This window comes from Actinoplanes sp. 13 (genome assembly GCF_056134165.1).
This window is the reverse complement of record NZ_JBVYOQ010000015.1, coordinates 108,472-162,145: the sequence shown is the minus strand read 5'-3', so window position 1 is coordinate 162,145 and position 53,674 is coordinate 108,472. Positions and strand designations below refer to the sequence as shown.

60 protein-coding genes, 1 pseudogene and 1 riboswitch (2 of these 62 running past the window's edge) are annotated in these 53,674 nt (G+C 72.9%); of the genes and pseudogenes, 32 read left to right on the top strand and 29 right to left on the bottom strand.

Annotation, left to right across the window (positions count from 1 at the left end):
* Positions 1-344 carry the final stretch of a hypothetical protein gene (locus tag AC0NH5_RS26810; protein WP_474408879.1) on the top strand. The gene continues 1,699 nt to the left of window position 1, outside the view, so only the last 344 of its 2,043 coding nucleotides appear in the window; the start codon falls outside the window, past its left edge; the stop codon is at positions 342-344.
* Positions 345-458: 114 nt separating this feature from the next.
* On the opposite strand, the gene AC0NH5_RS26805 is transcribed toward AC0NH5_RS26810, so the two are convergent.
* The 6 genes from AC0NH5_RS26805 to AC0NH5_RS26780 form a co-directional block, all read right to left on the bottom strand.
* Complete coding sequence (locus tag AC0NH5_RS26805) at positions 459-1,331, bottom strand: STM4011 family radical SAM protein (RefSeq protein ID WP_474408877.1); 873 nt, start codon at positions 1,329-1,331, stop codon at positions 459-461.
* Entirely contained in the window at positions 1,328-2,623 is a 1,296-nt protein-coding gene (locus AC0NH5_RS26800; protein ID WP_474408874.1) for an STM4012 family radical SAM protein, read from the bottom strand. The genes AC0NH5_RS26805 and AC0NH5_RS26800 overlap by 4 nt, the downstream gene beginning before the upstream one ends.
* Positions 2,620-3,417 carry an STM4013/SEN3800 family hydrolase gene (locus tag AC0NH5_RS26795; RefSeq protein ID WP_474408871.1) on the bottom strand — a complete coding sequence of 266 codons (798 nt, stop codon included), beginning with the start codon at positions 3,415-3,417 and terminating at the stop codon, positions 2,620-2,622. Before AC0NH5_RS26795 ends, AC0NH5_RS26800 begins: the two co-directional genes overlap by 4 nt.
* The gene (locus AC0NH5_RS26790; protein ID WP_474408869.1) at positions 3,405-4,781 is read right to left on the bottom strand and encodes an STM4014 family protein; all 1,377 of its coding nucleotides are present in this window, start codon (positions 4,779-4,781) and stop codon (positions 3,405-3,407) included. The genes AC0NH5_RS26795 and AC0NH5_RS26790 overlap by 13 nt, the downstream gene beginning before the upstream one ends.
* Positions 4,782-5,696 (bottom strand): STM4015 family protein, encoded by a 915-nt coding sequence (locus AC0NH5_RS26785; protein ID WP_474408867.1) that lies wholly within the window; start codon positions 5,694-5,696, stop codon positions 4,782-4,784.
* A 228-nt stretch (positions 5,697-5,924) separates the two neighbouring features.
* Positions 5,925-7,004 (bottom strand): EamA family transporter, encoded by a 1,080-nt coding sequence (locus AC0NH5_RS26780; RefSeq protein WP_474408864.1) that lies wholly within the window; start codon positions 7,002-7,004, stop codon positions 5,925-5,927.
* Between the two features lie 74 nt (positions 7,005-7,078).
* Here AC0NH5_RS26780 and AC0NH5_RS26775 point away from each other — a divergent pair, with 74 nt between their 5' ends.
* The gene (locus AC0NH5_RS26775) at positions 7,079-7,630 is read left to right on the top strand and encodes a CGNR zinc finger domain-containing protein (RefSeq protein WP_474408862.1); all 552 of its coding nucleotides are present in this window, start codon (positions 7,079-7,081) and stop codon (positions 7,628-7,630) included.
* On the opposite strand, the gene AC0NH5_RS26770 is transcribed toward AC0NH5_RS26775, so the two are convergent.
* Positions 7,590-8,198 (bottom strand): MFS transporter, encoded by a 609-nt coding sequence (locus AC0NH5_RS26770; RefSeq protein WP_474408860.1) that lies wholly within the window; start codon positions 8,196-8,198, stop codon positions 7,590-7,592. The two genes, AC0NH5_RS26775 and AC0NH5_RS26770, sit on opposite strands and share 41 nt — an antisense overlap.
* A gap of 352 nt (positions 8,199-8,550) precedes the next feature.
* On the opposite strand from AC0NH5_RS26770, the gene AC0NH5_RS26765 reads away from it, so the two are divergent.
* The 5 genes and pseudogenes from AC0NH5_RS26765 to AC0NH5_RS26745 form a co-directional block, all read left to right on the top strand.
* Positions 8,551-9,546, top strand: coding sequence for an agmatine deiminase family protein (locus AC0NH5_RS26765; protein WP_474408857.1), 996 nt, complete (start codon positions 8,551-8,553; stop codon positions 9,544-9,546).
* Entirely contained in the window at positions 9,543-10,463 is a 921-nt protein-coding gene (locus AC0NH5_RS26760) for a nitrilase-related carbon-nitrogen hydrolase (RefSeq protein ID WP_474408854.1), read from the top strand. Before AC0NH5_RS26765 ends, AC0NH5_RS26760 begins: the two co-directional genes overlap by 4 nt.
* A 32-nt stretch (positions 10,464-10,495) precedes the next feature.
* The gene (locus tag AC0NH5_RS26755; protein ID WP_474408852.1) at positions 10,496-10,957 is read left to right on the top strand and encodes a hypothetical protein; all 462 of its coding nucleotides are present in this window, start codon (positions 10,496-10,498) and stop codon (positions 10,955-10,957) included.
* An 82-nt stretch (positions 10,958-11,039) separates the two neighbouring features.
* Positions 11,040-11,435 (top strand): hypothetical protein, encoded by a 396-nt coding sequence (locus AC0NH5_RS26750; RefSeq protein WP_474408850.1) that lies wholly within the window; start codon positions 11,040-11,042, stop codon positions 11,433-11,435.
* A 6-nt stretch (positions 11,436-11,441) separates the two neighbouring features.
* Positions 11,442-11,609: pseudogene (locus AC0NH5_RS26745) on the top strand (hypothetical protein); the annotation flags it as partial.
* Here the strand turns inward: AC0NH5_RS26745 and AC0NH5_RS26740 are convergent.
* A complete protein-coding gene (locus AC0NH5_RS26740) occupies positions 11,595-11,909 on the bottom strand; it encodes a hypothetical protein (RefSeq protein ID WP_474408953.1) in 315 nt (104 codons plus the stop codon). The pseudogene AC0NH5_RS26745 and the gene AC0NH5_RS26740 overlap by 15 nt on opposite strands.
* A 60-nt stretch (positions 11,910-11,969) precedes the next feature.
* Here AC0NH5_RS26740 and AC0NH5_RS26735 point away from each other — a divergent pair, with 60 nt between their 5' ends.
* Positions 11,970-12,482, top strand: a complete 513-nt coding sequence (locus tag AC0NH5_RS26735) for a hypothetical protein (RefSeq protein ID WP_474408950.1) — start codon at positions 11,970-11,972, stop codon at positions 12,480-12,482.
* Here the strand turns inward: AC0NH5_RS26735 and AC0NH5_RS26730 are convergent.
* Positions 12,479-13,372, bottom strand: coding sequence for an oxidoreductase (locus tag AC0NH5_RS26730; protein WP_474408847.1), 894 nt, complete (start codon positions 13,370-13,372; stop codon positions 12,479-12,481). The genes AC0NH5_RS26735 and AC0NH5_RS26730 overlap by 4 nt on opposite strands.
* A gap of 100 nt (positions 13,373-13,472) precedes the next feature.
* Between AC0NH5_RS26730 and AC0NH5_RS26725 the strand changes: the two genes are divergently transcribed.
* From AC0NH5_RS26725 to AC0NH5_RS26705, 5 genes are all read left to right on the top strand, one after another.
* The gene (locus tag AC0NH5_RS26725; RefSeq protein ID WP_474408845.1) at positions 13,473-14,330 is read left to right on the top strand and encodes a helix-turn-helix transcriptional regulator; all 858 of its coding nucleotides are present in this window, start codon (positions 13,473-13,475) and stop codon (positions 14,328-14,330) included.
* Positions 14,331-14,423: 93 nt separating this feature from the next.
* Entirely contained in the window at positions 14,424-15,833 is a 1,410-nt protein-coding gene (locus AC0NH5_RS26720; protein ID WP_474408843.1) for a cellulase family glycosylhydrolase, read from the top strand.
* Between the two features lie 77 nt (positions 15,834-15,910).
* Entirely contained in the window at positions 15,911-16,648 is a 738-nt protein-coding gene (locus tag AC0NH5_RS26715) for a VOC family protein (RefSeq protein ID WP_474408841.1), read from the top strand.
* Positions 16,649-16,692: 44 nt separating this feature from the next.
* Positions 16,693-16,902, top strand: a complete 210-nt coding sequence (locus AC0NH5_RS26710) for a dodecin (protein WP_474408838.1) — start codon at positions 16,693-16,695, stop codon at positions 16,900-16,902.
* A 94-nt stretch (positions 16,903-16,996) separates the two neighbouring features.
* The gene (locus AC0NH5_RS26705; RefSeq protein WP_474408836.1) at positions 16,997-17,668 is read left to right on the top strand and encodes a hypothetical protein; all 672 of its coding nucleotides are present in this window, start codon (positions 16,997-16,999) and stop codon (positions 17,666-17,668) included.
* Between the two features lie 293 nt (positions 17,669-17,961).
* Here AC0NH5_RS26705 and AC0NH5_RS26700 read toward each other — a convergent pair whose 3' ends face one another.
* The 4 genes from AC0NH5_RS26700 to AC0NH5_RS26685 are packed head-to-tail and all read right to left on the bottom strand — an operon-like array spanning position 17,962 to position 19,913.
* The gene (locus AC0NH5_RS26700; protein ID WP_474408834.1) at positions 17,962-18,123 is read right to left on the bottom strand and encodes a hypothetical protein; all 162 of its coding nucleotides are present in this window, start codon (positions 18,121-18,123) and stop codon (positions 17,962-17,964) included.
* Positions 18,124-18,183: 60 nt separating this feature from the next.
* Positions 18,184-19,113: a DUF1648 domain-containing protein gene (locus tag AC0NH5_RS26695; RefSeq protein ID WP_474408832.1), complete on the bottom strand. Its 930-nt coding sequence runs from the start codon at positions 19,111-19,113 to the stop codon at positions 18,184-18,186.
* On the bottom strand, positions 19,110-19,460 hold the full coding sequence (locus tag AC0NH5_RS26690; protein ID WP_474408829.1) for a GntR family transcriptional regulator: 351 nt from the start codon (positions 19,458-19,460) through the stop codon (positions 19,110-19,112). Before AC0NH5_RS26690 ends, AC0NH5_RS26695 begins: the two co-directional genes overlap by 4 nt.
* Before the next feature lie 21 nt (positions 19,461-19,481).
* Entirely contained in the window at positions 19,482-19,913 is a 432-nt protein-coding gene (locus AC0NH5_RS26685) for a MarR family winged helix-turn-helix transcriptional regulator (RefSeq protein WP_474408826.1), read from the bottom strand.
* Positions 19,914-19,969: 56 nt separating this feature from the next.
* Between AC0NH5_RS26685 and AC0NH5_RS26680 the strand changes: the two genes are divergently transcribed.
* Together AC0NH5_RS26680 and AC0NH5_RS26675 are read left to right on the top strand one after the other, a co-directional pair.
* Entirely contained in the window at positions 19,970-20,992 is a 1,023-nt protein-coding gene (locus AC0NH5_RS26680) for an LLM class flavin-dependent oxidoreductase (RefSeq protein ID WP_474408824.1), read from the top strand.
* A gap of 2 nt (positions 20,993-20,994) precedes the next feature.
* A complete protein-coding gene (locus AC0NH5_RS26675; protein WP_474408947.1) occupies positions 20,995-21,648 on the top strand; it encodes an NADPH-dependent F420 reductase in 654 nt (217 codons plus the stop codon).
* Between the two features lie 57 nt (positions 21,649-21,705).
* Here AC0NH5_RS26675 and AC0NH5_RS26670 read toward each other — a convergent pair whose 3' ends face one another.
* Positions 21,706-22,071 carry a VOC family protein gene (locus AC0NH5_RS26670; RefSeq protein ID WP_474408821.1) on the bottom strand — a complete coding sequence of 122 codons (366 nt, stop codon included), beginning with the start codon at positions 22,069-22,071 and terminating at the stop codon, positions 21,706-21,708.
* A 69-nt stretch (positions 22,072-22,140) separates the two neighbouring features.
* Here AC0NH5_RS26670 and AC0NH5_RS26665 point away from each other — a divergent pair, with 69 nt between their 5' ends.
* The 4 genes from AC0NH5_RS26665 (at position 22,141) to AC0NH5_RS26650 (ending at position 24,426) form a co-directional block, all read left to right on the top strand.
* Positions 22,141-22,776, top strand: coding sequence for a winged helix-turn-helix transcriptional regulator (locus AC0NH5_RS26665; protein ID WP_474408818.1), 636 nt, complete (start codon positions 22,141-22,143; stop codon positions 22,774-22,776).
* On the top strand, positions 22,773-22,997 hold the full coding sequence (locus AC0NH5_RS26660) for a helix-hairpin-helix domain-containing protein (RefSeq protein WP_474408815.1): 225 nt from the start codon (positions 22,773-22,775) through the stop codon (positions 22,995-22,997). The genes AC0NH5_RS26665 and AC0NH5_RS26660 overlap by 4 nt, the downstream gene beginning before the upstream one ends.
* On the top strand, positions 22,994-24,049 hold the full coding sequence (locus AC0NH5_RS26655) for a gamma-glutamylcyclotransferase family protein (RefSeq protein ID WP_474408813.1): 1,056 nt from the start codon (positions 22,994-22,996) through the stop codon (positions 24,047-24,049). The genes AC0NH5_RS26660 and AC0NH5_RS26655 overlap by 4 nt, the downstream gene beginning before the upstream one ends.
* A gap of 68 nt (positions 24,050-24,117) precedes the next feature.
* Positions 24,118-24,426, top strand: coding sequence for a DUF3040 domain-containing protein (locus AC0NH5_RS26650; protein WP_474408811.1), 309 nt, complete (start codon positions 24,118-24,120; stop codon positions 24,424-24,426).
* Here the strand turns inward: AC0NH5_RS26650 and AC0NH5_RS26645 are convergent.
* Positions 24,414-25,691 (bottom strand): hypothetical protein, encoded by a 1,278-nt coding sequence (locus tag AC0NH5_RS26645; protein ID WP_474408809.1) that lies wholly within the window; start codon positions 25,689-25,691, stop codon positions 24,414-24,416. The two genes, AC0NH5_RS26650 and AC0NH5_RS26645, sit on opposite strands and share 13 nt — an antisense overlap.
* 82 nt (positions 25,692-25,773) lie before the next feature.
* On the opposite strand from AC0NH5_RS26645, the gene AC0NH5_RS26640 reads away from it, so the two are divergent.
* Complete coding sequence (locus AC0NH5_RS26640; protein WP_474408808.1) at positions 25,774-27,162, top strand: serine hydrolase domain-containing protein; 1,389 nt, start codon at positions 25,774-25,776, stop codon at positions 27,160-27,162.
* Between the two features lies 1 nt (position 27,163).
* Here AC0NH5_RS26640 and AC0NH5_RS26635 read toward each other — a convergent pair whose 3' ends face one another.
* The 5 genes from AC0NH5_RS26635 to AC0NH5_RS26615 form a co-directional block, all read right to left on the bottom strand.
* On the bottom strand, positions 27,164-28,231 hold the full coding sequence (locus tag AC0NH5_RS26635) for a hypothetical protein (RefSeq protein WP_474408806.1): 1,068 nt from the start codon (positions 28,229-28,231) through the stop codon (positions 27,164-27,166).
* Between the two features lie 58 nt (positions 28,232-28,289).
* Complete coding sequence (locus AC0NH5_RS26630) at positions 28,290-28,733, bottom strand: MarR family transcriptional regulator (RefSeq protein WP_474408804.1); 444 nt, start codon at positions 28,731-28,733, stop codon at positions 28,290-28,292.
* Positions 28,734-28,778: 45 nt separating this feature from the next.
* Positions 28,779-29,411 carry a nucleotidyl transferase AbiEii/AbiGii toxin family protein gene (locus AC0NH5_RS26625; RefSeq protein WP_474408802.1) on the bottom strand — a complete coding sequence of 211 codons (633 nt, stop codon included), beginning with the start codon at positions 29,409-29,411 and terminating at the stop codon, positions 28,779-28,781.
* Positions 29,408-29,746, bottom strand: coding sequence for a hypothetical protein (locus AC0NH5_RS26620; protein ID WP_474408799.1), 339 nt, complete (start codon positions 29,744-29,746; stop codon positions 29,408-29,410). The genes AC0NH5_RS26625 and AC0NH5_RS26620 overlap by 4 nt, the downstream gene beginning before the upstream one ends.
* Before the next feature lie 274 nt (positions 29,747-30,020).
* Positions 30,021-30,974 (bottom strand): dioxygenase family protein, encoded by a 954-nt coding sequence (locus tag AC0NH5_RS26615; protein WP_474408797.1) that lies wholly within the window; start codon positions 30,972-30,974, stop codon positions 30,021-30,023.
* A 172-nt stretch (positions 30,975-31,146) separates the two neighbouring features.
* On the opposite strand from AC0NH5_RS26615, the gene AC0NH5_RS26610 reads away from it, so the two are divergent.
* Entirely contained in the window at positions 31,147-32,049 is a 903-nt protein-coding gene (locus tag AC0NH5_RS26610) for a hypothetical protein (protein ID WP_474408794.1), read from the top strand.
* A gap of 142 nt (positions 32,050-32,191) precedes the next feature.
* Here the strand turns inward: AC0NH5_RS26610 and AC0NH5_RS26605 are convergent, their stop codons facing one another.
* Together AC0NH5_RS26605 and mgrA are read right to left on the bottom strand one after the other, a co-directional pair.
* The gene (locus AC0NH5_RS26605; protein ID WP_474408791.1) at positions 32,192-32,869 is read right to left on the bottom strand and encodes a nucleotidyltransferase domain-containing protein; all 678 of its coding nucleotides are present in this window, start codon (positions 32,867-32,869) and stop codon (positions 32,192-32,194) included.
* 154 nt (positions 32,870-33,023) lie between these two features.
* Positions 33,024-34,019, bottom strand: coding sequence for an L-glyceraldehyde 3-phosphate reductase (gene mgrA, locus AC0NH5_RS26600; protein WP_474408788.1), 996 nt, complete (start codon positions 34,017-34,019; stop codon positions 33,024-33,026).
* Positions 34,020-34,135: 116 nt separating this feature from the next.
* Here mgrA and AC0NH5_RS26595 point away from each other — a divergent pair, with 116 nt between their 5' ends.
* Positions 34,136-34,909 carry an alpha/beta fold hydrolase gene (locus AC0NH5_RS26595; protein WP_474408785.1) on the top strand — a complete coding sequence of 258 codons (774 nt, stop codon included), beginning with the start codon at positions 34,136-34,138 and terminating at the stop codon, positions 34,907-34,909.
* A 74-nt stretch (positions 34,910-34,983) separates the two neighbouring features.
* Positions 34,984-35,086, top strand: a riboswitch (glycine riboswitch).
* A gap of 74 nt (positions 35,087-35,160) precedes the next feature.
* On the top strand, positions 35,161-37,974 hold the full coding sequence (gcvP, locus tag AC0NH5_RS26590) for an aminomethyl-transferring glycine dehydrogenase (protein WP_474408944.1): 2,814 nt from the start codon (positions 35,161-35,163) through the stop codon (positions 37,972-37,974).
* A gap of 78 nt (positions 37,975-38,052) precedes the next feature.
* Here gcvP and AC0NH5_RS26585 read toward each other — a convergent pair whose 3' ends face one another.
* Positions 38,053-38,253, bottom strand: a complete 201-nt coding sequence (locus AC0NH5_RS26585) for a DUF5999 family protein (protein ID WP_474408783.1) — start codon at positions 38,251-38,253, stop codon at positions 38,053-38,055.
* Positions 38,254-38,374: 121 nt separating this feature from the next.
* On the opposite strand from AC0NH5_RS26585, the gene AC0NH5_RS26580 reads away from it, so the two are divergent.
* From AC0NH5_RS26580 to AC0NH5_RS26550, 7 genes are all read left to right on the top strand, one after another.
* Positions 38,375-39,574, top strand: coding sequence for a chorismate-binding protein (locus AC0NH5_RS26580; protein ID WP_474408942.1), 1,200 nt, complete (start codon positions 38,375-38,377; stop codon positions 39,572-39,574).
* A 145-nt stretch (positions 39,575-39,719) separates the two neighbouring features.
* Complete coding sequence (locus AC0NH5_RS26575; RefSeq protein ID WP_474408780.1) at positions 39,720-40,295, top strand: sigma-70 family RNA polymerase sigma factor; 576 nt, start codon at positions 39,720-39,722, stop codon at positions 40,293-40,295.
* A 60-nt stretch (positions 40,296-40,355) separates the two neighbouring features.
* Positions 40,356-40,841 (top strand): peptide deformylase, encoded by a 486-nt coding sequence (locus AC0NH5_RS26570; RefSeq protein WP_474408777.1) that lies wholly within the window; start codon positions 40,356-40,358, stop codon positions 40,839-40,841.
* A 61-nt stretch (positions 40,842-40,902) separates the two neighbouring features.
* Positions 40,903-41,526, top strand: coding sequence for a class I SAM-dependent methyltransferase (locus AC0NH5_RS26565; protein ID WP_474408774.1), 624 nt, complete (start codon positions 40,903-40,905; stop codon positions 41,524-41,526).
* Positions 41,527-41,824: 298 nt separating this feature from the next.
* On the top strand, positions 41,825-42,781 hold the full coding sequence (locus tag AC0NH5_RS26560) for a hypothetical protein (RefSeq protein WP_474408772.1): 957 nt from the start codon (positions 41,825-41,827) through the stop codon (positions 42,779-42,781).
* 10 nt (positions 42,782-42,791) lie between these two features.
* On the top strand, positions 42,792-43,400 hold the full coding sequence (locus AC0NH5_RS26555; protein WP_474408770.1) for a DUF6226 family protein: 609 nt from the start codon (positions 42,792-42,794) through the stop codon (positions 43,398-43,400).
* 9 nt (positions 43,401-43,409) lie between these two features.
* The gene (locus AC0NH5_RS26550) at positions 43,410-44,240 is read left to right on the top strand and encodes a class I SAM-dependent methyltransferase (protein WP_474408768.1); all 831 of its coding nucleotides are present in this window, start codon (positions 43,410-43,412) and stop codon (positions 44,238-44,240) included.
* A 1-nt stretch (position 44,241) separates the two neighbouring features.
* On the opposite strand, the gene AC0NH5_RS26545 is transcribed toward AC0NH5_RS26550, so the two are convergent.
* The 3 genes from AC0NH5_RS26545 to AC0NH5_RS26535 all read right to left on the bottom strand — a co-directional run bounded on the left by AC0NH5_RS26545 (position 44,242) and on the right by AC0NH5_RS26535 (position 47,389).
* Positions 44,242-44,862, bottom strand: a complete 621-nt coding sequence (locus tag AC0NH5_RS26545) for a LysE family translocator (protein ID WP_474408765.1) — start codon at positions 44,860-44,862, stop codon at positions 44,242-44,244.
* 246 nt (positions 44,863-45,108) lie between these two features.
* Positions 45,109-45,906 (bottom strand): sulfite exporter TauE/SafE family protein, encoded by a 798-nt coding sequence (locus AC0NH5_RS26540; RefSeq protein ID WP_474408762.1) that lies wholly within the window; start codon positions 45,904-45,906, stop codon positions 45,109-45,111.
* A 64-nt stretch (positions 45,907-45,970) separates the two neighbouring features.
* Positions 45,971-47,389: a hypothetical protein gene (locus AC0NH5_RS26535; protein WP_474408760.1), complete on the bottom strand. Its 1,419-nt coding sequence runs from the start codon at positions 47,387-47,389 to the stop codon at positions 45,971-45,973.
* Between the two features lie 162 nt (positions 47,390-47,551).
* Here AC0NH5_RS26535 and AC0NH5_RS26530 point away from each other — a divergent pair, with 162 nt between their 5' ends.
* The gene (locus AC0NH5_RS26530) at positions 47,552-48,622 is read left to right on the top strand and encodes a hypothetical protein (RefSeq protein WP_474408758.1); all 1,071 of its coding nucleotides are present in this window, start codon (positions 47,552-47,554) and stop codon (positions 48,620-48,622) included.
* Between the two features lie 81 nt (positions 48,623-48,703).
* Here AC0NH5_RS26530 and AC0NH5_RS26525 read toward each other — a convergent pair whose 3' ends face one another.
* The 3 genes from AC0NH5_RS26525 to AC0NH5_RS26515 are packed head-to-tail and all read right to left on the bottom strand — an operon-like array spanning position 48,704 to position 52,866.
* Positions 48,704-49,840 (bottom strand): type III PLP-dependent enzyme domain-containing protein, encoded by a 1,137-nt coding sequence (locus AC0NH5_RS26525; protein ID WP_474408756.1) that lies wholly within the window; start codon positions 49,838-49,840, stop codon positions 48,704-48,706.
* Complete coding sequence (locus AC0NH5_RS26520) at positions 49,833-51,398, bottom strand: IucA/IucC family protein (protein WP_474408754.1); 1,566 nt, start codon at positions 51,396-51,398, stop codon at positions 49,833-49,835. The genes AC0NH5_RS26525 and AC0NH5_RS26520 overlap by 8 nt, the downstream gene beginning before the upstream one ends.
* A 22-nt stretch (positions 51,399-51,420) precedes the next feature.
* Positions 51,421-52,866 (bottom strand): IucA/IucC family protein, encoded by a 1,446-nt coding sequence (locus tag AC0NH5_RS26515; protein WP_474408752.1) that lies wholly within the window; start codon positions 52,864-52,866, stop codon positions 51,421-51,423.
* A gap of 142 nt (positions 52,867-53,008) precedes the next feature.
* On the opposite strand from AC0NH5_RS26515, the gene AC0NH5_RS26510 reads away from it, so the two are divergent.
* Positions 53,009-53,674, top strand: the 5' portion of a protein-coding gene (locus AC0NH5_RS26510) for an FAD-binding dehydrogenase (protein WP_474408750.1). Its footprint extends 1,005 nt past the window's final position; only the first 666 of its 1,671 coding nucleotides appear in the window; the start codon lies at positions 53,009-53,011; its stop codon lies off the right edge, out of view.

The following is a 53,674-nucleotide window of genomic DNA, read 5'->3' as shown; positions in this document are numbered from 1 at the left end:
GCAGAGCAGCATCGCCCCCGGTGCCGAAGATGCCCGCGGGCAAGTCCGCGTTCGTCACCCTGTTGTGGACGGTCTGCTGGATCCCGCTGTTCCCGCAGGGCCTCATCCCGCTCTGGCTGATCTTCACCGGCAGCGACACCAAGGTGTGGTTCGCCGCCCTCTACCTCGACGACCCGTGGCGCGTCCCGGTCGCGGTGGCCTTCATCCTGCTCGGCGCCGGCATGCTCGCCGTCGGCTCGATCATGCCGATCCGCCACAACCGCCGGCACCGCGCCGCCGCGGCGGCCACCGAGGAGCAAGCCGCCGGGGCCGAACACCTGCTGGAGAACGCCGGCCGTCCATGAGATACGCCGGCCGATGACTGCGCCGGCGCCTTGCGTCTGCACGACACCGATGCGTTCCGTCCGCACGACACCGGCGCCTCGGACCCGTGCCGGCGGGTGACCCGTCGCCCGGGTTCAGGCGGGCTGCGGGAGGGGCCAGATCGCGGGGATGCGTTCCAGCAGGCCGTCGGCGTACACGTCACGCAGGCGCAGCGGCTTGAGATGCACGTAGCCGATGTGGCAGTCGCAGACGGCGTTGCTGCACGGGCGGGGGCGTAGGCCGGTGCGCCAGCTCCCGTCGTACAGATTGCCGATGGGGGTGGGAATGAAGTGGCACCGCCGGACCGTGCCGTCACCCAGCACGGAGATCGCGGTCTCGCCGGCGTGGCAGGCCTCGCCGAGCGAGGCGTGCGGCCGGACGCTGTCGCCGAAGCGCGGGTCGAGTGCGGTCCAGCGGCGTTCCTCGTCGGCGGTGTAGAGGTGGCCGTCGGCCGCGTTGACCCAGAGGTAGACGTGCGGTGGCAGCGCCGCGCGCAGGGCGACCGCCTCCGCGTGGTGCTCGGGCAGGCCGACGACGCCGACGGAATAGCGGACGCCCAGCGCGTCCAGTTCGCGGCAGCGGGCCAGGAAGCGGTCGCGGGTGACCTGGCCGGGATGGTAGGTGGCCCAGAGGGCGGCCACCCGCGGGTTCGCGCCGGCGAGCCAGCCGGTGCGGGCCGCCAGGTTGGTCTGGATGGCCACCCGGGCGACGTGCGGAAGGTGGGAGAGGCGGACGACGGCGTCCCTGTACCACGAGCGGGTCAGGCCCTCACCCCACGGCGTGAACAGGATCGAGAGCCGCCGGTCGGTCGTGGCCCGGACCCATCCGGCGAACCGTTCCAGGTCGGCCCGGTCGGCGCGCAGCAGCCCGGGTGGGTCGACCCGCTTCGCGAACGGGCAGTACGGGCAGTCGTAGTTGCAGCTCGCGAGCGGCCCGCGGTAGAGCACGTAGAGGTCGTCGGCGGTCATCGGGGGACGTACGCCCCCATCGCCTCGCGGACCGTGCCGGACACCAGCCACGGGCCGACGGCGTCGGAGTGGGCGAGGCCCTCGCCGGTGAGCACGGTGCGGTCCGGGTTGATCCAGCCACGGTCGACGAGGTCGGCCAGCTGCGGGAAGTCGTCGGTGTGCGTGGTCCCGAACCGTTCCCGGTAGGCGGCGGCGTCCACGCCCTCGGCCCGGAGCAGCGACTTCAGCAGCCAGCGGCGCCGTTGTTCCACCTGGTCGAGGCGGAAGCCGATCTCCGCGTACGAGAAGTCGCCGGCGGGGCGGGACAGGTAGTCGTCGAGAACCGCGCGGACCTCCGACACGGCGACCGCGTAGTCGAACGAGTAGTGCAGTTCCCTGGTGTACGACCGGGCCCCGCACCCGAGGCCGACCATCCCGTCGTCCTGGCAGCAGTAGTCGGGCCCGTCCGGCACGGGCGCGTCGGCGCGGCGGAACTGGCGCATCGAGTGACGCACGTACCCGGCGCCGGTGAGCACCTCGACCGCCTGCCGGTAGAGCTCCAGCCGTTGCCGGTCCCAGTCGGCGCGGGCGTGCGCCCGCCGTCCCAGCCCGGTCAGCGGCCGCACGTAGAGCGGGTAGAGGTAGAGCTCCTCGGGCCGCCGGCGCAGCGCCTCGTCCAGGGAGTGCTGCCAGGTCTCCGGGGTCTGCCCGTCGATGCCGTAGATCAGGTCGATGTTGAGCACCGGGATCCGCGCGTCGCGGATGGCGTCCAGCGCGGCGAGCACCTCGGGCAGGCGTTGCGGGCGGCCGGCGGCGTGCGCCTCCGCGTCGAGGAAGCTCTGCACGCCGATGCTGACCCGGGTGGTGCCGGCCGTCGCCAGGACCGCGAGCCGGTCCGGGGTGGCGGTGGCGGGTGACGTCTCCACGGACAGCGGGACGGGGCCCCGGCCGAACGTCTCGCCGACGATCTCGAACAGCTCGGTGAGCTCGGGAGCGGTCAGATAGGTGGGGGTGCCGCCGCCGATCGCCAGCCGCGAGAACCGGGCGCTGGGGGAGAGGCTGTCCCGGACCGTGGCCGCCTGCCGGCGCAACTGGGCCAGATAGGCGGTGACCTGCTCCGCCGGTGGATTGGCCCGGGTGAACAGGTTGCAGAACCCGCATCGCATCTCGCAGAACGGCAGGTGGACGTACCCGAAGAGGGAGTCCTGCGGCTCGCCGGCCCACACCTCGCTCAGGAGCGGCCGGGGCTCCAGGGCGCGGTAGGCCGTCTTGTGCGGGTACGCGTAGAGGTAACCCTGGTACGGCGAGATCACGCGGCCTCCAGAACGAAGTCGGCGTACGGAACGGTCCACACGGCCTCGTGGGCGACCCGGTGACCCACGTGGCCGTCCTCGCCGTACAGCGTCCCGTGATCCGAGCAAATGATCACGAAGCAGGCCCGCCCGCGGCTGCTGACCAGCGTGAAGAGCTGATCCAACCGGCTGTCCACGTAGGCGAGGGCGGCCGCCTGGGTCTCCGGCCCGTCCTCGGCGGCGCCGGGTAGGTAGTGCCGGTTGGGCTGGTGCAGCGCCGCCACGTTGACGAACGTGAACAGCGGGCGTGACGCCGGCAGCCGCTCGACGATCGAGGACAGGCGGGCGATCTGACTGCCGAGACCATCCGGGGCGGTCACCCCGAAACCCGGTTCCCAATACGCCTCGGCGAACAACCCCGGCAGCACCCGCCCCAGCGGAGCGGCCGGGTTGAAGAACCCGACGCCGCCCAGGCACACCGTGTGATAGCCGGCCGCGGCCAGCCCCGCCGGGAGATCCGCGGCGTCGAACACGAAGGTGCCCGGCCCGGTGCTCTCGCTGCCGCCGAACCGCGCCGCGAACAGCCGCTCGTGCGGCCCCGGCGTGACCGGCGTCGGCAGGAACCCGGCGAAGAAGGCGTGATGCGCCGCGTAGGTGAACGACGCCGGCGTGTGCCGCCGCTCCCACACGCCGCCGGGCAGCACCGCCCGCAGGGTCGGGGTTTGCCCGCGCGCGAGGCTGTCCACCGCGACGTCGTGACGCAGCGTGTCGAGCGTGACGAACAGCAGGTCGTGGCTGCCGATCAGGTCGCGCACGCGGCGCCCGGTCCCGGGTCGAGGTCGTCCGCCCGGCCGCCGGCCGGTCCCGCCCCGAGGTCATCCGCCCAGCCGCCGGCCGGTCCCGCCCCGAGGTCATCCGCCCAGCCGCCGGTCGGTCCCGCGCCGAAGTCGTCCGGCCAGCCGCCGGCCGCGCCTGTGCCGAGGTCGCCCGCCCAGCCGCCGGCCAGTGCCGCCACCTGGGCGTCATAGGTGTCGAGGCCGTCCGCCAGCACGTTCGGCAAGAGGTCACCGAACGCGTTCACCTCCGCCACCGCATGGTCACGCCACCCCGCCCGGAACATGAGATCAACGCCGACGTGCAATGTACCCGGGAACTGTTCCGCGACCAGGACACACGTCCGCATGGCCGCCGTCCACGCCTGCTCCCCGGCCGCGGCCCGCACCGCCGCCACGTCACCCCGGGCGTTGCCCAGATGCAGGTTCGTCATCGGCGACCGGCTGGTCCGCACCACCACGTGCCGGGGCCGCCCCGCGATCACGACCACCCGCAGGTCGAGCACGCGGTCGTGCAGCGCCGCTTTCGGGAACCACTGCTCGACGTGCAGGCCCTCGGGAGCCAGCCGGTCCACGATCGTCGCGATCCGGCGTTCGTCGTCGTACCGCCGGACCCGGAGATTGTTGAACAGCGCCCCCTCGCTCAGCTCGACCGAGGTCGCCGCCGCGACCCGCCGGCCGGCCCGGGCGAAGGCGATCACCCCGGACGCCGAGGATCCGTGGGACGGTTTTATGAAAACCCGGTTCCACCCCGCCACCCGCATCTGTACGACCAGCGACTCGTAATCCAGCACCGGCTCCGGGAGCGCCGGCGGCACCGGCAGGCCCGCGGCCGACAGCAGCGCGTGACATCGCGGCTTGTCGCTCATGGTGAGGATGTCCGCCGGGTGGTTGAGCAGCGTGCCGCCACCCGCCGCGACGCGCGCGAGCCCTCTCCGCAGCCCGGCGAACCCGGCCGCCAGCCCGACGATCTCCCCGTGCCGCGCCGTGACCGCCGGCTCGCCGCTGCCCAGCTCCCGCAACAGCCGGTCAACCTCGGCGTCCTCACCCGGCGAGTCGATCCGCACGAGCGTCCCCGCCCCCGGAACCCGCCGGCCACCGTCGACATCCTCGGCCCCGCCGCGTCGCTCGCGGGCGTCCGTTTTGGGGTCGCGTCGCTCGTGGGCTTCCGCGCCGTGGTCCCGCCGCTCGTGGACGTCCGTGCCGGGGTCCAGCCGGAGCCGGCCGGGCGCCAGCACGTCGCGCCAGGGGAAGATCTCCGGCGTTGGCAGCCCGGCCCGCTCGACCGCCGCCGCGAACAGCGACACCCGCCGGTTGTCCGGGTTGCCGACGATGGCGAGACGCACTTACTCAGCGACCGCGGTGTAGCGGCCCCACTCCTCCTCGCGCTGTCGGTCGGAGACGTCGACGGCCACGCCGGGCAGCTCGTCGACCACGCGCTGGGCCATCTCCTCCGACATGAAGTGGTGGCTCAGGCTCAGCGAGGTCAGATGGGTGAGCGGCTGGCCGGCGAGCAGCGTCTCCGCGCCCGCGTCGCCGAGCGTGCCGAGTGACAGGTCCAGCGACGTGAGCCGGGCGACCACCGGCGCCGCGGCGACGGCCGCGGCCACCTCCTCGGCGATCTCGGCGTTGCGCAGGCCCAGGTGGCTGAGCGAGGGCAGCGCCCGCCCGGCCAGGATCGGCGCGAGGTCCTCGGCGCGCGCGTCACCGCCGTAGTTGTCCACGCCCAGCCACAGCTCGAGATGTGTCAGGTGGGGAAAGTCGCAGGCGCCCACCGCCCGGATGACGCTCGCCGGCAGGCCGCCGGACTGCAGCACCAGCTCACGCAGACCCTCGTGCTGCAGCGGCTTGATCTCCAGCCCTTCGGCGCCGCGCACCCAGAGACGCTCCAGCGCCGGGAACGTCTCCAGGATCGGCGTGATGTCGCCCTGCTGGATCCACGAGATCTCGCACTGCTCGCCGCTCATCTCGCCGATGAACAACGCCCGCAGCGCGCTGAGCCGCTCCGCGTTGCCGGTCAGCACCTCGGCCGGGAAGCCGCTCTCGTAGGCCGAGCCCCACTCGCCGACGATCAGCGCCGTCGGCCCGGCCGGCCCGCACCGCTCCAGCACCTGCTCGAGCGCCGCCACGAACTCGCCGGTGCCGGCCTCGAACTCCAGGTCGATCCGCCAGGCCACCGCCGCCGGATCGGCCGTGCTCGCGTCCTGCGACGACACGACCGGTAGACCCGCGAACGTCGTCACGAACTCGTAGATGCTCACGGGACTCCCTCGACACCGGTGGCGAACAGTGCCGAGACGTTAGCAAGTCCCTCCGACACTTTCCGACGCGAAGCCCGCACTACCACCCGTCACCCCGCTGAGCAGCGAAGTCCGCCTGGTTGTCAGGGCTGTCCCCGGAGCGTCGCCACAGCGCCGGCCGCCGGCCGCCGGCCGTCGGGCCGGGAGCCGGCCGTCGGGCAGGGAGCCGTCGGGCAGGCCGGCTGCCTGTCAGGGCCGCTCGGCGAGTGAGGGGTTGCGGTCGGCGGGCGTGACGACGCCGACCGGCGCGGCCCCGGCGACCGGTGCCGCCTCAGGCGAAGCGGAGGGCCGGGCAGCCGGCTCAGGCGAAGCGGAGGCCGAGGTAGCCGGCTCAGGCGAAGCGGAGGTCGGGGCCGCCGCGGAAGGCACCGGCTCAGCCGGGATGGCGGCGATCCCTGCCAGGATCAGCACCCCACCCGCCATCTGCAGCGGACTCAGTGCCTCACCCACCACCAACCAAGCGAAGATCGACGCGAACACGACCTCCAGCAGCCCGACGAACGACGCCAGCCGGGAGCCGAGCCGGCTCGACCCGAAGATGCCCGAGGCGTACGCGACGGCGGTGGCGAAGACCGCCACCACGGCCAGCGGGGCCCACCACGGCGCCGGCGAGCCGAGGACCGTCACGTCTCCGAAGGTGAAGGTCATCGGCACCAGCCCGGTCAGCCCGGTCAGGCCCAGCAGCACTCCGCCCAGGAGCAGGCCGATCCCGGCCAGCGCGACGGTCGGCAACCCGTCGGCGGGCCGGGCCGCCACCACGAAGTACACCGCGCAGCCGATCGCCGCGGCGAAGGCCAGCGCCAGGCCGAGCGGGTCGACGGCCTGGAGTGCGCCGGGGCCGATGACCAGGACGAGACCGCCGATCGCCAGCAGGGAGCCGAGCAGCACCGCCGGGCGGGGCAGGCGCAGGGTGGTCACCGCGGTCCAGAGCACCAGCAGCAGCGGCGCCAGGAACTCGACCAGCAGCGCGGTCGCCACCGGAATGCGGTCGATCGCGGCGAAGTAGGCGAGCTGGGTGAAGGCGACCGCGACCGCCCCCATGCCGAGCACCCGCCAGCGTCCCCGCCACAGGGTGGCCCAGCGGCCGCGGAGGGTGTAGAGCACGAACGGCAGCAGCAGCAGTCCGCCGGTGAGGGCGCGGACGGTGACCGCGCCGGCGGGCGACCAGCCGGCTTCGAGCAGCGGTTTGATGAACGCCCCGGACGTGCCGAAGCTGGCGGCCGCCACCACCGCCGCGGCCAGTCCGGTCGACTGCGGTGAGAACTTCACGGCAACACTCCTGCTTGTCATGGGCTAAGGTTCGTACGATCCTGACGCTAGGTCGTACCGCATAAGGAGTCAAATTGCTTTTTGCCCCTGACACCGAGGAGTCTCTGGACTTCGTGGTCGCGATCGCCAACACCGCCGAGGGTGCGAGCCGCTCGGGGGACGACGAGCTCACGACCGTGGATCAGCTGGGCGAGCTGCTGGATCGGTACGGCTATTCCGGTCGGCGGGACAACGACGAGGCGGAGCTGCGCGCGGTCCGCCGGGCGCGAGCGCTGCTGCGTGAGGTGTGGACGCTGGAGCGGGACGCGGCGGTGGAGGCGGTCAACCGGATGCTGGGGGAGGCCCGCGCCTTGCCGTTCCTGACCCGCCACGACGGCTCCGACTGGCACATCCACGCGACCGAACCGGACGCGCCGCTCGCCGAGCGGATCCGGGTCGAGGCGGCGCTCGCGCTGATCGACGTGATCCGGATGAATGAGACCGGTCGCCTCCGGGTGTGCGGCGCCGGCGACTGCACCGGCCTGTTCCTCGACCTCTCCCGCAACGGCTCCAAGCGCTTCTGCAGCGTCCGCTGCGGCAACCGGGTCAACATGATCGCCTTCCGGGCTCGCAAGGCGGACGGCTAGGCCGGTTCTCATGAAGGGGCCGGGCGGCGGCCCCGGATGCCAGCTGCAAAGCGCTCAACGCCACGACAAGCCCCAGGGCAGCCTGCCACCCGCCGGTCCGCTCAGCGAGCAGGCCGGCGGCGACCGGCCCGGCGGCGGCCACCAGGTAGCCGACGGACTGGGCCATCCCGGACAGCCGGGTGGTCTCGGCGTGGGTGCGCCCGCCCAGGCTGATCAGGGTGAGCGCGGTGACCAGGGCGGCGCCCTGACCGACCCCGGCGACGCCGGCCCAGAGGACGGCGAGCTGCGGCGCGGCGAGCAGGCCGAGGGCGGCGAGGGGCACCGGTACGCTCGCCGCGACCGCGCCGAGAGCCCGGCGGCCGGGGTGCCGGAGCAGGAACGGGACGGCCAGTCCGCCCACGATGCCCAGAGCCTGGAAGAGGAAGAGGTGCGCCCCGGCCGTCCGTTCGCTCACCCTGCCGGCGATCTCGACGGTCGGCAGCCAGGTGATCAGGATGTAGAAGGTGGCCGACTGCAGCCCCATGAACGCCGTGATCGTCCAGGCCCGCGGTTGCCGCCACACGGTCACCGTTGCGCTGTCGCCGGCCCGCACCTCGGCGGGCGCCCGCTCCCGGGTCCGCGGCAGCCACGGCGAACGCGAGCAGCGGCAGGGCGCCCAGCACCCCCGACGCCGCCTCGCCGAGGTGCTCGTCCGCGCTGATCTGCGGCAGCACCGGCCCGACCGCGGTGATCGCCGGGCGCAGGCACAGCGCCACGAGAAAGATCGTCGCGGCCGTCATGATTCCCCAACTGCGGTTCGGCGGACATCCACGATAACCGTTGCGGTCCCCGGGTGCGGCCCCGGCCGCCGGACCGCATTCGGCCGGATGGCGCGGCCCGCGGTCCGTAAAGTGGGCGGCAGCGCACCGAGGAGGAGCCCGATGGCCGACCGGATGCCCGCCGAATGGGCGCCGCACCGCCGCACGTGGATGGGCTGGCCGACGCCGAACGCCACCTTCGGCACCGCCGGCGAGCTCACGGCCGCCCGGACCGCGTGGGCCGGCGTGGCCAACGCGATCGTCGCCCACGAGCCGGTGACGATGCTGGTCGCGCCGGGCGACCCGGTCGACGGCCTGGACGCGCGGGTCACCACGGTCGAGGCGCCGCTGGACGACGCGTGGTTGCGCGACAGCGGGCCGACGTTCGTGCACGGCGAGGACGGCCGGGTCCGTGCGGTCGACTGGATCTTCAACGGCTGGGGCGCCCAGTCCTGGGCGACGTGGGACCGGGACGCCCGGGTCGCCGGCCTGGTCGCCGGCCGGGCGGGCGTCGACACGGTCGCCTCCCTGCTGACCCAGGAAGGCGGTGGCTTCCACGTCGACGGCGCGGGCACGGTGCTGCTGACCGAGACGGTGCAGCTCGACCCGTACCGAAATCCGGGCTGGAGCCGGGAACAGGTGGAGGGTGAGGTGCACGCCCGGCTGGGCACCCGCCGGGCGATCTGGCTTCCCCGCGGGCTGACCGCCGACTACGGCGAGTACGGCACCCGCGGCCACGTCGACATCGTCGCCGCCTTCACCCCGTCCGGCCGGGTCCTGGTGCACACCCAGACCGATCCCGGCCACCCCGACCACGAAGTCTCTCAGGAGGTCACCGCGCTCCTGAGGGACGCCGGCCTCGAGGTCGTCCCGCTGCCGGCGCCCACGGTCACCGAGGTGGACGGCGAACTCGTCGACTACTCGTACGTCAACCACTACGTGGCCAACGGCGTGGTGGTGCTCTGCGCCTTCGGCGACCCGCGCGACGCCGGCGCCGCCCAGGTGCTCCGGGAGGCCTACCCGGGCCGGGAGGTCGTGCTCGTCGACGCCCGCGACATCTTCCGCTTCGGCGGCGGGATCCACTGCATCACCCAGCAAGAGCCCCGGGAGCTCCGATGAAGCTGATCAAGGCCGCGGCCGCCGACTCCCCGGCCCGCGTCGACCCGCCGGTCCGCGCACCCCTGGTCGCCGGCCTGGTGCAGACCCGCTGGCACGCCGACCCGGCCGAACACGCCGAGGTGCTGCGCGACGGCATCCGCACGGCCGCCGGGGCGGGCGCCGAGGTGGTGTTCCTGCCCGAGCTGACGCTGTCCCGCTACCCGGCCGACACCCGGCCCGACGGCGACGCCACCGCGACCGCCGAGGACCTGGAGTCCGGGCCGACCATCACGTTCGCCCGCGAGGCGGCGGCGGCCACCGGGGTTTACGTGCACGCGTCGCTCTTCGAACGCAGCCCCGGCGACGACGGCCTGGGCTTCAACACCGCGATCCTCGTCGACCCGGACGGCGCGCTCGTCGGCCGGCGGCGCAAGACCCACATCCCGCGGACCGCCGGCTATTACGAGGACCACTACTTCCGGCCCGGGCCGGCCTCGGCGGAGGCCTATCAGCCGGTCACCGTGGACCGGGCCCGGATCGGCATGCCGACCTGCTGGGACGAGTGGTTCCCGGAGGTGGCGCGGGCCTATTCGCTGAACGGGGCGGACATCATCGCCTACCCCACCGCGATCGGCTCCGAGCCGGACCACCCGGGCTTCGACACCGCCCCACTCTGGCGGCAGGTGATCGTCGCGAACGGGATCGCCAACGGGACCTTCATGGTCGTACCGAATCGGTGGGGTGAAGAAGGTCTGATCACCTTCTACGGCAGTTCGTTCATCTCCGACCCGTACGGCCGGGTGCTGGCGGAGGCGCCCCGCGAGGGCGACGCGGTGCTGGTCGCCGAGCTGGACCTGGACCAGCGCCGGGACTGGCTGACGCTCTTCCCGTTCCTGGAGACCCGGCGCCCCGACACCTACCGGCCCCTCACCGGCTGACCCACCGATCGAGCATGGCACTATGCGGACGCATGAGCTGGCCGCAGATCGCCCTGCAGTTGTCCCGATCCGACGAGATCCCGCCGCTGGTGCTGCACGGCACCTGGGCGAACCGGCCCCCGATCGCGGTGCCGCAGTCGGGGGAGTTCACGCTGACGCACTCGTCGGGATGGACGCTGACCGAGCCGTACTTCGCCGGCAGCGCTTCCGACCAGGGCTGGGTGCAGTCGCCGGCCGGCATCATCGCCGCGCCGACGGTGTGGTTCACCAACCCGGCCGAGACGTCAGCCGTCGCCCTGCCCGGTCGTGAGGTGATCGCCGGGCGGATGTGCTCGCGGGTCGTGGTGTCGTACTCGCGGCACAGCCGGCACGGGATGGTCCTCTGGCTGGACGAGGAGTGGCCGCTGGTGCTGGCGGCCCGCTCGGAGGGCGCCGAGCCGGCCCGCTTCGAGGCGCGGGTCACCTCAGTGCGGCTGCTGTCCCCGGTCAGTTGAGGCGGCGCCCCCCGATCAACCGATGTCGATCGGACGGGCCCGGTGGTCGAGTGGGGTGAGCGACTCGACCACCGGAGGAGCCATGGCATCGCGATCGGCTGACAGAGGCGACTGGCCGGCTGCTGTGGTGGCACTCGGCATCCTGTTCCTGCTGGGAGCCGTGCTGGTCACCGCAACGGTCCGCTGGAGCGCCGATGAGGTCAGGAGTCTGCTGGACCCGCTGGCGCCCATGATCGGGGTGATCTCCGGCGCCTTCGTGACGTACTTCTTCACCCGTCAGCGGGCCGTCGCGGCGGACCGGGCGACGCAGGTCGCCACCGAGCGCGCCGAGCGGGCCGAGGCCACGATCACGAAGGAGCGGGAACGCGCCAAGGTTCTGCACAACGCGCTTTCCGCCGCCTTGAGCATCCCCAGCGGGAGAGTCAGCCGGCAGATGCGGGAGGACCCGGTTCTCCGGGAAGCCCTCAAACCGAACTGAGGTTCCGTGGACATCCTGCTCGTCCGGCACGGCTCGAGACTCGAGGACGACGACGATCAGCGAAGCCGGCTCAGTGACCGTGGCCTGCACCAGGCGCACGTTCTGAGCCGCGCACTGCGGTCCCGCGGGACAGCCGTTGACTGCTTCCTCAGCAGCGAGTCAGCGCACGCGCAGGAAACAGCGGACCTGCTCCGGACGGATCTGGGTGCGGCTCACCTGCCCGTTCACCTGGTGCGGAGCTTGACGCCGGGCCAAGGTGCCTGCACCGCGGACACTCTCGTCCACCAGGGCGTGCATCTCGATCCGGGTCTCGCGGAGCGTCGCGCCGTGCTCGCGGTCGGGCATGAGGGCCGGCTGAGCGACCTCCTCGTCGAACTCACCGGCGCCCGGGACCGGCCGCTCGGCCACGGCGAAGCCGTGTGCGTGCGGGGTGACAGTCTCGCCGACCTGGTCGCGGGCCGCGGGAGCATCCACTACCGCTACCCGGCCTTCGACCATCACGAGGATCGGTTGCGGTCGAAGGTGCAGTCGAAGATGACCGTGTCCACCTTCCTGGCCGGGTTCGTGTTCACCACCCTGAGCGGACGGCTGCTGCTGCCGACCCGGGAGTGGTCGCTCCTGCAGGTGGCCGCCGTCGTGGCGCTGGCCGCCTCGCTGACGTTGTTCATCGCCTGCGTCTACATCTTCGACCAGCTCGGGATGCCGTCCGGTTACTGGACCGACGCGAAACCGCCGCGCCTGTGGCGGCGGTGGTACGACCGCAGGGAACGACTCCGGGACCAGCGATGGCACGACATCGCGGAGGCGAGCGACGCGGAGACCGCGGACGAGGACGCCCGTCAGGCCCAGCAGGACGGACCGCGCTACGAGGTGATGGTGAGTACCTCCCGGTTCGTCTTCACGCCGGCGACCTGGCTGGCGCTGGTCGCGTTCCTGGCGTTGCTGGCCGACACGGGCGACCCGCGCATGATCATCGGTGGGTGCGCCGGTCTGCTGGCGGCCGGCGCGTACGCCCTCACCCGGCGCCCCGATCTGGGGGCCGACTAGCGGTATCCGACGCCGGTCAGGGTCTCGGCGACCGACCACAGGCGCCTGCCGACGGCCGGGTCCGCGGCTTCCGCGCTCGGCCGGACCTCGGTGACCCGTCCGCGCATCTCCAGGAATCCGGACGGCCCGAAGAACTCGCCACCGGTCAGCCCGGGCGCGGTAGCGGCGTGCAGCTGCGGCTCGGCGCCGCGTTCGACCGGCTGGGTGATCAGCAGGCCGGTGTACGACATGACGCGCCCCAGCAGGCCCCGCCCCTCCCAGGCACGCGGGGTGAGGTTGGTGCGCGACATGCCCGGATGGGCCAGCACGCTGACGACCGGCGAGCCGGCGGCCCGTAGCCGGCGGTCCAGTTCGAGGCCGAAGACCGTGCAGGCCAGTTTGGAGGCGCCGTAGACGCGGGCCGCGCCGTACGAGCGTTCGGACATCAGGTCGCCGAAGTCCAGGTGTGCGTTCTTGTGGGTGATCGAGCTCAGGGTGACGACCCGCGGCGCCGGTGCCTCGGCGAGGTTGTCCAGCAGCAGGCCGGTCAGCGCGAAAGGTCCCAGCATGTTCGTGCCCAGGTGCAGCTCGAACCCGTCGGCGGTGGTCCGGCGCGCGCCGAGCAGCACCACGCCGGCGTTGTTGACGAGCAGGTCGATCGCCGGGTGGCCGGCGGACAGCCCGGCGGCGAAGGCGCGCACCGAGGCGAGCGACGCCAGGTCGAGCTCGCGGACCTCGGTGCTGCCGCCGATCCGCCGGGCCACGTCCGCACCGGCGGCGGTGTTGCGGACGGCGAGGACGACGTGCGCGCCGGCGCGGGCCAGTTCGGTGGCGGTGACCAGGCCGAGGCCGGAATTGGCGCCGGTGACGACAGCCACCCGGCCGTGCTGATCAGTGATGTTCGAGGTCATGCCGTGACGCTACGAGCCGGGCGGCGCCATCCGGTCGTACCCGCTTGCCTAGGTCTGCCGGACCTACCCTGACGCTCACCCGGACCGGCACACTTGCGGCATGACCGGAACCCGTCCGTACGCCCGTGAGCTCGCCGATTTCCTGCGGGCCCGCCGCAGCCGGCTGCGGCCGCAGGACGTGGGCCTGGAACCGGGGAGCCGGCGCAAGGTGACCGGCCTGCGGCGCGAGGAGCTCGCTCTGCTCGCCGGCCTGAGCACCGACTATTACCAGCGGATGGAGCAGGGCCGGGAGGTACGGCCGTCGGACGACGTCCTGGACGCGCTCGCCGGCGCCCTGGACCTCGACGACGAGGAGCGCCGGCACCTGTTCACGCTGGCCCGGGCCGCCCGCTCACCGGTCCGGGTGCGCCGCGAGCCGGAGCGGGTGCCGGACAGCACCCGGCGGCTGCTGCGCGTGCTGGGCACCCCGGCCGTCGTGCTCGGCCGGCACCTCGACCTGCTCGCCTGGAACCCGATGGCCGAGGCTCTGCTCGGCGATCCCGGGTCGGTGCCGCGGGACCGGCTGAACATGCTGCTGCTGATGTTCGACGACGACCGGACCGGTGGGCGCGAGTGCCCCGACTGGGAGCAGCAGGCCTTGGACTACATCGGCATGATGCGCGCCGCGGTCGCCACCGACCCCACCCACCCGCGTGCCACCGCGATCGTCGGGGAGCTGAGCATCCGCAGCGCCGAGTTCCGCCGGTTGTGGGCGCGGCACGACGTCCGGGAATCGGTCAGCGGCAGCAAGATCTTCCGGGTGCCCGAGGTGGGCGACGTCGTCCTGGACTGGGACACCTATCCACTGCCGGGCAACCCGGGCCCGGTGATGCTGGTCTACACCGCCGCGCCGGGCACCCCGGACGCCGACCGGTTGCAGCTGCTGGCTGCCCTGCATGCCACCCGCACCGGTATGTGAACATCTTTCGTACATCGACGGCGATGAGATCTGGACAGAATTGTAAACCAACCTAATAATTGGACGACCCCCGATCCCCCACGGAGGATGTCCATGCGTCGATTCCGTTCACCGGCCCTGGCCTCGGCGGCGGCGGCCGTCGCGGCCGGCCTCGCCCTGTACGCCGTCACCCCCGCCTCGGCCGCCACCCCCAGCGCCACCTTCAGCAAGGTGCAGGACTGGGGCTCCGGCTGGCAGGGCCAGTACACGATCACCAACGGCGGCACGTCCGCCATCACGTCCTGGAAGGTCGAGTTCGACCTGCCCGCCGGCACCGGCGCCGGCTCCTACTGGGACGCGCTGCTCACCACCTCCGGGCAGCACCTCACGTTCACCAACCGTGAGTACAACGGCCGGATCGCCCCCGGTGCCTCGGTGACCTTCGGCTTCGTCGGCAGCGGCCCCGGCAGCCCGGCCAACTGCAAGCTGAACGGCGCCGCGTGCTCCGGCGGCGGCCCGACGACCAGCCCCACCTCGGGGCCGCCGGCGACTGCCCCGACCACCAGTCCCACGACGAAACCGCCGACCGGCACCACGCCGGTCGCCCGCAACGGTCAGCTCCGGGTCTGCGGACGACAGCTCTGCAACGCCCAGGGCAAGGCGATCCAGCTGCGCGGCATGAGCACGCACGGCCTGCAGTGGTACGCCGGCTGCGTCAACGACGCCTCGCTGAACGTGCTGGCCGACGAGTGGAACGCCGACGTCCTGCGGATCTCGATGTACATCCAGGAGGGCGGTTACGAGACCGATCCGGCCGGGTTCACCGCGAAGGTCCACGACTACATCGAGAAGGCCACCGCCCGCGGCATGTACGCGATCGTCGACTGGCACATGCTCTCGCCCGGCGACCCCAACTTCAACCTGGCCCGGGCGAAGACCTTCTTCACCGAGATCGCCGCACGCCACAAGAACAAGACCAACATTCTGTACGAGATCGCGAACGAGCCGAGTGACGTGCAGTGGTCGGCGATCAGGTCCTACGCCGACCAGATCATCCCGGTGATCCGCGCGCAGGACGCGGACGGCGTGGTGCTCGTCGGCACCGAGGACTGGTCGTCGCTCGGCGCCTCCGGCGACGGTCAGGGCGTGTCCCGGATCCTCGCCGACCCGGTGAAGGCCGCCAACGTCATGTACGTGTTCCACTTCTACGCGGCCTCGCACGACGACTACTACCTGAACACGTTCCGGGACGCGATCGCGAAGCTGCCGATGTTCGTGACCGAGTTCGGCACGCAGCAGGCCACCGGCGACGGCGGCAACAACTTCACCCAGGCGCAGCGCTACCTCGACCTGATGGCGCAGCACAAGGTCAGCTGGGTGAACTGGAACTACTCCGACGACATGCGTACGGGCGCGGTGTTCACCCAGGGCACCTGCGCGGCCGGCGCGTACTCCGGCACCGGCCGCCTCAAGGAGGCCGGCGTCTGGATCCGCGACCGCATCCGCACCGCCGACGACTTCTGAGCCACCGGGTCGCGCCGCGCCACCGTGCGATGATGACGGGGCGTGGTGCGGCCCGCGGCCCGGTAGGGTCGGGCGGCATGGTGCTGCGTCTCGTCCAGGTGAACCTCAAGGCCCGCGACGACGCGGCGGTCGGCCGGTTCTGGGCGGCGGCCCTCGGCTGGGACGTCTCCGGCGGCCGGGGAGCGACCTGCGTCGCCCCTGCCGGCTTCGTCTGGACCGATCCCGGCGCCCCGGTCTGCGTCGACGTCATCGCCGTCCCCGCACCCGGCACAGTGCGGTACCGCCTGCACCTCGATCTCGCCACCACCTCCGCGGCCCATCAGCGGGAGCTGGTCACCCGCCTGACCGACCTCGGTGCGAAGCCCGCCGACGTGGGCCAGGGCGACGTGCCGTGGACCGTCCTGGCCGACCCGGAAGGCAACGTGTTCTGCGTGCTCGACCCCCGGGAGAGCTACCGGGACACCGGCCCGATCGCCGCGATGGTGGTCGACTGCGCCGATCCGCCGGCGCTGGCCCGCTTCTGGGCGGAAGCGATGAACTGGACCGTGCACGAGGTGACCGGCGACCACGCGCGGCTCCGGTCGCCCCGGGGCGACGGCCCGTTCCTGGAGTTCCTCCGCACCGCCGGCGTGCCGGCCGCGCGGCACCGCGCCCACCTCGACCTGGTGCCGTGCCCCGGGGACGACCAGGCAGCCGAGGTGGCCCGGCTGCGCAAGCTCGGCGCGGCGCCCGCCGACGTGGGCCAGGGCGACGTCTCGTGGATCGTCCTCACCGACCCCGAGGGCAACGACTTCTGCGTCCTCGCCCCGGCCTGACGCGGCGACGGCCGAACCGGGGCCGGTCCTGGCAGGCTGAGGGCATGACTCATCACGTGTACCGGCTGACCGAGGTCGTCGGCAGCAGCCCGGACAGCATCGACGACGCCATCCGCACCGCGATCAGCAAGGCCGCCCGGACGGTCCGCAACATCGAGTGGTTCGAGACCAAGGAGATCCGCGGGCAGGTGGCCGAGGGCGAGGTGGCCCACTTCCAGGTCACCCTGAAGATCGGCTTCCGGGTCGAGGACTGACCGCCTACGGGGTGCCACCCGGGGTGGCACCCCGTCCCGGCCGAAGGTCGCCGGCCGGCTGGATCATCCGATCGATCGGTGTCACCATGTCGGCATGGGTGTGCGGGGGTGGCCACGCAGCCGGCACTGGCGTGGTGTCCGCTTCCGGATCCTGCTGACCGACCCGTCCTGCCCGGACGCCGCCGACCGGGCCCGGCAGGTCGCGCCGCTGGACGCCCTCGCCCTGATGCGCCAGAACGTCGAGCGGCTGGACGCCATGCTGCGGTCGCTGCCGGCGCTGCGCCGTGGGCAGTTCGAGGTGCGGGTGAGCACGGCCGGGCCGGCGCACGCGCTTCACAGGGTGGACAACTGGATGTCGTACGGAGTGTTCCGCGACCGCCGGGTCAGCGAGAGCTCGCAGCGGGAGGTGCCGGTGCGCGGGGACATCGGCGAGCTGGCGCTGGAGGCGTTCGAGACCCGGTGGAACGGGACCGGCCTGCTGGGGATCGCCGAGCACTACCGGATGACGCTGCGCTTCACTGACGACGGCACCGTCGCCGACCAGGACCTGCCCTACGTGGTGCACGACGGCGAGCGGTGGGTGAACGTCAACCCGGACGCCCTCGCCTTCGCCTATCACCCGGGTCACCAGGTCGCCGTGCCCGGCGACGGGCGGTACGTGCCGGCCGTGCCGGCCCCCGAGACGAGGGACCGGGTGCTGGCGCTGTACGCCGCGAAGTACGGCCCCGGCCGCGGCCCCGTCCTGCTTCGCCTGAGCGCCGCCTGAGTCGCCTGTCCGGCGACCCGGAAGGCGCCCTTGCCGGCGTGTTTCACCTTGTCCATCGCCTCGTCGGCGGTGCACAGCAGCGCAGCCGCCCGCCGCGACAGCCGGGCCCACGCCGGCGCGGACCGGGCCTCGTCGTCGCTGACTCCCGGCACGGCTGCTCCAGCGTCCGGACGATGCGGTGCGCGGTGGCGCTGAGACCGCCGGGCTGTGGCTGCGTGAGGAGCACCGTGAACTCGTCGCCGCAGGGCTCCCGGAACGCGGCCACCTGCCGGCGCCCGGCTGGTCCGAGCGGGTCAGCGACGGACGACGTGACCGGTCTTGGCGGCGGGGTGGCGGGACAGCAGGCGGACGTCGCTGTGGTCGGTGTCCGTCTCCGCCGGCGGGGGCGTCAGGGCCTCCGCCAGCTTGTCGCCGTGGATCTTCTTGGACTCCGCGGATGCGTGTTGTTCTGCCATCAGTCCATCGTCGTCCAGCCGCACCGGCCGCGGAGCAGAATCGGCGAGCCGATCAAGGCGTCAGTTCTCGGCCCGCGCCTGGAGGGCGGTGAGCAGCGCCGCCGGCACCTCGGGCCGGTCGATGGTGACGGCGAAGCGGCGCCCGTCGTTCGTCAGCAGAACCAGCGCGGGCCCGCCCCTGAGGACCAGCGCGGACCGGCCGGGGATGACCCGGTAACCCCAGCCGCCCCACTCCACCGGGTTGATGTCGTCGGCCTGCGCGGCGACGATCGACCGGAGCGGGATCTGCTTGAGCGTCACGCCGGCCAGGCCCGCCACCAGGCGTACGCCGCGCCGGTCGACGGTGACGCGGATCCGGCTGAAGGCCACCGCCGCGCCGATCGCCACCACCGTGACCAGCCACAGGAGGGGCTCCAGCGTGGCAGCGAAGATCGCGATGACCGCCGCGGTGGCTGCCGTCAGGCCGGTCAGCCACGGTGAGCTGACCGTGGTGCTGTAAGCGGCGCGCTCCGTCGGCGTCAGCCCGAGCGTGTCCTCGGCGGGGGCGATCGTCGCCCGGGCCAGCTTCGGGCGACCGGCCGCCGCCCAGACCACGACGCCCCAGGCCAGGCCCAGCAGGAGCCATCCGAAGCGCGGTCCGAGCCGGGGATCGGCCGGGTTCGCGAGGCCGGCGGTCGCGGTGGCGACCCAGACGCCGGCGCACGCGCCGGTGGCCGCACCGCTGCCCACCAGCCAGAAGCGGGCCCCGACGGCGTCCTCCCCGCGGGCGCTGAACGCCGCTGCGAGGGCCGCCACCGCGGCGACGATGCTCACCGTCAGCAGCGTCGCGAACAGGCCGGTGGTCGAGCTGAACCGGTCGGCCGCGCCGGTTCCGTTCCAGTGCGACGCGATCCGGCCGGGCAGCTCCGGCCGCCACGCGAACCACGTCGCCGCGGTCGCGGCCACCGGCAACCAGACCAGCCCGGCCGCCGTCCACACTCTTCTGTTCATTGCGCCTCCCTCACGATCGCGACGATCTCGGCCTCGTCCAGGCCTTGGCGCCGGGCCTCCCGCACGAACTGCCGGGCGAGCTCGACCAGTCGCAGCCGGGTGGCGTCGGCATCGCCCCGCACCACCGCGCCGCGACCCCGCCGGAGCTCGATCAGCTCCTCGTCGCGCAGTCGCGCGTAGGCCCGCAGCACGGTGTGCAGGTTGACGTCGAGCACCTCGGCCAGCTCCCGCGCGGACGGCAGGCGCTCGCCCGGGGCCAGCTCTCCGCGGACGACCCCACCCCGCACCTGAGCAGCGATCTGATCAGCGAGGGGCTCGGCGGCCGCCACATCCACCCGGAACAACATGTTCGCATTCTACTATAACAATCATGCGGGGTCGACGGTCGTCTTCCGCAACGCGCCGGTGACGTCCTCGAGGGCGGCCAGCTGCTCCGGGGTCAGGGCGTCGACGAAGAGTTCCTTGACGGCGCGCAGATGCGGGAAGGTCGCCGCCGAGAAGGCCCGCGCGCCCTCCTCGGCCAGGACCACGGTGGGCTCCCGGCGGATCAGGCCGCGCCGCTCCATCCGGGTCAGGTGGTGCGACAGCCGGCTGCGCTCCCAGCCGATCGTGCGGGCCAGCGCGGACGGGCGCAGCCGACGGTCCGGCGCCTCGCTCAGCACCAGCAGCACGGTGTAGTCGCCGGGGGAGAGGCCCGCCTCGGCCTGCAGGCGTGCCGCCAGCCGGCTGCGCAACGCCTCCGTGGTCTCGATGAAGTCCCGCCAGACGCGAAGTTGATCGCGCGTGGGAAGCCTGGGCATAAGCGGCCACCTCCGAGTGTTGACGTGTCAACAGTAACCACCTGGAGGGACTAGTCATGATCCTGGGCCTCGACACTTTCGGGGACGTGCCGGTCGACGACACCGGTGCGCCCGTCTCGCACGCCGCCGCGATCCGGCAGGTCGTCGAGGAGGCGGTCCTCGCCGACGATCTCGGCGTCGACGCGATCGCTCTGGGCGAGCACCACCGCCCGGAATACTCGATCTCCACGCCGGAGACGGTGCTGGCCGGCATCGCGTCGCGCACCTCGCGGATCCGGCTCGCGTCGGGCGTCACGGTGCTCAGCTCGGACGACCCGGTCCGGGTGTTCCAGCGCTTCGCCACGGTGGACGCGCTGTCGCGCGGGCGGGCCGAGGTGATCCTCGGCCGGGGGTCGTTCACCGAGTCGTTCCCGCTGTTCGGGTACGACCTCGCCGACTACGACGTGCTGTTCGAGGAGAAGCTCGACCTGTTCGTCAAGCTGCTCGACGAGAAACCGGTCACCTGGTCGGGGACGGTGCGCGCGTCGTTGGCGGACGCCGACGTCTATCCCAAGACCGACGGCGGTCTCACCGCCTGGGTCGGCGTCGGCGGCTCACCCCAGTCGGTGGTGCGCACCGCACGGCACGGCCTGCCGCTGATGCTGGCGATCATCGGCGGGCAGCCCGCGCGGTTCGCGCCCTACATCGACCTCTACCGGCGGGCGGCGGACCAGCTCGGCACCGTCGCGCACCCCGTCGGCATGCACTCGCCCGGCTTCGTCGCCGACACCGACGCCGAGGCCAAGGAGCTGTTCTACCCGGCCTACAAGGTGATCCGCGACCGGATCGGCGCCCTTCGCGGCTGGCCGCCGCTGCGCAGGGCCGAGTTCGACGCCGAGGTGGAGCACGGCTCGCTCTACATCGGCTCGCCGGAGACGGTCGCCCGCCGCATCGCCGGCGCCGTCGGGTCGCTCGACGTCGGGCGCTTCGACATGATCTACACCGCGGGCGCGCAGAGCACGAGCGCCCGGATGCGCGCGGTCGAGCTCTACGGCACGAAGGTGATCCCCATGGTCCGCGACATGATCTCGGAGGCGTGACGATGACTTCCCCCGGCCCGGCGACCGTCGGCATCCTCGGCGCCGGCAAGCTCGGCACCGTGCTGGCCCGGCTCGCGGTCGCCGCCGGCTATCGCGTGCTGGTGGCCGGCTCCGGCGACCCGTCCCGGATCTCGCTGATCGTCGAGGTGGTGACGCCCGGCGCGACCGCGGTGTCCGCCGCCGAGGCCGCCGCGCGGGCCGACGTCGTGGTGCTCGCGCTGCCGCTGGGCAAACATCGCACCCTCCCGGTGGACGCGTTGCGCGGCAAGCTCGTCCTCGACGCCATGAACTACTGGTGGGAGGTGGACGGCATCACCTCGGCCTACGCCGACTCCAGCTCGACGGTCCAGGCGTTCCTACCGGGGTCGCGGGTGGTGAAGGCCTTCAACCACATGGGTTACCACGATCTCGACGCCGGTCCGCGCCCGCCGGGAGCGCCGGACCGCAAGGCGATCGCGATCGCCGGCGACGACCCGGGCGCGCTGCGGGAGGCCGCCGAGGTCGTCGATCGGCTGGGCTTCGACCCGGTCGTCGCGGGCGGGCTCGCCGCCGGCGTGCGGATGGAGCCGGGCACCCCGATCTTCGGCGCGAACACGGACGCCGCGGGGGTGGTCGCGCTTCTTTCCCACCCCACTGATGTACGGGTCAGCGAATAGTCCCGCTGACCCGCGCGACCACCCGGGCCGGTCCGGATGGTCGCGCGGCCGCCGGCGTCAGGCCGGCCCGGCGACCCCGATCAGGTTGCCCACGGGGTCGGTGAACCGGCCGACCACCAGCTCGCCCGGGTTGCCCTCCGGGCCCAGCACCCGGGTTCCGCCCAGGCTCTCCGCCTGCCGTAACGCCGCCTCCACGTCGTCGACGCCCACGTAGAGCAGCACCTTCGGCTGGTGTCCCGGGCCGCCGGCCACGCCACCGTTGAGGCCCGCGTTGTCGACGAAGCCGTATTCGCCGGGCTGCGACACCGTCTCCGTCATCGCGTCGCCCACCTGGAAGGACCAGCCGAACAGCGCTCCGTAGTAGTCGCGCAGCTTCCCCGGTTCGGTGCCGATGATCTCGAAGTGCACCACCTGCTGTGCCATTACGACTCCCTCGATAGTTGTTAAAAACAACCACATAGTATGGGAGTTGAACCGCGACGGGGAGGTCCGATGCCGACGAACCGGAGTTACGGCGACGGCTGCGGGATCGCCCGCGCCCTCGACGTGATCGGTGAACGCTGGGCCCTGCTGGTCGTCCGGGAGCTGCTGTTCGGCCCGCGGCGCTTCACCGACCTGCGGCGGGCCCTGCCCAACGCCAGCTCCAACCTGCTCGCCGACCGGCTCCGCGAGCTCGACGGCCGGGGCGTGATCCACCGCCGCCGGCTGCCGCCGCCGGCCGGCTCGTGGGTGTACGAACTCACCGGCTGGGGCCGCGAGCTGGAGCCGGTCGTGCTGGCCCTGGGGGAGTGGGGCCTGCGCGTGCCGCGACCACCGGAGCCCCACATCAGCGCCGCCTCGATGCTCATCTACCTGCGGGCCGCGGCCCGGCCCGGCCCGGCCGCGGCCACCTATGGCGTCGAGCTGGACGGTCAGGTGTGGACGGTCCGCACCGCCGACGGCTCGGTGCAGGTCACGTCCGGCGAGCCCGCCGACTGCGACGCCCGCATCAGCACCGACCCGGCCACTCTCAACGCGCTGCTCGGCGACCCGGCCGCGCTGGACGCGGCGATCGCCGCCGGCACCGTCACGGTGACCGGCCGGCGGGCCGCCCTGGACCGGCTGCTCGCTTCTATGGTGGTCGGATGAGCACCCGCGACGTGCCGGCCCGCATCGGCGACCTGCCCGCGATCGGCCGCCCCGCCACCAGCGCCTTCCTGCTCGCCGGCATCACGACGCTCGACGGGGTCGCCGGGCACCGGCGCCGGGACCTGCTGGCCATGCACGGCGTCGGGCCGAAAGCGATCAGCATCCTCGCCACCGCCCTCGCCGCGCGGGGACTCGACTTCGCCGACCCGGCGGAGCCGTGAACCCGCCGTCCGCCCGGCCGGCGTCCGGCTTCCTCGTCGACCCCTATCCCGGTGACCGCCCGACCGGCTCCTGGGTGATCGACCGCACCGGGCACTGCCTGCACGTGACCCCCGACGAGGGGATGCCCAGCGGCTGGGCCGTCCACCAGGATGCCGGGCGCCTCTGTCTCGACGGCTGGCTCGCCGCCCAGGGCGCCACCCGCCTCGCCGACCGGGTGCCGCTGCTCAGTTACGGGTCGAACGCCTGCCCCGGCAAGGTCCTGATGAACGGCACCCCGCTGCCGGCGGTGAACCTCGCCTGCGAGATGGCGGGCCTGGCGTCGGCCTGGTGCGCCGGGACCACCCGGGCCGGCCGCCTCCCGACCACGCTGGCCGCCGTCCCTGACCACGTGGAGTCCGCGGTGGTGACCATGGCGGATCCCGCCGAACTCGCCCGCCTCGACGTCATCGAGGGCCGGGCCACCGGCTGGTACGCCCTGCAGGTCCTGCACACCGGCCGGGTCACGCTGGAGAACGGCGCCCGCGTCCTGCGCCCGGCGGCCTATGTCGGAGGCCGTCCCGAACGTCACCCGGCCCTGGTGGACGGCCGCCCCCACCTCCGGACCGCCGCACCCGCGCGCCTGCCGGCCGTACCCCCGCCGTCGTTGCAGTCGATTGGTGCCGACGTCCCACCCGGCGCCTACCCGCATCCCGGGGAATGCACCCCCGCGGTGTTCGCCTACGGCACGCTGATGCCCGGCCGGATTCGCGCCCACCTGCTGGCCGGCCGCCTGACCGCCGAGCCGTGGGACGCCGAGGTGTCCGGCGACCTGCGCGACACCGGCCGCGGTTACCCGGCCCTCACCGCGTCGGCCGACCGCAAGGCGCCCGGCGTGCTCTGCGAGCTGCGCCCCGAGACGATGCCCGAGACCCTCGCCCTCCTGGACGAGGTCGAGGGCACCGCGGTGGGCCTCTACAGCCGTCAGCCGCGCAACGTGGGCGGGGTCCTGGCCTGGGTCTATGTGGCCGACCGCTGCGCCGGTCTCGGCACCCCGATCGACGCCTGGCGCTGATCGTCACGCGGACCTTCACAAAAGTGTCATGCCATTCGTTGGTCCGAACGCCCCCGAAGGGGGTAGAGGTGGAGGCGGCGGATGGCGTCGCGACGACGGGCGGTGAGTTCGGATTGGCAACCAAGGACACACGTCGGCAGTTCGAGGAGATAGTCGGCCGGCTGGCGGCTGAGGATCCCACCACCTTCACCAGGCCGTCCCGCCGCCCGCCGAGCCGGGCGGTCGTGATGGCGCTCGCACTGGCCGGCGCCGTGCTGTGGGGCGGCCTCTCGGTCCTGATGGTCGTCTGGGGCACCGTCGGCATCCTGATCACCGCCGGCACCGTCGCCGCCGTGATCGGCGCCGCCGTCGTGCTGAACCGCCGCTACCGCGACTGACCCGGCCGGGCTGCCGGCTGTTCGGAGGCCGAGGGCGGAGGGACGGCCTTCGGCGGGTCGGTGGCCGCCACGGTGCCGCCCTGGAAGGCCGGCTCGGTGACCCCAGGCGCTCCCGGGGAGCGCGCTCCCACGAGTTGCAGCTGTCGGCCCGCGCCGGTGTCGACCGTGAACATGACAACGCCGAGTCGCTGACCGTCACCCTGTCGGTCATGGACGATCCGCACGGTGCAAGAAGTCCGGTCGACCGGCACCTGCCCGGTGCATCCATCCGGGAGAAGGTCGAAGCCCTCGCCCGTGACCTTCACGTCCGTCACGGTCAAGGGTGCGGCGGAACTGTTGGTCGCGCGCAGGACCGTACCCCTTCCCGTAGCGATGGGGGCCGGATCGCCTGGGCCGAGGGCGAAACCGAAGTCGACGCCGTTCGTGGTCGCCGGACCGTCCGGCTCCGCGCCGCCACCGTCGTTGTCGTTGTCGTTCGGCGAGTTTCCGGGGCTCTCGGGGGTGTTGCCCTGCTCGTCGTCCGGTTCCCTCTGACTGTCGTCGTCGTTCTCGCCGTTTCGCGTTCGGTCGGTCCCGTCCGCGCCGGCTGGAGAGGTGACGTCGGTGCCTGAACTCGACTGGCCCCCCGGGACCGGGCGAGTTGCCGCGCTGCGGGTCCAACCGGCAGGCACCAGGAAATAGCGGGAACTGCTGCGAATCAGCAGCCGTGGACCTGTGTACCGGTAGCGGTAGGCCGGATCGGGCGCCGATATCCGCGTCTCCGTCACACCCGGCCCCGAGACCACCAGGGCCTGCTCGCTGAAGATCGTGACACGCGGCCGGTCCTGGATCGCCGACGCGAGCCGCTGTCCCCGGCCGCGACCCAGCGCCGCCGCGTACAGCGACGCCGCCGAGAAGGCGGTGAGCAGCACGAGCAGCAGCACCAGAGCGGTGGTGACGCGCTCCCATACGGACACCGGCGGGGACCCGCGCGTCCCCGTCCGCTGCGGAACCCGCATGCCGTACGCCGCAGCCAGCGCGCCGCCGCCGCCGCCGAGAATCATCGGTGGGAGCAGGTAGTGCAGCCAGCGCTGGGGAGCGAACATGACGTAGGTACCGCCGGCCAGAGCGAACAGGCCGACGACCAGTGCCCGCCCGGATACGCTCGCGCCCTGGCTCCGTCCTTCCGCCTCATGAAGAACCCCCTGCTCGGGACCGTAATCCTGGCCATGGTCGGCGGCGCCGACCTGCCGGGTATCCGACTGAGGGCGGCTGCTGTCGACCATGTCGGCGTACCCACCAGGCCGCCTGGATCGCCGGACAGACCGGCACCGGGGCGGAGCCGGCCGTACGCCTAAGGTGTGCCGCATGACGTCCCTCGCGCGTGTCGACCGGTGGCTGTCCGAGCGGTTCGCCGCAGTGCTGGCGGCGCACCGGGTCCCCGGCGCGGCCATCGCGGTCGCGGTCGGCGACGACGTCGTCGAGCACGCGGCCGGGGTGCTGAACACCGCCACCGGCGTGGCGGTCACACCCGACTCGGTGTTCCAGATCGGTTCGGTCACCAAGCCGCTGACCGCCACGCTCGTCCTGCAGCTCGCCGACGAGGGCAGAATCGAGCTGGACGCGCCCGTGCGGCGGTACCTGCCCGGCTTCCGGGTGGCCGACGAGGCCGCCTCGGCGGCGATCACCGTGCGGCACCTGCTGGCCCACACCGCCGGCTTCGGCGGGGACGTCTTCACCGACACCGGCCGCAACGACGACGCGATCGAGCTGTACGTGGCGCGCCTCGCCGGCGTCGAGCAGGACTTCCCGCCCGGAACGATGTTCTCCTACAACAACGCCGGCTACGTCGCGCTGGGCCGCCTGATCGAGGTGCTGCGCGGCCGGCCGTACGCGGCATGTCTCCAGGACGGCCTGATCGGGCCGCTCGGCCTGACCCACACCGCGCTCGGCGCCGAGCGCGCCATCATGTTCCGGGCCGCGGTCGGGCACGTCGGCGGCGGGCCGGACGAGCTGCAGCATCCGGCCCCGGTCTGGAATCTCGCACCCGCGCACGCCCCGGCCGGCTCATTGCTCGCGATGCGCCCTCGGGACCTGCTCGCCTTCGCCAGGATGCACCTGCGGGACGGCGTGGGCCCGGACGGCGCCACCGTGCTGAGCCCCGCCGGCGTCGCCGCGATGCGGCAGGAACAGGTGTCGCTGCCCCCGTTGGCCGGCTTCGGCGACGGCTGGGGACTCGGCTGGGAGCTGGCCCGCTGGCCCGGCGGCACGGTGATCGGCCACTCCGGCAACACCGTCGGGCAGTCGGCGAACCTGCGCGTCGTGCCGGCGGCGGACGTGTCGGTCGCCCTCGTGCAGAACGGTGGGGAGGTGGTTCCGGCGGCGCACGAGCTGATCGGCCACCTGCTGCGGGAGCTGGCCGGGGTCGAGATGCCGGCGCTGCCGCAACCACCGGCCCGGCCCACGCCGGCCGACGTGGACCGGTGTGCCGGCGTCTACGTGTCGCCGGCCGGCGATCTCGTCGTCTCGGGCGACGAGGACGGCCGGCTGTGGCTGGAGCAGCGCCCCGTGGGTGTCTTCGCGGAGCTGGCGCCGGCCGAGCCGGCGGAGGAGTTCGTCCGCCTCGACGGCGACACCTTCGTGCCGGCCCGGCCCCGGTCCGGCTGGCACCGGACGGTGGTGTTCCTGGGCGACGACGGCCGGGGACGCCCGCGATATCTGCACAACGGCCGGGTCAGCCGGCGCGTCGCGCGGTGACTCACTCGTTCCGTGCCGACCGGCCGCGCCGGGCCAGCAGGATGACCAGCACGGCGCCGGCCACGAGCAGGACGCCACCCGCGGCCAGCGCGCCCGCCGGGATGCCGCCCGCGCGGGCCACCGTCGCCTGCGCCGCTGGGGACGAGGCCGGCGGCGCCGGCTCCGCAGCTGCGGAAGAGACCGGCGGCGCCGCCGGCAGTGGATAGCGCAGCACAGCCGTACCGCCGGCCGACTGTTCGGTGACCTCCGAGACGGTGAGCAGCGCTGCCGCGTCCGGGCTGAGCTCCACCGCCTCACCCTGCGGCTCGTCCGGCAGGGCCGTCACCGCCGGTGTGTTCCGGCTGATCGCGCTGACCAGGTCGCCGTCCGGCACGTCGAACACGTAGGCGTCGGCATAGGTGCGCAGCACGGCGCGGCGGCCGTCCGGGCTCGTGCCGCCGCCGGTCACCACGAGGCGGCCGGGGAACCCGAACGGGTTGCTCGTACCGGACGCCGGGATCCTGAAGTCACCGGCTCGCCGCAGCGGGGTGGTCCCGCCGGCGCGGAGCCGGCCCTCGGGCACATAGAGGCCGGCGGTGACCGGATCCTTGGTCACCACGACCGGAACGCCGTCGGATCCGATCAGCAGCGCCTCGGCGTCGTGCGGCCCGTCCGGGTAGGACAGCCGGAACAACGCCGGCCGCCGCGCCCCCGGCGCCAGCCGCCACAGGCCGATCGTGGTGCGGCTGCCGCTGTTGTCGCCGATGTCCCCCACCCAGAGGGTGCCGTCCGGCCCGCGGGCCAGGTCCTCGGTGTCACGGGGCAGGGACGGGTAGGGGACCGCCCGCGTCACCTTGCACCGCCGGTTCAGGAAGAAGATCCGCCGGGCGTCGTCGTCGTCGGCCCCGTCGTTGACCACCACATAGCCGGTCCCGTCGCGGACCAGCCCGGACAGCTCGGTCAGCCGCCGGTCGGTGATCCGGCAGACGGTGGCCGGCGCCTGCTCGGCCACGGCCACCAGCGGCGCGGCCGGCACGGTGCCCCCGGTCAGCACCGTTGTGAGCAGGACCGCCCCCACGGCCGGCACCATCGCGTCCCCTTCGCTGTCGCCCCGACATCCCGGCGCCAACGTACGCCCTGCCGGGTTGCTACACCGTCCCGCCCGTGTTGCGCAGCATCTGATGGATGACTCTCAGCGCCGCCGCGTAGTCCTCGTCGTCGATCTCGGCGCGGATCACCGGCGTGCAGGCCTTCATGTCGAGGCGGGCCGCCTCCCCGGCCTCGGTCAGCCACAGTCGTCCGTCGCCGTCCAGGGTCAGCCACCCCCGGTCGACCAGCACCTCCGCCTCCGCCCCGAGGTCGTCCTCCCGCCGCAGGTAGCCGCGCATCGCCTGGCGCAGCTCGTCCAGCGTCTGCCCCCGGCCGTCGGGGGACAGGTCTTGCTTCGAGAGGTTCCGGAGCAGCCAGAACTGCGGTTGGGTGAACCCGTGGTCAGCCTGCCGCGCCCGGATGTACGCGATCAGCGACTCGTAGGCCACCCCGGTCCAGTAGGCGGCGGGCTGTGCGGCGAGTTCCGCATCGGTCATCGTCATGTCCGGAACCTAGGACTTCAAGGGTGCTTCAGGTCAATGCCCGGGTCACCGGGGCCATCCCGCCAGCCGCTCCCGCAGCCGGGTGATCGCCCGCCGGTCCAGCCCGTACAGCGCGAACCGCGCGTCGTCGAGCCGGTCCAGGTACCGGCCCGCGTCGGCGATGTCTGCGGGGTCCAGCGCCGGGTCCGCCGCGTGCGCCAGCTCGAGCACCCGGTCCAGCGGATAGCGTTCCAGCGCGGCCGCGACGTCGATGTAGTCGCGCACCTCCCGCCGGTTGACCAGGGCCGCCACCTTGGTGGCCACCAGGTCGTCGAGGTGCATGACCGGCCCGACGTCCATCACCACCGGCGCCCGGTGCCGGTCGAGCCGGCACAGCGTCAGCCGCAACGCGCGATGGTCACCGGCGACCAGGAACTCCTGGATGTCCGCGTCCATCCCGGCGAACAACTCGTCGCCCTCCTCGCGGACCACCCGGTAGCCCGCCGCCGACAGCGCCGCCGTCACCTCGCCGGCGGCCGCGGCCACCGCGCCGACCGTGTCGGTGAACAGGTCCACATCCTCGGTCGGCCGTGCCACCAGCCCGTTGACCAGCCACGCCACCCCGCCGCCGAGCACGAACCCGTGCTTGTCGGCGACGGTCAGCGCGATCCGCGCCACGTCGGTGAAGAAGTCGGTCATGAAGTGCGGTGGCGCAGCCGGGGGTGCCGGGCCTCCCACGCCGCTCGGACGCCACGCGGCAGGTTCAGCTCGGGCCAGACGCGGATCAGCGTCGCGCCGTCCAGATAGCCGCGCAGCTCGTCCACCCGGATCGCCTCGCGGAGCACGTTCTCATACATCCACAGCAGCATGGTGTGGTGCCCGAGGTCGAACGCCCGCTGCGGGTGCCACCACAACCGCAACGGCAGCTCCACCAGGCCGGCGGTCGGCCCGCGCAGCTCGCCCAGCGTGCCGGCCACGACGACCGGCCGATGCGGCCGCGCGAGGTGGATGACGGGGGCTGCGCCAGCGGACATGTGACCAGCCTAAACCGACGACCAACCCGCAGGACAAGCCCCTAGGTTCCTAGGATGCTCTAGGCGGTGTGCGGTCGGCCTCCAAAGATCAAGACACGGCGATGGTACGACCTACTTCTGCACGCCGAATCCACTCCGTCCCCGGCCAGGCTCCGGTCTCGCGAACCGTTCGCGGGTAGGGGTGCCTTCCCGCCTCCAAGGCTGAAATCAAGCGCCCGCCCGACGGTGCGTCGAGCGGGCCATGACCTGGTCGCTCCGGCCGGAAGTTGTCCGCTCAGCGGGCCGGCGGCCCGCTCGGGGGCGAGGCGCCGGGGCCACCGGGTGCGCCGGAGGGCCGGCCGTCCCCGGACAACCGGCCTCCGGCCGGCGCGGTACGGGTGTCGACCCGGACAGCGAGAGAGACGGCATAACCGTTGGCGACGTCTCCGGTCACGGTGCCCAGCTGGGCAGCGCCGCCGTCGTCGCCGAACACGTTGTCGGTCGCGAGGCTGAGCCTGCCGAGACTCGTGACGGACTGCTCATAGCCGGTAGTGGCATAGACGGCGTCGCAGGCGTTCTGAGGCAGGGCGATCTGAGACGTCGCGATGGCCTTGGCCGAGTCGGTGATGGCGGCCTGATCGGGGTACACCTCGAAGTGGACGTGCGGCCACCGTCCGGGGTAACAGGCGGGGAAGATGCTGGTGAAGCGGACCTTGCCGGCCGCGTCGGCGATCTGCACCCCGCGCAGATAATTCTCCGCGGTGACACCCTCGGAGTACAGGGAGTAGGCGCCCGCCCGGTCGCAGTGCCACACATAGACGGCGGTGCCGGCGAACGGTGTGCCCCCATCGGCGAGGTTCAGGACGGTGAGCTCCAACGTCATCGGCACGCCCTCGGCCGTACCGCCGGCGGTGCCGAAGCTGGAACGGATGTCGCTGCGCACGATCCCGCTCTGCTCGAGCACGTCAGGGCCGTTGGAGCCGTCACCGGGGTACGGGCCGGCGGTCTCGTCCGGGATCTCGCCGGTCGCCGCAGTCGTGGAAGCGGCGGTGCTCGGATCCGTGCCGTTGCCGCAGGCCGACAGGCCGAGACCGGCGGCGCCGATGCCGAAGGCTCGCAGCAGCTGCCGACGGCCCAGGAGAGTGCCGAGGTCGAAGCCGAGGCCCTGGTCCTCGAGGTCCGCGCCGGGCCGGGCGAGCGCGCGGCCCTGATAGGTCGGTGCGGTGCCGTCCGGCTGGTCTGCATGCATCGGTGGTCTTCCTCCCGAACGAGCCGTATCTCCTGACACGACAACAGTGCCGCCCGCACTCCGGTGGCGGCTGTGTCCATCCTCTGAGTCAGCTGTGCACCATGGGGTCCGCCAGGAACCGATCGGTGGCAGAGTCCGTCTCACCACGGCGACCGACCCGGGGGAGGGGCACATGGCTCGACGGCACCGGCTGCTGACCATCATCGTGATCGCCGCGCTTCTGGGCGGGTGCGGCGACGTTCGAGCCGGCGGCGGTCCCGCACCGGCGGTCGGCGCCGAGCAGAGGCAGGCGCGGGAGGCGCTCGCCCGCTACGACGAGGCGGTCCGGGCGGCCGGAGGCATCCCCAGGTTCGTGCCGATCGGCGACCTCACCGGGCAGGTCGGTGACTGGGAGGCCGCTGCCGGCGACAACCACAAGCGCGCCCTGGCCGCCGCCAAGGTGATCCCCGGCGACGATCTGCCCGCCGCCCCCCGCGCGACCGGCGCGGTGACCTGGCAGGACGGCACCCGCCACACCATTGCGCTGATCTCCGCCACGCAGGCGATCGACGAGATGGCGATGTCCGCCCATCACGAGGACTGCGGCGACTGCCGGCCGCTCGAAGCCACCGGCGCCCGCTTCACCACCGTAACCGTCGAGACCACCCGGGGCCGGGCCGAGACGCCGGCCTGGGAGTACACGCTGAAGGGTACGAAGGTGCGGTTCACCCGGCCGGCGATCGCCCGGACCGCGTCGGTGCGGATCACCCCACCGTCCTGGGATCCGTACAACACTCCGGCCGGCCTGGCGATCGATGCCGCCGCGACCAGCTCGGGCAGCCGCCGGATGACTGTCACTTTCACCGGCAGCCCCGGGCCGGCCTCCGAGCCGTGCGGCGCCGACTACACCGCGACGGCAGTCGAGTCGCCGAACGCGGTGGTCGTCATCGTCGCCACCCGATCCCACGCCGGCACGCAGGCCTGCCCCGCGATCGGCGCTCGCCGGTCCGCGACCGTGGACCTCGCCGAGCCGCTCGGCGAACGCGCGGTCCTCGAGGTGCAGCAGGGCCTGCCGGTCCCGGTGGCGATCGACTGACCTGGGCAGACACCGCAACCCTCAACCTGAAGCTCACTATCAACCTGAGGATGAGGTTGAGGGTCGGCCGCCGCCGGGACAGGCGCGGACCACCAGCTCATGCAACGAGCCGACCGCCGCGGGGACGCGGAAGGCAGCGCCGTCACCACCGCAGGTTCCGCTTCCGGACGTGGGCGAGCAGCGCGTCCACCCGCTCGCGGCCGGGGTGCTCGGGCAGCGCGGTCGCGGCGGCCGCGGCCGCCAGATCGGTGAGCAGCCGGCCGGCCCAGGCGGTGACCGCCTCCCACGGGACCTCGCCGTGCTTGACCGCCAGCAGCTGCTCGCGCAGGTGGCTGACATCCACGAGGACCTGGCCGGTGCGGAGCACGTGCGCGCCCGCCAGCAGCAGCCTGATCATGTGCATGGCCTGCTTGTGGTTGATCTCGCCGGTGCGTTCCCGGCGTGACGCCACCTTGGCCAGCTGGTCGCGCGCGTAGTTGCCGTAGGTCTCCGCTACCCGCCGCGACAGGAAGGCCTCCCGGGTCGCGAGCAGTTCCTCCCCGTCGGGGGTGACCCGTTCGACGAGCGGCGACCAGAGCACTTCCAGGACGGTCGGGTTGGCCTGCAGCGCCAGCACGCAGAACCTTTCGAACTCCCAGGAGAACTGCTCCGCCGCCGGCCCGTCCAGGTGGGCCGGCGGCTTGTCGAGACTCCAGAACGCCCGGGTGGGCGCCGCGTAGACGCCGCGCCGGTCGTGGTCGGACCCCGGACCGTCCAGTCCGTACGCCCGCGACCCGACCACGACCGCCAGCACCGTGTGCCGTTCCACGAGTTCGATCACGGCTGCCGACAGTACGGCGCGACCGCCCCCAGGCACCCGATTTCACCGCCCGAAGCTTGCGTGTGAAGTTGCGCCCACAGAGCGACCTCAACTTCACACGCAAGCTTCGTCCCGAGCGTGTGTGTGAAGTTGCGCCCACAGAGCGACCTCAACTTCACACGTCGAGGACGGTGCCGTCGATCTCGTCAAGCTCGGCGGGGCTGAACTGCGGGGCGTCGAGGGCGGCGATGTTCGACTCCAGCTGCTCGACGCTGCTGGCCCCGATGATCAGGCTGGTCATCCGGGGGTCGCGCAGGGCCCACGCGAGGGCCATCTGCGCCAGGGACTGGCCGCGCCGCTTCGCGATGTCGTTGAGGGCGTGCAGACGGCCCATGGTCTGGTCGTCCAGCGCGCTCTCGTTCAGGAACACGCTGGTGCGGATCCGGGAGTCGTCCGGGATGCCACCGAAGTAGCGGTCGGTGAGCAGGCCCTGCTGCAGCGGGCTGAACGCGATGCAGCCGGCGCCGGCCTCCTCCAGGGTGTCGAGCAGCCGGTCGTGCTCGATCCAGCGGTTGAGGATCGAGTAGGACGGCTGGTGGATCAGCAGCGGGGTGCCGAGTTCGCGCAGGATCCGGGCGGCCTCGGCGGCCCCGGCGCTCTTGTAGTTGCTGATGCCGACGTACAGCGCCTTGCCGGAGCGGACCACCGCGTCCAGGGCGGCCATCGTCTCCTCGAGCGGGGTGTCCGGGTCGGGCCGGTGGTGGTAGAAGATGTCGACGTAGTCCAGGCCGAGGCGCTGCAGCGACTGGTCGAGCGACGACACCAGGTATTTGCGGGAGCCCCAGTCGCCGTACGGGCCGTCCCACATCGTGTAACCGGCCTTGGTCGAGATGATCAGCTCGTCGCGGTACGGCTTGAGGTCGCCGGCGAGCAGCCGGCCGAAGTTGCTCTCCGCGCTGCCCGGCGGCGGCCCGTAGTTGTTGGCCAGGTCGAAGTGGGTGACGCCGAGGTCGAAGGCGCGGCGCACGATGGCGCGCTGCCGGTCGAGGGGGCGGCTGTCGCCGAAGTTGTGCCAGAGGCCGAGCGAGAGCGCGGGCAGCCGGAGGCCGCTGCGCCCGGCGCGGCGGTACGTCATGGACTGGTAGCGGTCGTCGCCGGGGGTGTACGTCACGTGGTTCCTCGTCTCTGCGGATGCGCTGCCCCTGCCATGATGCCGTGCCGCCGATCGTGGCCGCGCGCGACGTTCGGCGATGACGGGGCGGCACCCGGGAGAGCATCATCACCGGTATGCATGTGGTCCACGACGGCCCGGCGGCCGCGCCGCCGCTGCTGCTCCTGCACGGCTCCGGCGCTGCGAACGGCTGCTGGAGCCCGATGGTGCCGGCGCTCACCGCCCGGCACCACGTGATCCGGGTCGATCTGCCGGGGTGCGGCCGGTCGCCGGCGCCGCCCTCCTTCGACGTGCCCGGCCAGGCTCGGCGGGTGGCGGCAATGCTCGACGACCTGGGTGGCGGGCCGATCGCGGTGGCCGGGCACTCCAGCGGCGGCTACGTCGCCACCGCGCTCGCCGAGCAGCGCCCGGACCTGGTCGACGCGCTCACGCTGATCAGCACCGGCCCGAGCGTGTACGCGTTCCTGCCGCAGCCGGCTGTGCTGCGGATCCTGACCGGCCCGCCGCTCGGGCGCCTGCTGTGGGCGGTCCGCACGGACGCGATGGTCCGTCAGGGGCTGCGGGCGGCGTGCGCCCGCCCGGTGGAGATCCCGGACGACGCGGTGGCCGAGCTGCGGGGCATCGGCTGGGACGATTTCCAGGCGGTGCTGCGCGCGAACACGGACTACATCGCCGAGCGCAGCGTCCCGGACCGGCTCATCGCGCTCGCCACCGCCGTACCCACGCTGGTGATCTTCGGCGCGGCCGATCCGCGGTGGAACCCGGCCCGGGCCCGCGAGTACGAGGCGGTCCCCGGCGCCCGGGTGGAGATGCTGCCCGGCATCGGCCACCTGCCGATGTTCGAGGACCCGGAAACCACGGCGCGACTGATGCTCGCCTCCACCGGTTGAGGCGGGCGTTTCTCACAGTGACCGCACGCACAGCGGCTCGGGCGAAGATCCGCTGGTAGGTTGACACTGCCGGCTACACCCGCGCGGGAGAGACCATACGGCCGATCACCGGTCGTGCGGCGCCGAAGGGGCAAATCCTCCCCGGAACCTCTCAGGCAAAAGGACCGCGAGGGCAGGCGACTCTGAAATGCCTAGCTGGGTATGACAGAGGGGGAGGTTGCATGTCGACCTTCTCGAGCCTGGAGTCGCCCATGACATCGTCGCCGTTCGTTTCCCGTCACATCGGTCCGGACCCGGATGAGCAGACCCACATGCTCAAGGCGATCGGGCATCACTCTCTCGACGAGCTGATGGACGCCGCGATCCCCTCGTCGATCCGCTTCCGCGGCGAGCTGGACCTGCCGGCGGGCATCTCCGAGGAGGAGGCGATCGCCGAGCTGCGCGCGATCGCGGGCCGCAACGTGGTGGCCACCTCGATGATCGGGCTCGGCTACTACGGCACCCACACGCCCGCGGTGATCAAGCGGAACGTGCTGGAGAACCCGGCGTGGTACACGGCGTACACGCCGTACCAGCCGGAGATCAGCCAGGGGCGCCTGGAGGCGCTGCTGAACTTCCAGACCATGGTCACCGACCTGACCGGGCTGACCACCGCTAACGCGTCGATGCTGGACGAGGCGACCGCCGTCGCGGAGGCGATGACGCTGGCCCGGCGGGCGTCGAAGAGCAAGAGCACCGTGTACGCGGTGGACGCTGACACGTTCCCGCAGACCCTCGCCGTGCTGCGCACCCGGGCGGAGCCGCTCGGCATCGACGTGCGGCTGGTCGACCTGGACGCGGGCGAGGATCTGCCGGCGGAGTTCTTCGGGCTGCACCTGCAGTACCCGGGTGCGTCCGGCGCGGTCCGCGACCACGCCGCGCTGGTCGAGGCGGCGCACGCGAAGGGCGCCCTGGTCACGGTGGCGGCCGACCTGCTGGCGCTGACCCTGCTGCGCGCCCCGGGGGAGATCGGTGCGGACATCGCGGCCGGCACGACGCAGCGTTTCGGCGTACCCCTGGGATTCGGTGGTCCGCACGCCGGATATCTGGCGGTGCGCGGCGGCCTGGAGCGGTCGCTGCCCGGCCGCCTGGTGGGCGTCTCGAAGGACGCCGACGGCGCGCCCGCCTACCGCCTGGCGCTGCAGACGCGCGAGCAGCACATCCGGCGGGAGAAGGCCACCAGCAACATCTGTACGGCCCAGGTGCTGCTGGCCGTGATGGCGAGCATGTACGCGGTCTACCACGGTCCGCAGGGCCTGAAGGCGATCGCGCAGCGCACCCACGACCACGCCCGCACGCTCGCCGGGGGCCTGACCGCGGCCGGCGTCGAGATCGCGCACCGGGCGTTCTTCGACACCGTCACCGTGGTGGTGCCGGGCCGGGCGGCCGAGATGGTCGAGGCCGCCGCCGCCCGGGGCATCGATCTGTTGCCGGTCGGCGCCGACCGGGTGTCGGTGTCGGTCGACGAGACGACCACGGCGGCCCACGTGGCGACCGTGCTGGAGGTGTTCGGCGCGGCGCCGGCCGAGCCCGCCGCGAGCGAGGTGCGGTCGCTGGCCCGCACCAGCGAGTACCTGACGCACCCGGTCTTCACCACGCACCACTCCGAGACCAGCATGCTGCGGTACCTGCGCAGGCTGTCGGACAAGGACTACGCGCTGGACCGCGGCATGATCCCGTTGGGCTCCTGCACGATGAAGCTGAACGCCACCGCCGAGATGGAGGCGATCACCTGGCCGGAGTTCGCGAACGTGCACCCGTTCGCGCCGGTCACCCGGACCGAGGGCTACGAGGCCCTGGTCGCGCAGCTGGAGGCGTGGCTGGCCGAGATCACCGGGTACGACGCGGTCAGTGTCCAGCCCAATGCCGGGTCGCAGGGTGAGCTGGCCGGCCTGCTGGCGATCCGCGGATATCACCGCTCCCGGGACGAGGCGCACCGCGACGTGTGCCTGATCCCGTCGTCCGCGCACGGCACCAACGCCGCCAGCGCGGTGATGGCCGGCATGCGGGTCGTCGTGGTCGCCTGCGACGCGGACGGCAACATCGACATGACGGATCTGGCCGCCAAGATCGACAAGCACCGGGATGCGCTCGCCGCGATCATGGTGACCTACCCGTCCACCCACGGGGTGTACGAGACCGCGATTGCCGAGCTGTGCGAGCGGGTGCACGAGGCCGGCGGCCAGGTGTACGTCGACGGCGCCAACCTGAACGCCCTGGTCGGGTTCGCCAAGCCGGGCAAGTTCGGCGCCGACGTCTCGCACCTGAACCTGCACAAGACGTTCTGCATCCCGCACGGTGGCGGTGGCCCCGGCGTCGGCCCGGTCGCGGTCCGCGCCCACCTGGCCGAGTTCCTGCCCGGCGACCCGCGCGAGCCCGGCGACCACCACGCGGTCTCGGCGGCGGCGCACGGCTCGGCCGGCATCCTGCCGATCTCCTGGGCGTACGTGCGGATGATGGGCCCGGACGGCCTGACCGCGGCGACCGCCTCGGCGGTGCTGGCGGCGAACTACGTGGCGGCGCGGCTGCGCGAGCACTACCCGGTGCTGTACGCGGGCGACAACGGCCTGGTCGCCCACGAGTGCATCCTCGACCTGCGGCCGATCACCAAGGCCGCCGGCGTCTCGGTCGACGACGTGGCGAAGCGGCTGATCGACTACGGGTTCCACGCGCCGACGATGTCGTTCCCGGTGGCCGGCACGCTGATGGTGGAGCCGACCGAGAGCGAGGACCTGGCCGAGCTGGACCGCTTCATCGCCGCGATGATCGCCGTCAAGGGCGAGATCGACCAGGTGGCGGCCGGCGTCTGGCCGAAGGACGACAACCCGCTGGCCAACGCGCCGCACACGGCGTCGGCGGTCTCGGCGGACGAGTGGGACCACCCGTACCCGCGGTCGGTGGCCGGTTACCCCGGCGGCGTGGACCGGGCGGCGAAGTACTGGCCGCCGGTGCGCCGCATCGACGGGGCGTACGGGGACCGGAACCTGGTCTGCTCGTGCCCCGCGCCGGAGGCGTTCGAGGACTGAGCTGACGGGGCGCGCAGGTCGTGGTCGTCTATGATCGCGGCCTGCGCGTCGCTTCGGTCACGCTCCGTGGCGGTTTCCTCAGGCGGCCAGGGCGTGCACGGCCGGGCCGCGGTGCGGCTCGATCATCGTGCCGTCCGGCAGAAGTTCGCCGGTGTCCTCGAAGACGATGACGCCGTTGCAGAGCAGGCTCCATCCCTGCTCGCAGAAGGTGACGATGATCCGGGCAGCCTCGCGGTCGATCGCATCGGCCGGTGGGCAGGGAACTTGGTGCTGACACATCTTCGTGATCTCCGTTTGGGGGCTGTGTGAAGGTTCACAAAGTCGGTGACGGACGTTACCTCACATCGAACGACAACGGTTCAACCCGGTGACGGGATCCGCGGGGCCGTTCGCGTCATACATGGTCCACGGGACGGAGATCAACGACCACTCTCCGCGACCTCTGGTCGGTCCGCCGCCGGCTTTTCCGGGGGGCTGCCAAGCCCGTCACCACGCGTTGTGTGCCTTTCGGTGGGATCGGGGTGATCCCGGTGACCCTGGTGAGCTTCTCGCCGCGTTTCTCGCCGCCAACGGACTGCCGGTGCGAAACCTTGGCCGAACGGATGACAAACAAAAGACGTTCGGTGATGGCGCCATTTGCGGGGCAGCACTCTACGTGTCGGCGGATGCCGGATCCGTGATGGCCGGGGGAACGGTCGGGCCACCCTCGCCAGCGGCGGGCATTCCGGACATCTATGCCGTGGTCTACGGGCACACCACCGCCCGGCAGCCCACCGGGCGGCCCGGCGCCTGGCGGCTGGGACCGTGGCGGGAGAGCTGGACCCGCGAGGAGCACGCCGGCGCGGTCGACGAGGTGCGCGCCGCGATCGGGCGGGGTGACGTCTACATCGTCAATGTGGTCGGGCACGGGTCCGCCGCGTACACCGGCGACCCGGTCCCGGCGCTGCGGCGGGTCGCCGCCCTGTCCGGCGCCCGGTACGGCGGGCTGCTCGCCGGCGACGGCTGGGCGCTGGCCACCGCCTCCCCGGAGACCCTGATCGAGGTCCGGGACGGCCGGGTGTCGACCCGGCCGATCAAGGGCACCCGCCCGGCCACCGCGGCCGGCCTCCGCGAGCTGCTGGCCTCGCCGAAGGAACGCGCCGAGCACATCATGATCGTCGACCTGGAGCGCAACGACCTGGCCCGGCTGCCCGGCACCGGCCCGGTCCGGGTGGACGAGCTGTTCGCCGTCCGCGAGTGGTCCGGCCTCTGGCAGGCCGAGTCGGTCGTGTCCGCACCGCTCGACGGCGACGTCGGCCTCGCCGAACTGCTGCGGGCCGTCTGCCCCGGCGGTAGCGTCACCGGCGCCCCCAAGCTTGCCGCCCTGGCCCGGATCGCCGCGCTGGAACCGGTCGGCCGCGGGGTGAGCATGGGTGCGGCCGGGTGGCTGGGCCACGACCACCTCGATCTCGGCCTGACGATCCGGACGGTGGCTGTGGACGGCACCCGGGTGCACACCTGGGCCGGTGGTGGCATCACCGCGGACAGCGACCCGTACGCCGAGGTCGACGAGGCCGCCGCGAAGGTCGGCCCGATCCGGGCCGCGCTGGCCGGTCTCTGACCGCCGCTTCCGCCGCCGTCTCTACCGGTTGCGTGCCAAGGTCACCGGGCGCCCCCACCGCTGCGGCCCGGACGCGTACGTTGACCACCGCGCGCACCGAGACGGTCCACAGTGGGAGCCCCCGTGGCTGGCTGAAGAAGGCGACATGCTTGAACTACTCGATCGACCGGACACCCCGGTCCGGACCACTTCGTCCGGCATCCGGATGCGCCTCACCGCGCCGCCCGGTGCCGCCGCGCGGGACGACTTCGCCCGGTTCGCGCAGGCGTGCACCGGGCGGCTGCACAGTGCCGCGTTCCAGCTCTGCCACGACTGGCACCTGGCGCAGGACCTCACCCAGACCACGCTGACCAAGCTGTTCCTGAACTGGGGCCGGGTGGCCGCCAGCGACAACGTCGCGGCGTACGCGCAGAAGGCGCTGTTCCGGGTCTACCTGGACCACCTGCGCCGGCGCAGCTCGACGGAGTCGGTGCCGGGCCGGATGCGCGAGCCGGCGTACTCGATGAGCCCCGAACTGCGGATGACGATGCTGGCCGCGGTCGGCCGGCTGCCGGCCCGGGACCGGGCGATCGTGCTGCTGCGCTACTTCGCCGACCTCAGCGTGGAGCAGGTGGCCGAAGAACTGGGTGTGCCGGTGACGGTGGTGAAGAGCCAGACCCGCCGGTCGCTGATCAAACTGCGGGAGATGCTGCGCCCGGACCGCACGGCCCTGCTCGCGTAACGCCTCGGCGGGCCCCGGCCGGACGGCATCGGCAGGTAAGCGCCGACTAGCCTTCCGGACATGACAGTACGACCGATTCGGCTCTTCGGTGACCCGGTCCTGCGCACGCCCGCCGACCTGGTCACCGACTTCGACGCCCAGCTGCGTGAGCTCGTCCGAGACCTGGAGGACACCGTCCGCGAGCCCGGCCGGGCCGGGGTGGCCGCGCCCCAGATCGGGGTGGGTCTGCGGGTGTTCTCCTACAACGTGGGCGGCGAGGTCGGGCACCTGGTGAACCCGGTGCTGTCGGATCTCGCCGGGGAGCAGGACGACGAGGAGGCATGCCTGTCGCTGCCCGGCATGGGCTTCGCCACGAAGCGGGCCATGACGGTCACCGCGGCCGGTTACGACCAGCACGGCGAGCCGCTGGTGATCTCCGGGAGCGGGTTCCTGGCGCGGGCCCTGCAACACGAGACCGACCACCTGGACGGCCGGCTCTACATCGACACGCTCACCGGCGACGTACGCCGGCAGGCCCTCCGCGAGCTGCGGAGGCTGCCGCGATGAGCATGCACAGTGACCTGCGGCGGGTTGCCGCGACGACGCCGCGCCGCGCGGGGGGAGCGTGATGAGCTCCTATCGGGAGATCGCGGCGGCGGGCACGCCGACCGGATGGTTCGAGACGCTCTACGCCGAGGCGCGGGCCGGGCGGGCCGAGGTGCCGTGGGACGTGGCCGGGCCGAGCGCGCACCTGCGTGCCTTCCCGCTGCCGGTGGGGGACGGGCGGCGCGCGCTGGTGGTGGGTTGCGGCGCGGGACGCGACGCCGAGTACGTGGCGGAACGGGGGTACGTGACGACGGCGTTCGACATCGCTCCGACCGCCATCGAGCTGGCCCGCGAGCGGCACCCGTCGTCGCCGGTGGACTACGTGGTCGCCGACCTGCTGAACCCGCCGGACGAGTGGCGGCAGGCGTTCGACCTGGTCGTGGAGAGCAACAATGTGCAGGCGCTGCCGGCGGCGATCCGGGCGCGGGCGATCGCGTCGGCCGGCACGCTGCTGGCGCCCGGCGGGATGCTGCTGGTGCTCGCGGCGGCGGCGGTCGCCGACGGCCACGACGGGCCGCCCTGGCCGCTGTCGCGGGCGGAGATCGACGCGTTCGCGGTGGACGGGGTCCGGCAGGTGTCGGTCGAACGGGTCGACGCGCCGGACTCGCGCCTGCCGGGCCGATGGCGCGCCGTCTTCACCCGCTGAGCCACAACGGAGCGTGTGAAGTTGGGGTCGCTATGTGGGCGTAACTTCACACGCAATGCTCGCGGCGGCGGGACGTGATCCCGTCCTGCGTGTGAAGTCGCGGTGCGGATCGAGCCGTAACTTCACACGCCGGGTGAGTGGGCAGCTCCGCCCGGCGGTCGCGTCGCCGGGCCCGGCCCGGCAGGGGGTCGCGTGTGGCTCACGGGACTCGGATGGGCGTACCAAAAAAGGGGTTGATCGAGGCTTTTACGCTGTGGGCGCCCGCCACCGCGGCGGATGACAGTGAGAACGGGGATCCATGCGCTCGAAGCGTTTCCTGGCCGGTGCCCTCGCCGGTGTCGCCACCCTGGCCGTCGCCGGCGGCTGCGCGCAGCAGCAGATCGAGGCGCTGGAGCCGAAGCTGGAGCTGCGCGACGCGGCCCGGCAGCTCGCCGACGCCCAGCAGGCCGGCTTCACGCTGAAGCTGACCGGTGACGCCGACGACCTGATCGCGGCGACCCGGACGACCGACCCGGACGACGTGACCGCCCTGCGGACCGTGTTCAACTCCTCGTTCACGCTCGCCTACGACAAGGCGGGCGAGGGCGCCGACGACGACCGGTCCGGTATCGCGGCGACGATCGGCGGCGTGACCGGCACCGAGATCCGGTTCGTCGACGGCATGCTCTACGCGAAGGCGCCCGTGTCGGAGCTGGCCGCCAAGTTCGGCGCCGCCCCGGCCGACGTGGCGCAGCTGCGCAAGGAAGCCGTCGGCGGGGCGCCCGAGGCGGCTGCGTTGTTCGACGGCGAATGGGTGTCGGTCGACCTCAAGCAGGCGACCGACCTGGCCGCGGGCTACGCGCTGGGCACTGCCCCGGCGGAGGACACCGAGCAGCAGAAGAAGCTGCTGGCCGAGTTCACCACCGGCGCCACCAACCTGCTCGAAGGCGCCGACGTGGTGCGCGACAGCGCGGACAGCAAGCACCTGATCGTGACGTCGACGACTGCCGAGGCGCATGCGGAGGCCAAGCGGATCGCCACGGCCGTCGAACCGTCGCTCGGCGACGACCTCGGCGCGGCGCCGGCCGACAAGCCGATCGTGATCGACCTGTGGATCGACGGCGGGCAGCTGACCGCCGCCGAGATCGACGTGCTGCAGTTCGTCGAGGGCGCCACCGCGCGGGTCGCGGCCCGCATCGAGGTGACGACCGGCGCGCCGATCAGCGCGCCGGGCAACGCCACGAAGATCGACCTGGCCGGGGCCACCCGCCCCTAGGGTGTGTGGCGTGACAGGGTGGGACGAGATCCAGGACCGGGTGGACCAGCGGTGGCACGGGCTGGGCCTGCCGTCGTGGCCCAACCCGCACGCCGACCGGGACGCCTCCGCGGAGGAGTACTCCCGGGTCACCGACCCGGGCCGCTACCGGATCGTGCGGGAGCGGGCCCGGGTGTGGGCGTCCGTGCTCGGCTCGCTGCCTGAGGTGGGTGTCACGGCGACCGGCGCCGGCTGGGAGATTCGGTCGGGGCGGCCCGGCACGTTGCCGCTGTCGTTCACCGTGGCCGACGGTGAACCGGACGTTCTGAGAGTCGCCGCGGCCCGGCCCGGCCTGGAGATCGGCCGGCTGCCGGACTGCGGCTGCGACGCCTGCGACTGGGGGTCGGCCGACCTGCTGGAGGCGATCGACAACACCGTGCGCTCGGTGGTCGAGGGCCCGTACGTGCGGGTGAACGGCGCCGGCTGGCACGCCGCCTGGTGGCCGGACGGCGGGGAAGCGCACAACGCCCACGACTACGACGAGATGATGGACCTGTGCCGGCGGCTCGCGGCAGGCGCCCCGGTGACCCTGCCGGCCGGCGCCGAGGCGTTCGTCGGGCAGAGCTGGCTGGCTCAGTAACCTGGTGGGGTGATTGTCGGCTGGCAGTGGGACGAGACTCTGTTCGCCGGGACGGCCGCGCACTACCCGCGGGGCCGCCTCCCCTATGCGCCGGGCGTCGCCGAGACGATCAGCGAGGCGGTCGACGGGCATGAGCGGCTCCTCGACGTCGGCTGCGGCCCGGGCACCGTGACCCTCGCGCTGGCGCCGCACTTCGCCGAGGTCGTCGGCGTCGACCCGGACCCCGGCATGCTCGCCGAGGCCGCCCGGCAGGCCGCCCGGCGCCGGATCAGGAACGCCCGCTGGGTGCCGGCCCGGGCCGAGGACCTGCCCGCCGGGCTGGGCGTCTTCCCAGCCGTGGTGTTCGCCTCCTCCTTCCACTGGATGGACCGGGCCCGGGTCGCCGTGACCGTGCGCGAGATGCTCGAGCCGGGCGGTGCGTTCGTGCACCTCGCCGATTGGAAGGACGCGCCCGCGCCGGCCGGGCCGCTGCCGTTCCCCACGCCGCCGTACCCGCGGATCGCCGAGCTGGTGCGGCGCTATCTGGGGCCGGTGCGGCGGGCCGGGCAGGGCCGGATCGCCGCCGGAGTCACCCCGGACCGGGAAGATCTGGTCATCGAGGGCGCCGGTTTCGTGGACCTGGAACGGCACATCGTCCCGGCCGGTCAGGTCGTGCTACGCGACGAGGACGATCTGGTGGCGTGGACGTTCTCGATGTCGCACTCGGCGCCGCACCTGTTCGCGGACCGGCTCGCCGACTTCGAGCGGGACCTGCGGTCGTTGCTGCGTGAGGCGGCGCCGGACGCGCGGTTCGCCGAGCAGCTGCCGCCGAGCGAGATCCGGATCTGGCGCCGTCCGTAGGTCAGCTTTCCGTGGCTATGCGCGCGCCGAACAACACCATCGCGGTGCCGGTCACGGTGTCCATCGCGCGCCGCACCCGGCGCCGCGACAGCACCCGGCGCGCGCGGTGCAGGAACGCTGTCAGCAGCAGGAGATATGTCAGTGACAGCAGGGCGTGGCTGAGCGCGAAGCCGAGCATCGCTGCCGGCCCGGCGTCCGGTGTGAGGAACTGCGGCAGCACGGCCAGGTAGAACACCAGGACCTTCGGGTTCGTGATGTTGGACAGGAAGCCCTGCCGCAAGCCCCGGATCGCCGCGCCGCGACCGCCCTCGGTCACCGTGGTGGGGTAGTCCCCGCGCACCGCCGATCGCAGCGCCCGCACCCCCAGATGGATCAGGTAGGCCGCGCCCGCCCACTTGATCGTCTGGAACACCGGCTGGGCGTTGACGATCAGGGCGCCGAGGCCGATGACCGCGGCGGTGCCCTGAACGGCGTTCGAGGTTCCTACGCCGGTGGCGGCCCACATGCCGCGCGCTCGGCCACCCGAGACGGTGTTGCCGGTGACGACCGCGAAGTCCGGTCCCGGGATCACCACGACGACGATCGCCAGAAGCAGGAACGTTCCGTAGGTACTCCAGTCCACAGCAGGACCCTATCATCCTAGGATGGCTTAGAGGTAGTGCGGCGAGCCGCACCGAAACCTCAACCGACGGCTTCGCCGACGACCCCTCTGGTGGTACGGCCTTCGCAGTGGGCCGTGGCTGCGGTGAGAGGGTGGGGCGTGCCGGCGTTCACGCAGGCCTCCCGGCCGGGGGATCATGCGCCAGTGCCAGCTGAGCCAGGCCGGGCGACGAACATCGGCGGTTCGGCGGTGCGGCGGTGCGGGCGTTCAGGGGGTGGTGGGGGACGGGGTGAAGGCCTGGATGACGTACAGGACGGCGAGGGCGGTGGCGAGCCCACCGAGCAGCAGGCGCAGCAGCTTCTCGGGCAGGTGCGGCTGCAGGCGGGCGCCGAGGTAGCCGCCCAGCAGACCGCCCAGTCCGGCCAGGACGCCGAGGTACCAGAAGGGCGCGATCGCTCCGGCGGTGCTCAGGGAGATCACCCCGTAGGTGCCGGCTCCGACGATGGACGTCACGAACGTGGCGGCGAGGGCGGCGGGGGCTATCTGGGTCATCGGGAGGCCGCGCCCGGCGAGGAGGGGGCCGAGGACGGAGCCGCCGCCGATGCCGTAGATGCCGCCCACGGTGCCGGTGGCGAGGCTCAGGGTCAGCAGCGTCCGGCGGGACAACGGCGGGCGGTCGGGCACGTCGGAGCGGACGGCCCGGGCGCAGAGCCAGAGCCCGAGGGGGAGCAGGACGGCCGCCGCGACCAGGCGGAAGGCCTGGGCGCCGGGGAGGGCGAAGACCCGGATGAGGGCGCCGAGGACCACGCCGGGGACGGTGCCGATCACCAGGAGTCTGGCCAGGGGGCCGGTGAGCTGGCCGTTGCGGCGGTAGCTGGCGAGGGCGCCGGGGCCGGCGACGACGTTGTAGAGCAGGTTGGTCGGGGTCACCGCGGGGCTGGGCACGTGCAGGACGCTCAGCTGCACGGGGAGGAGGAAGACGGCGCCGGAGACGCCTACCGGGGAGGTGACGATGGAGATCAGCAGGCCGGCCAGGAAGCCGGTGAGCCCGGTCTGCCAGCTCACCTGCCGGCCGCCGGCGTCGCGCGGATCATGATCGGGATCCTAGAGAGCGGTTGTTGCGACACTTTCAACGGCGCAGGGCCCGCCCGGCGCCGGCCACCACCGTGGTGGCCAGGATCCAGCCGGCTGCCATGACGGCCAGGGTGACGGCCTTGTCGGCGCCCACCGGGTCCCAGGCCTTGTCGTGGCCGAGGTCCACGAGCGGCACCAGCACGTCGGCGGTGTAGAGGAACGGGTCCCAGGTGGGCGACTCGTCCGGCTTCACCGGGTCGAGGGGGCCGGACCAGGCGAACCATCCGGTTCCGGCGGCGACCACCAGGAGCAGACACAGCAGGGCGCGCAGCGGGCGGTACCCGAAGCCGATGCCGGCGTCCTGGACGGCTCCCCAGACGGCGCCGAGCCGGCCCATCGCGCGGTGGCGGCGGCGTTCGCGGACGACGAGGACCTGGCGGGCCTCCTGTTCGCGGCCGTCGCGGGTGAGGGCGGCGGCGAGCTGGTCGTACGGCCCGGGGGAGAAGCCGGTGGCGTGGCGGGCCATCCAGTCGAGGCGTTGCCGGGCGGTCCAGGTGACCACGTCCTCGGAGCGGCGGGTGAGGCGTTCGTAGGTGAGGCCGTCGAGTTCGACCCGGCAGGCCGGCGGCCAGTTGACCGGGTCGTCGACGAGCCGGCCGAAGCGGGCGTCGCGCAGGCTGATCGTGCCGGCCGAGTCCGCGGTGAGGCGCAGGGTGCAGAGGACCGTCTCTGCCTCGATCATGAGGAGGGCGGCGCTGTCCGGGCAGCGCAGGGTCACTGCCTGGAACGCCATGGTGCCGCCGGCCCGAGTGCCGATGACGTGGGTCTCACCGTCGGTACGCAGGTGGTGGGCGAGCAGGGAGCCGCCCAGGATGAGGCCGGAGCAGTTCAGGGCGATGCCGGTGTCGGGAGCGGCGGAGAAGTGGGCGTGCGCGACGTCGACGTCGCCGCCGACGCGCGCTCCGGTGAGCCGGACGCCCTGCTCGACGCGGGCGCCGCGCAGGTGGACGGCGCCGATGGACGCGCGTTGCAGGTGGACGCTGCCGGAGATCGTGGATCGGTCCAGGGTGAGGGGCCCGTCGATGGTGGCGGGCAGCATCCAGATGTCGCCGTTGACGGTGGCGTCGCGGATGGCGCACACCGCGGCCACCCGGATTCCTTCGGCTTCGATGCCCGGCAGGGTGCTGCCGTCGAGGTTGAGTGACGTCAGGTCGGCGTTGTCGAGCAGCAGTCTGTCGTCGAAGACGCAGTGGCGCAGGCGCAGCTGGGTGTCGATGCGGGCGCTGGTCAGGTCGAGCAGGCCGGTGATGTGCGCGCCTTCGAGGTTGAGGCGGGCCACCCGGCCGGTGATCGCGCCGGCGCCGCCGAGCAGCAGTTCGGCGAGGAACGAGCCGTCCACGGCCGCGCCGCCCAGGTCGAGCAGCGTCCCGGTGCGGTAGGCCTGGCGCACCCGGCGCCGCGTCGATCCGATCACCGGCGCACTGTAGCGGCGCCGGACGGTGCGTGGGGCCCTGGCGTCGACCGCACGGGTCGAGGAGCTGGGCGAACGGGGGAGCCGGTGACTGGGCTGCCGGGCTCACAATGGCTGCCCCGGATCTTGGCCGGGGGTGGACGGCAACTACTCGGAGCAGCGACTTTGACCGACGACCTTGAGGTTTCTGATCCGGGTGAGGCGATGGCGCGGTGGGCGCTGGGGCAGTCGTGGTTGCCGCATTTCCGGTTCCGGTCGCCGCGTGACGGCACCACCGTGCTGGTGTCGGGCAGCCGCGCGGTGGTCGTGTACGAGGTGCGCCGCACCGAGCCGAGCGCGTCGGTGAATCGGGAGCGGGACTGGTTCCTCGAGCAGATCGCGGCGGCGGCCCGGCGGCTGGACGCGGTGGCGCCGGAGCCGGAGCGGTACGCCGGTGAGGCCGGCGGCGGCGTGCACGTGCAGCCGGGCCGGTTGACGTGGTCGGGGCTGCTGGTGGTGGATCATCCGGCGTTGCCGTCCGGCGTCGATCTGGTGTGGCCGGGGGAGCGTCCCCTGGTGGTGCTGTTGCGGCGGGACTGGGAGCTGGTTCTGCACGAGTTGCGGTCGGCCGCGGCGGTGGTCCGCTACCTGGACTTCTGCGCGGGACGGGGGCCGCGGGAGGTGCCGGCGCATTTCGGGTGGCTGACGATCGCCGCCGAGCGGCCGGTGCGGGTGTTGCCGGGTGAGCCGCCGGCGCTGCCGTTGATCCGGGAGGATCTGCCCGGCCATGCGGTGCTGGCCCGGATCCTGGATTTCGTGGCGGCGACCGCGCTTCCGGACGCTCTGGACGAGCCGGTCCGGCACCGGCTGTTGTCGCAGATCGACGCTTTCCCGCTGGAGCAGCGGGCTGCTCTGGGCCAGTGGGCCGTGCATGCGATGCGTGCCGGTGGCGCGGCCCGGGTGCGCACGTTCCGGTTCCCGCAGGTGCCCGCCCAGTACGTCCTGGCGGTCGCCGGCAGTTTCGCCGAGTCGTCGTCCGCGCCGTTCCACGATCTGGTGCGGTTGCGCCACCACCAGGCGCGGGCGCAGTCCGCCGATCCGGAGCCGTTGTGCACGTTCGGGTTCGTGCTGGTGCCGGACGGCGGGCAGGGCTGGCCGTACCTCGTCGCGCACTTCACCTCTGTGCAGGGTCCGGTGGAGGTGGCCGCCGGCGCTTTGTCCCGCGTGCGCCGTCTCTGCTCCGAACCATCATCCTAGGATGCCTTACCGGGTGTGCGGCAGGCCGCACCCAGTCAAAACATGAAGGACGGCTTCGCCGACAACCCGGAAAAGATCAGGTCAGAGGAGTACGAACGCCGGCGGCTCGTGCCGCAGGAAGTCGTGGTGCGAGATGTCCCAGCCGTACGCGCCTGCCCGCCCGAAGACCAGCAGGTCACCGGCGCGCAGGGCGGCGACGTGCTGGCCGCGGGTGAGGACGTCGCGGGGGGTGCAGAGTTCGCCGACGGCGTCGACGGGCACGTCGGTGACGGCCGGCCGCGGGTAGGGCCGGTCCCACCGGTCGACCGGGAGGACGGTGAACGGGTGGCTGTAACCCCAGGCGGCCGGTAGCCGGAAGTGGTGGGTGCCGCCACGCAGCACGGCGAAGGTCCGTCCGTGGGTGGTCTTGAGGTCGATCACCTCGGCGGCGTACCAGCCGGCGTCGGCGGTGAGGTAGCGGCCGGGTTCGAGCACGAGTTCGATGCCGTCGGGGACGTGGACGTCGGACAGCGGCGTGAGGTCGATGGTGGCCGTCGAGAGGTAGTCGACGCCGAGGCCGCCGCCGGCGTTGACGGTGCGCAGGTCGATGCCGTGGGCCCGGGCGGTGGCGACGGACCAGGCGATCGCGTCGGTGAGGAAGGCTGCGTGTGCCGTCGCGTCGAGGTTGTTGGAGACGGCGTGCAGGTGGAAGCCGGTGACGCGGAGTCCGGGTGGCACGTCGGCCAGCAGCGCCGGGAGTTGGGTCTCGTCGACGCCGAACGGGGTGGGTGTGCCGGTCATGGTGTGGCTGCCGCGCAGGGTGGGCCCGGCGCGGTTGACCCGGATGCTGATGTCGGCGGTGAGGCCGAGGCCGGCGAGGCGGCGCATCTCGTGCGGGCTCTCGACGTTGAGGTGGGCGCCGGCGTGCACGGCGGCGGCGAGTTCGGCGTCGGTCTTGGCGGGGCCGCCGAAGGCGATGCGGCGGGCGCCGGCGCGGACGGCGAGGTCGAGTTCGCCGCCGGAGGCGACTTCGAGGCCGTCGCAGACCTCGGCGAGGGTCTGGACGACTTTCTCGTGGCCGTTGGCTTTCACCGCGTACAGGAAGGTGGTTCGTGGTGGTAGGGCTCGGCGCAGGGTGGTGGCGGTGGCGCGCAGGGCCCGGGTGTCGTAGAGGTAGGCGCAGACCGGCGCCGGCAGGCGGCGCAGTGCCTGGGTGACGGGGGCGGGGAGTTCAGCCATGCAGGGGGTTGCTGACCGGGAGGTAGATGTCGCCGTCGCCGGTGAGGCGCATCCGGACGAGGGCTTTGTGCGGGACGGTGGGTGCGGTCAGGAAGGCGTGGTCGGTACGGCTGGTGGGGTGGGTGTTGTCGTAGGTCTCGTCGACGATGTCGCGGATGATGCGCCAGGCCTGGTCCTCGGGCAGGTGGTGGGTGTGTTCCAGGCGGATGACGAGTTCGCCGAGGTGGGCCTGCAGGGCGGTGTAGGCGAGTTTGGCGAGCAGCAGGCCGGTGTCGTCGGTGGCGATGACGGAGCCGGGCCACAGGTCGGGGGTGTGGCCGGCGGCGGCGAGGCGGGCGGGGTGCAGGCGCAGGCCGGCGAAGTCGCGCAGGGCGAGGCGGTGGGGGTGGCCGTCGATGAAGGTGGGCAGGCAGTTCTGCAGGTGGGCTTCGAGGGCGATGCCGTGGCCGGCGAGGCGCAGCAGGGGTGGCAGCAGCAGGCGGGTGTAGGCGGTGAGCCAGCCGGCGGCGCCGAGGCCGGAGGTGTCGACGAGGCCGGCCAGGACGGTGGTGCCGGTGGCGGGGTCGTGGGCGGGTAGGGCGCTGCCGGGTACGGCGTGTTCGCGGGGGTCCAGCCGGCCGGTGAGCCCGGTGCGGGCGATGGCCGACAGGTCGCGTCCGCTGCCGGTGGGGACGGCGGCGCCGCCGGTTTCGGTCATCAGCAGCAGGCGGTGGCCGTCGGGGTCGTCGGCGACGAGGCGGTGCAGCAGGTGGGAGAGGGTGGGGCCGTTGCGGGTGCTGGCGATGCTGATGCTGCGGCGGGTGGAGGTGACCTGGATGTCGAGGGAGAGCTTGAGGTAGGTGCCGTCGGGCAGCAGCAGGGTGCGCAGGGCGGCGGTGGGGACGGCGTCGAGGTGGCCGTCGAGGTGTTTGAGGATGCCGTCGGTGAACAGGGTGGCGTAGCGGTCGGTGACCAGGTCGCGTTGCCAGGCGTGCACGGGCTGGGTGTGGTACCCGGTGGGGGCGCCGGCGGTGAAGCCGAGGTCGTCGCCGAGGTGGTGGTCGTCGCGGACGGCGATGAAGTGGATGCGGGTGTGGCCGGCTTCGAGGTCGTGGGCGAGGACGTCGGCGGTGTCCCAGCCGAGGCGGGTGCGGCCGCAGGGGTGCAGGTTGTGTCCGGCGACGGCGAGGCGTTCGAGGCGGACGGCTTCGTGGTCGGGGTTGTCGTGCGGTTGCTGCTCGGTGGCGCGGGCGGCGGCGATGGCGAGGTTGAGGACGGCGTTGCGGATCTCGGCGGCGAAGGCGTCGTTGTCGATGCCGGTGAGCAGGTCGGCGGGGTCGTGGACGCCGGCGGCCGGGTATTCGACGCGGTTGAAGGCGTGCCGGTGGCCGTGTGGGCCGGGCGGGGTGAGGTTCTCGCGGGTGAGGGCGGCGCGCAGGCGGCGGCCGACGGTGTCGGCGGCGTGCGGTAGCTGGGTGTGGAAGTCGTCGACGAGGTGCGGGGCGTGCACGGCGAGGGCGGCTTCGGTGTGGGCGGCGGCGACGGCGAGGCGGCCGGTGCGGACGCTGCGGATGATCATGCGGGGTCCTTCCGCGGGGTGGTCACCGGGCCGCCATGGGGTTGGGCAGGTGGGTCCAGATGTCGGTGAGCGGGTCGTCGGCGAGGCGCATCGCGGTGGTGGCCTTGACCGGCAGGGGGTCGCTGAGCAGGTGGGCGACGTCGGGGGTGGCGGTTTGGCGCAGGGCGGCGGCGAGGATGGCCCAGAGGCGGCCGGGTTCGGCGTGGTGGTGGCGGCCGAGGGCGGTGATCAGTTGGTGGGCGACGGCGCCGAGGGCGGCGGCGGCGAGTTTGGTGCGTAGTTCGTTCTCGTCGTCGGTGGGCAGGTCGCCGTGCAGGTCGGGCATGTCGTGGCCGGTGGCGCGCAGCCGGCCGGCGTGGACGCGCACGCCGCCGAGGTCGCGGTAGAGGGTGCGGACCGGGTGGGGGCCGTCGAGGACGACGAGGGTGTTCTGGCCGTGGGCCTCCAGCGCGACGCCGCGGTGCAGCACGCGGGTGAGCGGCGCGAACAGCACGGTGCCGAGTTCTGCCATGAAGGTGTACGGGTTGCCGACCGTCGCCAGCAGCGGCGGGGACGCGGCGAGGACGCCGAGCGGGACGGCGGTCTCGCCGGGTCGCAGGCGGGGCGCTTGGCGGACGAGGTGGGCGAGGCGCCGGTCGGGTCCGTGGTCGGTGATGACGGCGCCGGCTTCGGTCTCGGCGAGCACGTCGAGGGGCAGGTCGGCGGTGAGGCGGGTGAGCAGGGTGGACAGGCGGGGGCCGTTGTGGACGGCGGCGGGGGAGACGGTGCGGACCGCGGAGGTCATCTGGATGTCGACGGCGGTTTTGATGTGGGGCCCGCCGTCGAGGGGTGCGACGGTGCGCAGTGACATCAGCGGCCGGACCGGGGCGGTGGCGCCGATGTCGCGCAGCCAGGGGTGTTCGGTGGTGAGGCGGGCGGCCTGCCAGGGGTGGGCGTAGAGGACGGGGGCGCCGGTGCCGTGCCAGCGGCCGGCGGGGACTTGCAGGCGGCGCAGGCGGATGACGGGCCGGTGTTCGGGGGCGTACGCGAGGACGTCGGCGACGGTCATGCCGGTGCGGGTGCGGCAGCAGGGGTGCAGGGGGTGCCCGTCGGTCAGGGATTGTTCGTGTCGGCCGAGGGCGTCGGGGTCGCCGGGGCGGGGCAGCGGCTGGGGGGTGGCGGCGGCGCGGGCCAGGGCGAGGTTGGCGACGCTGTTGGCGATCTCGGTGATCAGGTGGGTGCCGGGCCAGAGGTGGGCGGTGAGCGCGACCGGGTCGGTGATGGTGGCGGGGGTGCTGCCGGCGGGGACGGGCAGGGGTTCGTGGGCGAGGGCGTGGCGTAGCCGGTCGAGGATGGCGGCGCGGGCGCCGGTGAGGGCCGCGTCGTAGCGTTCGAGCAGGTCGGGGCGGATTTCGGCGATCTGTTCGCGGGTCTGTGCGGGGTCAGCGGTGTGCCGGTGGCGGGGGGCGTCGGTGGGCGGCTGCGGCACGTTCCCATTGTGGCGGCCGGGGTGTGGCCGGTGTGCCGCGGGCGTTGGCGGGGCGAGCCAGGCCACATCGGCCCGTTCCTTCTCAGCTCGATATCCGATAAATTCTCATCTTCACAGTGGCGGGGTGGGTGGAGGAACAACCGTGGACGCGGACGTCATCATCGTGGGCGCCGGGCTGGCCGGGCTGGCCGCCGCGCAGCAGCTCACCGCCGCCGGCAAGACCGTGGCCCTGCTCGACCAGGAGAACCCGGCCAACCTCGGCGGGCAGGCGTGGTGGTCGTTCGGCGGGCTGTTCTTCGTCGACAGCCCGGAGCAGCGGCGCGCCCGGATCCGCGACGACGTGGAGCTGGCGTGGGGTGACTGGCAGGCCAGCGCCGGCTTCGACCGGACCGCCGACGAGGACAGCTGGGCGGTGCGCTGGGCGCGCGCCTACGTCGAGTTCGCCGCCGGGGAGAAGCGGGCCTGGCTGGCGTCGCTGGGCATGAGCTGGCTGCCGTTCGCGGGCTGGGCCGAGCGCGGTGACCTGCGCGCCGACGGGCACGGCAACTCGGTGCCCCGGTTCCACGTCACCTGGGGCACCGGCACCGGGGTGGTCGCGCCGTTCACCGACGCGGCGCTGGCGGCCGGCCACAGCGGGCTGCTGCGGTTCCACCACCGGCACCGCGTCGACGAGCTGATCATCGAGGGCGGCGCAGCGGTGGGGGTCCGTGGCACGCTGCTGGCGCCGGACGAGTCGGCGCGCGGCGTGTCGTCGAACCGGACCCCGGCCGGGGACTTCGAGCTGCGGGCGCAGGCGGTGATCGTCACG

Excerpts from the sequence above, each read along its gene's own strand:
- AC0NH5_RS26705 (WP_474408836.1), top strand. The coding sequence starts at position 16,997 with ATGGGTGTGCGGGGGTGGCCACGCAGCCGGCACTGGCGTGGTGTCCGC.
- AC0NH5_RS26565 (WP_474408774.1), top strand. The coding sequence starts at position 40,903 with ATGAGCTCCTATCGGGAGATCGCGGCGGCGGGCACGCCGACCGGATGG.
- AC0NH5_RS26685 (WP_474408826.1), bottom strand. The coding sequence starts at position 19,913 with ATGCCCAGGCTTCCCACGCGCGATCAACTTCGCGTCTGGCGGGACTTC.
- AC0NH5_RS26620 (WP_474408799.1), bottom strand. The coding sequence starts at position 29,746 with ATGTCCGCTGGCGCAGCCCCCGTCATCCACCTCGCGCGGCCGCATCGG.
- AC0NH5_RS26560 (WP_474408772.1), top strand. The coding sequence starts at position 41,825 with ATGCGCTCGAAGCGTTTCCTGGCCGGTGCCCTCGCCGGTGTCGCCACC.
- AC0NH5_RS26575 (WP_474408780.1), top strand. The coding sequence starts at position 39,720 with ATGCTTGAACTACTCGATCGACCGGACACCCCGGTCCGGACCACTTCG.
- AC0NH5_RS26610 (WP_474408794.1), top strand. The coding sequence starts at position 31,147 with ATGGCTCGACGGCACCGGCTGCTGACCATCATCGTGATCGCCGCGCTT.
- AC0NH5_RS26595 (WP_474408785.1), top strand. The coding sequence starts at position 34,136 with ATGCATGTGGTCCACGACGGCCCGGCGGCCGCGCCGCCGCTGCTGCTC.
- AC0NH5_RS26755 (WP_474408852.1), top strand. The coding sequence starts at position 10,496 with ATGAGCTGGCCGCAGATCGCCCTGCAGTTGTCCCGATCCGACGAGATC.
- AC0NH5_RS26635 (WP_474408806.1), bottom strand. The coding sequence starts at position 28,231 with ATGGTGCCGGCCGTGGGGGCGGTCCTGCTCACAACGGTGCTGACCGGG.
- AC0NH5_RS26625 (WP_474408802.1), bottom strand. The coding sequence starts at position 29,411 with ATGACCGACTTCTTCACCGACGTGGCGCGGATCGCGCTGACCGTCGCC.
- AC0NH5_RS26640 (WP_474408808.1), top strand. The coding sequence starts at position 25,774 with ATGACGTCCCTCGCGCGTGTCGACCGGTGGCTGTCCGAGCGGTTCGCC.
- AC0NH5_RS26675 (WP_474408947.1), top strand. The coding sequence starts at position 20,995 with ATGACTTCCCCCGGCCCGGCGACCGTCGGCATCCTCGGCGCCGGCAAG.
- AC0NH5_RS26720 (WP_474408843.1), top strand. The coding sequence starts at position 14,424 with ATGCGTCGATTCCGTTCACCGGCCCTGGCCTCGGCGGCGGCGGCCGTC.
- AC0NH5_RS26715 (WP_474408841.1), top strand. The coding sequence starts at position 15,911 with ATGGTGCTGCGTCTCGTCCAGGTGAACCTCAAGGCCCGCGACGACGCG.
- AC0NH5_RS26750 (WP_474408850.1), top strand. The coding sequence starts at position 11,040 with ATGGCATCGCGATCGGCTGACAGAGGCGACTGGCCGGCTGCTGTGGTG.
- AC0NH5_RS26700 (WP_474408834.1), bottom strand. The coding sequence starts at position 18,123 with ATGGCAGAACAACACGCATCCGCGGAGTCCAAGAAGATCCACGGCGAC.
- AC0NH5_RS26690 (WP_474408829.1), bottom strand. The coding sequence starts at position 19,460 with ATGTTGTTCCGGGTGGATGTGGCGGCCGCCGAGCCCCTCGCTGATCAG.
- AC0NH5_RS26765 (WP_474408857.1), top strand. The coding sequence starts at position 8,551 with ATGGCCGACCGGATGCCCGCCGAATGGGCGCCGCACCGCCGCACGTGG.
- AC0NH5_RS26520 (WP_474408754.1), bottom strand. The coding sequence starts at position 51,398 with ATGATCATCCGCAGCGTCCGCACCGGCCGCCTCGCCGTCGCCGCCGCC.
- AC0NH5_RS26660 (WP_474408815.1), top strand. The coding sequence starts at position 22,773 with ATGAGCACCCGCGACGTGCCGGCCCGCATCGGCGACCTGCCCGCGATC.
- AC0NH5_RS26730 (WP_474408847.1), bottom strand. The coding sequence starts at position 13,372 with ATGACCTCGAACATCACTGATCAGCACGGCCGGGTGGCTGTCGTCACC.
- gcvP (WP_474408944.1), top strand. The coding sequence starts at position 35,161 with ATGACATCGTCGCCGTTCGTTTCCCGTCACATCGGTCCGGACCCGGAT.
- AC0NH5_RS26630 (WP_474408804.1), bottom strand. The coding sequence starts at position 28,733 with ATGACGATGACCGATGCGGAACTCGCCGCACAGCCCGCCGCCTACTGG.
- AC0NH5_RS26615 (WP_474408797.1), bottom strand. The coding sequence starts at position 30,974 with ATGCATGCAGACCAGCCGGACGGCACCGCACCGACCTATCAGGGCCGC.
- AC0NH5_RS26580 (WP_474408942.1), top strand. The coding sequence starts at position 38,375 with ATGGTCCACGGGACGGAGATCAACGACCACTCTCCGCGACCTCTGGTC.
- AC0NH5_RS26735 (WP_474408950.1), top strand. The coding sequence starts at position 11,970 with ATGACCGTGTCCACCTTCCTGGCCGGGTTCGTGTTCACCACCCTGAGC.
- AC0NH5_RS26680 (WP_474408824.1), top strand. The coding sequence starts at position 19,970 with ATGATCCTGGGCCTCGACACTTTCGGGGACGTGCCGGTCGACGACACC.
- AC0NH5_RS26760 (WP_474408854.1), top strand. The coding sequence starts at position 9,543 with ATGAAGCTGATCAAGGCCGCGGCCGCCGACTCCCCGGCCCGCGTCGAC.
- AC0NH5_RS26695 (WP_474408832.1), bottom strand. The coding sequence starts at position 19,113 with ATGAACAGAAGAGTGTGGACGGCGGCCGGGCTGGTCTGGTTGCCGGTG.
- AC0NH5_RS26710 (WP_474408838.1), top strand. The coding sequence starts at position 16,693 with ATGACTCATCACGTGTACCGGCTGACCGAGGTCGTCGGCAGCAGCCCG.
- AC0NH5_RS26725 (WP_474408845.1), top strand. The coding sequence starts at position 13,473 with ATGACCGGAACCCGTCCGTACGCCCGTGAGCTCGCCGATTTCCTGCGG.
- AC0NH5_RS26525 (WP_474408756.1), bottom strand. The coding sequence starts at position 49,840 with ATGGCTGAACTCCCCGCCCCCGTCACCCAGGCACTGCGCCGCCTGCCG.
- AC0NH5_RS26570 (WP_474408777.1), top strand. The coding sequence starts at position 40,356 with ATGACAGTACGACCGATTCGGCTCTTCGGTGACCCGGTCCTGCGCACG.
- AC0NH5_RS26585 (WP_474408783.1), bottom strand. The coding sequence starts at position 38,253 with ATGTGTCAGCACCAAGTTCCCTGCCCACCGGCCGATGCGATCGACCGC.
- AC0NH5_RS26645 (WP_474408809.1), bottom strand. The coding sequence starts at position 25,691 with ATGGTCGACAGCAGCCGCCCTCAGTCGGATACCCGGCAGGTCGGCGCC.
- AC0NH5_RS26665 (WP_474408818.1), top strand. The coding sequence starts at position 22,141 with ATGCCGACGAACCGGAGTTACGGCGACGGCTGCGGGATCGCCCGCGCC.
- AC0NH5_RS26670 (WP_474408821.1), bottom strand. The coding sequence starts at position 22,071 with ATGGCACAGCAGGTGGTGCACTTCGAGATCATCGGCACCGAACCGGGG.
- AC0NH5_RS26805 (WP_474408877.1), bottom strand. The coding sequence starts at position 1,331 with ATGACCGCCGACGACCTCTACGTGCTCTACCGCGGGCCGCTCGCGAGC.